Annotated in this window: 61 protein-coding genes, 1 tRNA gene and 1 other RNA gene (2 of these 63 running past the window's edge); 19 read left to right on the top strand and 44 right to left on the bottom strand. The window is 33.6% G+C overall.

What is annotated here, in order from left to right:
• The 5 genes from MXE27_RS05015 to MXE27_RS04995 form a co-directional block, all read right to left on the bottom strand.
• A protein-coding gene (locus tag MXE27_RS05015) for a TIGR03576 family pyridoxal phosphate-dependent enzyme (protein ID WP_248611392.1) crosses the window boundary here: on the bottom strand, positions 1 to 322 show its 5' portion. 860 nt of this gene lie to the left of the window's left edge; the window shows 322 of its 1182 coding nt (coding positions 1-322); it begins with the start codon at positions 320 to 322; the stop codon falls past the left edge of the window.
• Positions 323 to 342: 20 nt separating this feature from the next.
• Positions 343 to 882, bottom strand: a complete 540-nt coding sequence (locus MXE27_RS05010) for a TIGR00288 family NYN domain-containing protein (RefSeq protein WP_248611311.1) — start codon at positions 880 to 882, stop codon at positions 343 to 345.
• A gap of 331 nt (positions 883 to 1213) precedes the next feature.
• Positions 1214 to 1552 carry a hypothetical protein gene (locus MXE27_RS05005; protein WP_248611310.1) on the bottom strand — a complete coding sequence of 113 codons (339 nt, stop codon included), beginning with the start codon at positions 1550 to 1552 and terminating at the stop codon, positions 1214 to 1216.
• Between the two features lie 267 nt (positions 1553 to 1819).
• Positions 1820 to 2665, bottom strand: a complete 846-nt coding sequence (locus MXE27_RS05000) for a DUF6282 family protein (RefSeq protein ID WP_248611309.1) — start codon at positions 2663 to 2665, stop codon at positions 1820 to 1822.
• Positions 2595 to 3248 (bottom strand): FumA C-terminus/TtdB family hydratase beta subunit, encoded by a 654-nt coding sequence (locus tag MXE27_RS04995; protein ID WP_248611308.1) that lies wholly within the window; start codon positions 3246 to 3248, stop codon positions 2595 to 2597. Before MXE27_RS04995 ends, MXE27_RS05000 begins: the two co-directional genes overlap by 71 nt.
• Before the next feature lie 271 nt (positions 3249 to 3519).
• On the opposite strand from MXE27_RS04995, the gene MXE27_RS04990 reads away from it, so the two are divergent.
• Positions 3520 to 5343, top strand: coding sequence for a DUF2070 family protein (locus MXE27_RS04990; RefSeq protein WP_248611307.1), 1824 nt, complete (start codon positions 3520 to 3522; stop codon positions 5341 to 5343).
• Positions 5344 to 5433: 90 nt separating this feature from the next.
• Here MXE27_RS04990 and MXE27_RS04985 read toward each other — a convergent pair whose 3' ends face one another.
• Complete coding sequence (locus MXE27_RS04985) at positions 5434 to 5724, bottom strand: DUF5379 domain-containing protein (protein ID WP_248611306.1); 291 nt, start codon at positions 5722 to 5724, stop codon at positions 5434 to 5436.
• 201 nt (positions 5725 to 5925) lie between these two features.
• On the opposite strand from MXE27_RS04985, the gene rqcH reads away from it, so the two are divergent.
• Positions 5926 to 7887 carry a ribosome rescue protein RqcH gene (gene rqcH, locus MXE27_RS04980; RefSeq protein WP_248611305.1) on the top strand — a complete coding sequence of 654 codons (1962 nt, stop codon included), beginning with the start codon at positions 5926 to 5928 and terminating at the stop codon, positions 7885 to 7887.
• 43 nt (positions 7888 to 7930) lie between these two features.
• Here rqcH and MXE27_RS04975 read toward each other — a convergent pair whose 3' ends face one another.
• From MXE27_RS04975 to MXE27_RS04955, 5 genes are all read right to left on the bottom strand, one after another.
• On the bottom strand, positions 7931 to 8245 hold the full coding sequence (locus MXE27_RS04975) for a Zn-ribbon domain-containing protein (protein WP_248611304.1): 315 nt from the start codon (positions 8243 to 8245) through the stop codon (positions 7931 to 7933).
• Positions 8229 to 8597, bottom strand: a complete 369-nt coding sequence (locus MXE27_RS04970) for a DUF2073 domain-containing protein (protein WP_248611303.1) — start codon at positions 8595 to 8597, stop codon at positions 8229 to 8231. Before MXE27_RS04970 ends, MXE27_RS04975 begins: the two co-directional genes overlap by 17 nt.
• A gap of 41 nt (positions 8598 to 8638) precedes the next feature.
• Positions 8639 to 9256 carry an Era-like GTP-binding protein gene (locus MXE27_RS04965; RefSeq protein WP_248611302.1) on the bottom strand — a complete coding sequence of 206 codons (618 nt, stop codon included), beginning with the start codon at positions 9254 to 9256 and terminating at the stop codon, positions 8639 to 8641.
• Between the two features lie 184 nt (positions 9257 to 9440).
• A complete protein-coding gene (locus MXE27_RS04960; protein WP_248611301.1) occupies positions 9441 to 10139 on the bottom strand; it encodes a metal-dependent hydrolase in 699 nt (232 codons plus the stop codon).
• Positions 10140 to 11444, bottom strand: coding sequence for a hypothetical protein (locus tag MXE27_RS04955; RefSeq protein ID WP_248611300.1), 1305 nt, complete (start codon positions 11442 to 11444; stop codon positions 10140 to 10142).
• Between the two features lie 380 nt (positions 11445 to 11824).
• Here MXE27_RS04955 and MXE27_RS04950 point away from each other — a divergent pair, with 380 nt between their 5' ends.
• The gene (locus tag MXE27_RS04950; RefSeq protein ID WP_248611299.1) at positions 11825 to 12010 is read left to right on the top strand and encodes a class III signal peptide-containing protein; all 186 of its coding nucleotides are present in this window, start codon (positions 11825 to 11827) and stop codon (positions 12008 to 12010) included.
• On the opposite strand, the gene MXE27_RS04945 is transcribed toward MXE27_RS04950, so the two are convergent.
• The gene (locus tag MXE27_RS04945; protein ID WP_248611298.1) at positions 12011 to 12562 is read right to left on the bottom strand and encodes a hypothetical protein; all 552 of its coding nucleotides are present in this window, start codon (positions 12560 to 12562) and stop codon (positions 12011 to 12013) included. It abuts the gene before it with no gap.
• Between the two features lie 191 nt (positions 12563 to 12753).
• Between MXE27_RS04945 and MXE27_RS04940 the strand changes: the two genes are divergently transcribed.
• Positions 12754 to 12936, top strand: coding sequence for a class III signal peptide-containing protein (locus MXE27_RS04940; RefSeq protein ID WP_248611391.1), 183 nt, complete (start codon positions 12754 to 12756; stop codon positions 12934 to 12936).
• A 29-nt stretch (positions 12937 to 12965) separates the two neighbouring features.
• Positions 12966 to 13139: a class III signal peptide-containing protein gene (locus MXE27_RS04935; RefSeq protein WP_248611297.1), complete on the top strand. Its 174-nt coding sequence runs from the start codon at positions 12966 to 12968 to the stop codon at positions 13137 to 13139.
• Between the two features lie 28 nt (positions 13140 to 13167).
• Here MXE27_RS04935 and MXE27_RS04930 read toward each other — a convergent pair whose 3' ends face one another.
• The 4 genes from MXE27_RS04930 to MXE27_RS04915 form a co-directional block, all read right to left on the bottom strand.
• Positions 13168 to 15015, bottom strand: a complete 1848-nt coding sequence (locus tag MXE27_RS04930; RefSeq protein WP_342765994.1) for an STT3 domain-containing protein — start codon at positions 15013 to 15015, stop codon at positions 13168 to 13170.
• Between the two features lie 56 nt (positions 15016 to 15071).
• A complete protein-coding gene (locus MXE27_RS04925; RefSeq protein ID WP_248611295.1) occupies positions 15072 to 17231 on the bottom strand; it encodes a dolichyl-diphosphooligosaccharide--protein glycosyltransferase subunit STT3 in 2160 nt (719 codons plus the stop codon).
• 9 nt (positions 17232 to 17240) lie between these two features.
• Entirely contained in the window at positions 17241 to 18812 is a 1572-nt protein-coding gene (locus tag MXE27_RS04920) for a glycosyltransferase family 39 protein (protein ID WP_248611294.1), read from the bottom strand.
• Between the two features lie 99 nt (positions 18813 to 18911).
• Positions 18912 to 19403: a phosphopantetheine adenylyltransferase gene (locus tag MXE27_RS04915; protein WP_248611293.1), complete on the bottom strand. Its 492-nt coding sequence runs from the start codon at positions 19401 to 19403 to the stop codon at positions 18912 to 18914.
• A 192-nt stretch (positions 19404 to 19595) separates the two neighbouring features.
• Between MXE27_RS04915 and MXE27_RS04910 the strand changes: the two genes are divergently transcribed.
• From MXE27_RS04910 to MXE27_RS04890, 5 genes are all read left to right on the top strand, one after another.
• Positions 19596 to 21146, top strand: coding sequence for a radical SAM protein (locus tag MXE27_RS04910; protein WP_248611292.1), 1551 nt, complete (start codon positions 19596 to 19598; stop codon positions 21144 to 21146).
• A gap of 162 nt (positions 21147 to 21308) precedes the next feature.
• A complete protein-coding gene (locus MXE27_RS04905; protein WP_248611291.1) occupies positions 21309 to 22442 on the top strand; it encodes a pyridoxal phosphate-dependent aminotransferase in 1134 nt (377 codons plus the stop codon).
• 107 nt (positions 22443 to 22549) lie between these two features.
• Positions 22550 to 25096, top strand: coding sequence for a cation-translocating P-type ATPase (locus MXE27_RS04900; RefSeq protein WP_248611290.1), 2547 nt, complete (start codon positions 22550 to 22552; stop codon positions 25094 to 25096).
• Positions 25097 to 25174: 78 nt separating this feature from the next.
• On the top strand, positions 25175 to 25969 hold the full coding sequence (locus MXE27_RS04895; RefSeq protein ID WP_248611289.1) for a 4Fe-4S double cluster binding domain-containing protein: 795 nt from the start codon (positions 25175 to 25177) through the stop codon (positions 25967 to 25969).
• Positions 25970 to 26118: 149 nt separating this feature from the next.
• A complete protein-coding gene (locus MXE27_RS04890; protein WP_248611288.1) occupies positions 26119 to 27327 on the top strand; it encodes an aminotransferase-like domain-containing protein in 1209 nt (402 codons plus the stop codon).
• A gap of 62 nt (positions 27328 to 27389) precedes the next feature.
• On the opposite strand, the gene MXE27_RS04885 is transcribed toward MXE27_RS04890, so the two are convergent.
• The gene (locus MXE27_RS04885; protein ID WP_248611390.1) at positions 27390 to 27881 is read right to left on the bottom strand and encodes a DUF6790 family protein; all 492 of its coding nucleotides are present in this window, start codon (positions 27879 to 27881) and stop codon (positions 27390 to 27392) included.
• A gap of 215 nt (positions 27882 to 28096) precedes the next feature.
• Between MXE27_RS04885 and MXE27_RS04880 the strand changes: the two genes are divergently transcribed.
• On the top strand, positions 28097 to 28567 hold the full coding sequence (locus MXE27_RS04880) for a VOC family protein (RefSeq protein ID WP_248611287.1): 471 nt from the start codon (positions 28097 to 28099) through the stop codon (positions 28565 to 28567).
• 46 nt (positions 28568 to 28613) lie between these two features.
• On the opposite strand, the gene MXE27_RS04875 is transcribed toward MXE27_RS04880, so the two are convergent.
• Together MXE27_RS04875 and ffs are read right to left on the bottom strand one after the other, a co-directional pair.
• Positions 28614 to 28698, bottom strand: a tRNA-Ser gene (locus MXE27_RS04875).
• Positions 28699 to 28812: 114 nt separating this feature from the next.
• An RNA gene (gene ffs, locus MXE27_RS04870) (signal recognition particle sRNA) lies at positions 28813 to 29128 on the bottom strand.
• A 150-nt stretch (positions 29129 to 29278) separates the two neighbouring features.
• Here ffs and MXE27_RS04865 point away from each other — a divergent pair.
• Complete coding sequence (locus MXE27_RS04865) at positions 29279 to 30214, top strand: inorganic phosphate transporter (protein ID WP_342765991.1); 936 nt, start codon at positions 29279 to 29281, stop codon at positions 30212 to 30214.
• Between the two features lie 53 nt (positions 30215 to 30267).
• Here MXE27_RS04865 and MXE27_RS04860 read toward each other — a convergent pair whose 3' ends face one another.
• From MXE27_RS04860 to hdrC, 7 genes are all read right to left on the bottom strand, one after another.
• Entirely contained in the window at positions 30268 to 30663 is a 396-nt protein-coding gene (locus tag MXE27_RS04860) for a CBS domain-containing protein (RefSeq protein WP_248611285.1), read from the bottom strand.
• Entirely contained in the window at positions 30641 to 31558 is a 918-nt protein-coding gene (locus tag MXE27_RS04855; RefSeq protein ID WP_248611284.1) for a 2-phosphoglycerate kinase, read from the bottom strand. Before MXE27_RS04855 ends, MXE27_RS04860 begins: the two co-directional genes overlap by 23 nt.
• Before the next feature lie 226 nt (positions 31559 to 31784).
• Entirely contained in the window at positions 31785 to 32450 is a 666-nt protein-coding gene (locus MXE27_RS04850; protein WP_248611283.1) for a metallophosphoesterase, read from the bottom strand.
• A 60-nt stretch (positions 32451 to 32510) separates the two neighbouring features.
• Entirely contained in the window at positions 32511 to 33038 is a 528-nt protein-coding gene (locus MXE27_RS04845) for a DUF2096 domain-containing protein (RefSeq protein ID WP_248611282.1), read from the bottom strand.
• Positions 33035 to 33301, bottom strand: coding sequence for a DUF749 domain-containing protein (locus tag MXE27_RS04840; protein WP_248611281.1), 267 nt, complete (start codon positions 33299 to 33301; stop codon positions 33035 to 33037). Before MXE27_RS04840 ends, MXE27_RS04845 begins: the two co-directional genes overlap by 4 nt.
• Before the next feature lie 194 nt (positions 33302 to 33495).
• Positions 33496 to 34407 (bottom strand): CoB--CoM heterodisulfide reductase subunit B, encoded by a 912-nt coding sequence (hdrB, locus tag MXE27_RS04835; RefSeq protein WP_248611280.1) that lies wholly within the window; start codon positions 34405 to 34407, stop codon positions 33496 to 33498.
• A gap of 23 nt (positions 34408 to 34430) precedes the next feature.
• A complete protein-coding gene (gene hdrC / locus MXE27_RS04830; protein ID WP_248611279.1) occupies positions 34431 to 35279 on the bottom strand; it encodes a CoB--CoM heterodisulfide reductase subunit C in 849 nt (282 codons plus the stop codon).
• A 273-nt stretch (positions 35280 to 35552) separates the two neighbouring features.
• Between hdrC and MXE27_RS04825 the strand changes: the two genes are divergently transcribed.
• Positions 35553 to 36290 carry an archaeosine tRNA-ribosyltransferase gene (locus tag MXE27_RS04825; RefSeq protein WP_248611278.1) on the top strand — a complete coding sequence of 246 codons (738 nt, stop codon included), beginning with the start codon at positions 35553 to 35555 and terminating at the stop codon, positions 36288 to 36290.
• Positions 36291 to 36326: 36 nt separating this feature from the next.
• On the opposite strand, the gene MXE27_RS04820 is transcribed toward MXE27_RS04825, so the two are convergent.
• From MXE27_RS04820 to MXE27_RS04810, 3 genes are all read right to left on the bottom strand, one after another.
• Complete coding sequence (locus tag MXE27_RS04820; RefSeq protein WP_248611277.1) at positions 36327 to 36911, bottom strand: class I SAM-dependent methyltransferase; 585 nt, start codon at positions 36909 to 36911, stop codon at positions 36327 to 36329.
• A 68-nt stretch (positions 36912 to 36979) separates the two neighbouring features.
• Positions 36980 to 38248 carry an ABC transporter permease gene (locus MXE27_RS04815; RefSeq protein WP_248611276.1) on the bottom strand — a complete coding sequence of 423 codons (1269 nt, stop codon included), beginning with the start codon at positions 38246 to 38248 and terminating at the stop codon, positions 36980 to 36982.
• 28 nt (positions 38249 to 38276) lie between these two features.
• On the bottom strand, positions 38277 to 39218 hold the full coding sequence (locus tag MXE27_RS04810; protein ID WP_248611275.1) for an ABC transporter ATP-binding protein: 942 nt from the start codon (positions 39216 to 39218) through the stop codon (positions 38277 to 38279).
• A gap of 130 nt (positions 39219 to 39348) precedes the next feature.
• Between MXE27_RS04810 and MXE27_RS04805 the strand changes: the two genes are divergently transcribed.
• Positions 39349 to 39570: a hypothetical protein gene (locus tag MXE27_RS04805; RefSeq protein WP_248611274.1), complete on the top strand. Its 222-nt coding sequence runs from the start codon at positions 39349 to 39351 to the stop codon at positions 39568 to 39570.
• Positions 39571 to 39625: 55 nt separating this feature from the next.
• On the opposite strand, the gene dph5 is transcribed toward MXE27_RS04805, so the two are convergent.
• Positions 39626 to 40414: a diphthine synthase gene (gene dph5 / locus MXE27_RS04800; protein ID WP_248611273.1), complete on the bottom strand. Its 789-nt coding sequence runs from the start codon at positions 40412 to 40414 to the stop codon at positions 39626 to 39628.
• Between the two features lie 216 nt (positions 40415 to 40630).
• On the opposite strand from dph5, the gene MXE27_RS04795 reads away from it, so the two are divergent.
• Positions 40631 to 41650 (top strand): class I SAM-dependent methyltransferase, encoded by a 1020-nt coding sequence (locus MXE27_RS04795; protein ID WP_248611272.1) that lies wholly within the window; start codon positions 40631 to 40633, stop codon positions 41648 to 41650.
• A gap of 15 nt (positions 41651 to 41665) precedes the next feature.
• On the opposite strand, the gene mtnA is transcribed toward MXE27_RS04795, so the two are convergent.
• Positions 41666 to 42595, bottom strand: coding sequence for an S-methyl-5-thioribose-1-phosphate isomerase (gene mtnA / locus MXE27_RS04790; protein WP_248611271.1), 930 nt, complete (start codon positions 42593 to 42595; stop codon positions 41666 to 41668).
• A gap of 371 nt (positions 42596 to 42966) precedes the next feature.
• On the opposite strand from mtnA, the gene MXE27_RS04785 reads away from it, so the two are divergent.
• Genes MXE27_RS04785 through MXE27_RS04775 form a run of 3 tightly spaced genes read left to right on the top strand, consistent with a single transcriptional unit; the run spans position 42967 to position 45411 of the window.
• Positions 42967 to 43920, top strand: a complete 954-nt coding sequence (locus tag MXE27_RS04785) for an ABC transporter substrate-binding protein (RefSeq protein ID WP_248611270.1) — start codon at positions 42967 to 42969, stop codon at positions 43918 to 43920.
• Positions 43921 to 43936: 16 nt separating this feature from the next.
• Positions 43937 to 44674, top strand: coding sequence for an ABC transporter permease (locus MXE27_RS04780; protein WP_248611269.1), 738 nt, complete (start codon positions 43937 to 43939; stop codon positions 44672 to 44674).
• Positions 44668 to 45411 carry an ABC transporter ATP-binding protein gene (locus tag MXE27_RS04775; RefSeq protein ID WP_248611389.1) on the top strand — a complete coding sequence of 248 codons (744 nt, stop codon included), beginning with the start codon at positions 44668 to 44670 and terminating at the stop codon, positions 45409 to 45411. Before MXE27_RS04780 ends, MXE27_RS04775 begins: the two co-directional genes overlap by 7 nt.
• Positions 45412 to 45491: 80 nt before the next feature.
• On the opposite strand, the gene MXE27_RS04770 is transcribed toward MXE27_RS04775, so the two are convergent.
• The 10 genes from MXE27_RS04770 to MXE27_RS04725 form a co-directional block, all read right to left on the bottom strand.
• A complete protein-coding gene (locus MXE27_RS04770; protein WP_248611268.1) occupies positions 45492 to 46361 on the bottom strand; it encodes a radical SAM protein in 870 nt (289 codons plus the stop codon).
• Between the two features lie 76 nt (positions 46362 to 46437).
• Positions 46438 to 46995 (bottom strand): methanogenesis marker 17 protein, encoded by a 558-nt coding sequence (locus MXE27_RS04765; RefSeq protein ID WP_248611267.1) that lies wholly within the window; start codon positions 46993 to 46995, stop codon positions 46438 to 46440.
• A 59-nt stretch (positions 46996 to 47054) separates the two neighbouring features.
• On the bottom strand, positions 47055 to 48296 hold the full coding sequence (locus MXE27_RS04760; RefSeq protein ID WP_248611266.1) for a methanogenesis marker 15 protein: 1242 nt from the start codon (positions 48294 to 48296) through the stop codon (positions 47055 to 47057).
• Positions 48289 to 48723, bottom strand: coding sequence for a methanogenesis marker 5 protein (locus tag MXE27_RS04755; protein WP_248611265.1), 435 nt, complete (start codon positions 48721 to 48723; stop codon positions 48289 to 48291). Before MXE27_RS04755 ends, MXE27_RS04760 begins: the two co-directional genes overlap by 8 nt.
• A gap of 8 nt (positions 48724 to 48731) precedes the next feature.
• Positions 48732 to 49121: a DUF2111 domain-containing protein gene (locus MXE27_RS04750; protein WP_248611264.1), complete on the bottom strand. Its 390-nt coding sequence runs from the start codon at positions 49119 to 49121 to the stop codon at positions 48732 to 48734.
• Positions 49118 to 49543, bottom strand: a complete 426-nt coding sequence (locus MXE27_RS04745) for a methanogenesis marker 6 protein (protein ID WP_248611388.1) — start codon at positions 49541 to 49543, stop codon at positions 49118 to 49120. Before MXE27_RS04745 ends, MXE27_RS04750 begins: the two co-directional genes overlap by 4 nt.
• A gap of 79 nt (positions 49544 to 49622) precedes the next feature.
• The gene (gene mmp3 / locus MXE27_RS04740) at positions 49623 to 51164 is read right to left on the bottom strand and encodes a methyl-coenzyme M reductase-associated protein Mmp3 (protein WP_248611263.1); all 1542 of its coding nucleotides are present in this window, start codon (positions 51162 to 51164) and stop codon (positions 49623 to 49625) included.
• Positions 51165 to 51296: 132 nt separating this feature from the next.
• Entirely contained in the window at positions 51297 to 52283 is a 987-nt protein-coding gene (locus tag MXE27_RS04735; RefSeq protein ID WP_248611262.1) for a methanogenesis marker 2 protein, read from the bottom strand.
• Positions 52284 to 52285: 2 nt separating this feature from the next.
• Positions 52286 to 53428, bottom strand: coding sequence for a DUF2117 domain-containing protein (locus tag MXE27_RS04730; protein ID WP_248611261.1), 1143 nt, complete (start codon positions 53426 to 53428; stop codon positions 52286 to 52288).
• Between the two features lie 127 nt (positions 53429 to 53555).
• A complete protein-coding gene (locus MXE27_RS04725; RefSeq protein WP_248611260.1) occupies positions 53556 to 54059 on the bottom strand; it encodes an NOB1 family endonuclease in 504 nt (167 codons plus the stop codon).
• A 466-nt stretch (positions 54060 to 54525) separates the two neighbouring features.
• On the opposite strand from MXE27_RS04725, the gene MXE27_RS04720 reads away from it, so the two are divergent.
• Positions 54526 to 55053 carry a MogA/MoaB family molybdenum cofactor biosynthesis protein gene (locus tag MXE27_RS04720; protein WP_248611259.1) on the top strand — a complete coding sequence of 176 codons (528 nt, stop codon included), beginning with the start codon at positions 54526 to 54528 and terminating at the stop codon, positions 55051 to 55053.
• A 10-nt stretch (positions 55054 to 55063) separates the two neighbouring features.
• Here MXE27_RS04720 and pyrE read toward each other — a convergent pair whose 3' ends face one another.
• The 3 genes from pyrE to MXE27_RS04705 form a co-directional block, all read right to left on the bottom strand.
• Complete coding sequence (gene pyrE / locus MXE27_RS04715) at positions 55064 to 55606, bottom strand: orotate phosphoribosyltransferase (protein ID WP_248611258.1); 543 nt, start codon at positions 55604 to 55606, stop codon at positions 55064 to 55066.
• A gap of 217 nt (positions 55607 to 55823) precedes the next feature.
• Positions 55824 to 56057: a PRC-barrel domain-containing protein gene (locus MXE27_RS04710; RefSeq protein WP_248611257.1), complete on the bottom strand. Its 234-nt coding sequence runs from the start codon at positions 56055 to 56057 to the stop codon at positions 55824 to 55826.
• Between the two features lie 149 nt (positions 56058 to 56206).
• A protein-coding gene (locus MXE27_RS04705; protein WP_248611256.1) for a sodium:solute symporter family protein crosses the window boundary here: on the bottom strand, positions 56207 to 57671 show its 3' portion. The gene runs 119 nt beyond the window's last position; only the last 1465 of its 1584 coding nucleotides appear in the window; its start codon lies off the right edge, out of view — the gene reads right to left on this strand; the stop codon is at positions 56207 to 56209.

Here is a 57671-nt window from a genome sequence, read left to right as displayed (position 1 = left end):
CAGGCAAATAATGGATTACATAAGTTTTTGGTTTTACTAATGCAAGAATAGTGGCCAGGATTCCAGCACTGGTTCTATTGAATCCCAGTACTTTTTCACCGCCCAAATGCTCCTTTCCCCATTTTTCAAGCATATCCTCAAAAAGTGCAGGACCTACATAAGTTTCCAATAGCTTCAAATCATCTTTTTTGAGTAAAAAACCCCCTGAAAGGCCAGTTAAATCGTATAATTTATCCCGTCCTTGCGAATGTATTTTTTTATTGATGATTTTTAAAGCATTTTCTCTTTTTTTAAGTTCATGAAGAGAAGAATGAATAAGCACGTTTTGTTTCATCGAAATCATCATAAATTATCTTTATTAGAATTAAGGTTGTTATGGTGAGAATGATTGTTTCCTTTGTTATTTTCTGGTTTTAATATTATAGCATCATCAGCAGAATTTTGAAGCGCCGCACTGAATCCTGGTTCGGCACCAATAACAATAGTATCTTTACCATTTTCCTTGGCTTTATTGATAATCGGTAAAAAATCAGCATCACGAGTCATAAGAGCAATAACATCAATATTAGGATTATAAATTAATTCCATAGCTTCAACAGCCATATAAACATCAGTATCACCAGCAACAACAATGGGAGTGAATCCCTGATTAACAATAGCTTCTATTAATTTATCAGAAGCATACTGGTTTAATAAAACTTTACCTACCCTCATGTTCCCATATTCGGCAATTATTTCTCTTACCAAATCCAGATTTAAACTGAATTCTTTTCTTAACATGTTAGGACCATCTACTAAAAGTCCTATATTCTTATCTCCAGCTTCTTTCTTTTTTAAAGGGATATAATCTTTTAAAGAAGTTAACTTTTCGAAACTGCGCATATTTTTATATCCTCCATATTTTTATTTATTGATGATAGAAAAGAGTCGATGTGTTTATTAATCAACTCAATAAGCATTTATAATTTTGATTTTTATAGAATATATAATGTACTATCTAAGCCTAAAATTATTTTTTTACTGAAAAGGCCTTAAATTTTATTTTGAAAAGCGAAATTAATAGATTAAAATTTAATTTAATAAATATGCCTCATACAAATTAATAAAGTACATTAATCAATTAGTTAGATCATTCTTTTTTAATTTTGAAAAAAAATAAAAATTAAATCCATGAAAAATATTAGAAAAAAATAAAAAAATATATTTTAAAGATTTATTCAATTTCCAGTGAAAATTCGTCCTGGAATAAATCACTGACAATCTTTAAATCTTTATCTGTAAGACGGGTGATAGCTCCTTCTTCCCCTTCTTTATAGTAATATTCAGCATCTACAATTTTACCCGAATCATTCATATAAATAAATATGCCGTCAATAAATTTATCCGGGTTGGCGGAAGGTAAGAATATTTCCATTCTAACCAGTATTTCAGAACCACAAATCTCATTGTAGAAATTCTCTTTTTCGGATTCGTCCTTTAAAAGTTTTTTGAATTGTCTGATTCTCTTTTTCAATTCTTTTTCAGATTTTTGGGCAGATTTATTTTCACTCATATTATCACTTTATTGAAATTGTAATATAAACTGAATTCCAGTAAATATATTTAAATTATCATGATATTGTAATTAAATCTAGGATTTTACTTAATATAATTTTCACATAATAAAATGTATCAATTTAATGAATTACTAATTCCTATATAAAATTAACCAATTATTTTAAGATGGACTTGAAACTTAAATTAATATCTTCATAATCAATTTATAAAAAAAATTTTCTCTAAATTTAAAGCATAACTCCTAAAATTAGCCATTTACCAACTAATAAATCAATTTTCGAGGATTTAATGAGCACATTGTTTCTATTTGTTTATTAGAAAACCCACACTCTTTCATTTGATAAATGAACATTTTAAAGCCTTCACTTGGAATAGGGTTATGCTTTTGGCCAAAATCCGTGGCCATGATACATTTTTTAAAGCCTGTGAAATTGATTGCCTCTGAAATTCGCTCTACAGAAAGTTGATCATGTTGGGGCATACAGGCCACAAAACAATGCTCCAGATATGCGTATCTGGACATTTCTTTCTGTTCTTCTAATGTAGCGTCCACTACTCCTGTTAATGGATGATTAACAATTATTTTTTTTATTTTTAAACTATGGGCCATGTCCAAAATTGGAAAAATTTCCTGAGCTTTAAGATGTCCTGTGGCCAATATCATATCATGTTTAGAAATTAAATGGAGAATTTTTTCAAAATTATCATTTTGACCATTAATCCCATTTAATACATCTTTTTTCAATTCAAATACGGAAATAGTGGGCATCCAAACTATTTTACCATTCAAAGCCGCGGATACTTCAACAGCATCAGGATTTATACCACCTACACTGGAATTTAAACAAATGCCGCCAAAAACATCAAAGCCCGTTGCTTTCCGCAATAAATGAGATCGGCCAGCCGTTGATTCCACATGACATTTTAATATAATAGACGCCATATGTTGATTTTTAGCATCTCTAACAGCATCATCATCACTAAAAATACGGGGTTTTATATCGGGAGAAGTATGTATATGTGTATCAACCATACCCTCAAGACTTATTTTTGATATGTTTTGTGGAATCTCCAGAGGAGTTGGAAATGCCTCCTGCAATTTCTTCATATAAATTATCCCCCTTTGAATCCATAGCCACCACTAATGGTCCAAAATTTTCAACCTCAAGTTCCCAAATAGCTTCTGGAACCCCCAGATCTAACCAGTATACATTATTTATTTTTTTTATGGAATGGACATAAAGTGCAGCGCATCCACCAACTGCAGCAAGATAGGTGGCTTTATTTTTAATTAATGCATTAGCGGTGTTTTTATCCATACCTCCTTTACCTACAACCATTTTAACACCCATGTCCAATACTTCTGCCTGGAACGGGTTCATTCTAGTACTGGTAGTGGGACCTACAGCCACCATCTCTGCCAGAGGTTCTTTTGAAGATTGTATGAAATTTTTAAAACTGTGAATTTTATCTAAATCAACGTCTTTTAAAATATCGGCTTTCAATTTTATTATGGGGCCCGCATGAAATATCACGGATCCATTTAAATCAAATGGCGCTCCCTGTTCAATTATTCGTTGATGAGCACGGTCTCTGGCTGTGAATATTGTTCCAGATATATAAACCACATCACCCACACGTAATTTACTGACATCCTGTTCTAAAAGTGGTGTTTCAAGTCTTGTTTCCATAGAAAATCTCCTGATGATTTATTATATAAAACTTATACCTTATGATAGAATATTTTATATGGTTATTGGTTTAAAAAAATCACATTAATTAATTTACAGTATCCACTCAAATTCATAGATAAATTTATCTTACTAATAATTTAATTTATTGAAATGAACTATAATTGATTAAAAATAATGTATTTCTAAATAATTAATAAAGTTTTAATAGTAATATGGCTTGTTAATATAGAAAAATCATATCAATTATTTTTATATAAGAGGTAAACAAATGTCCAGCACCAAAAGCGTAATGGGTCTTTCAAAATATATTATGACCCTGCCCCAAACCAAGATTTCTTTATTCACCATGGTATTTTTTAGTTTCATTGTTGGTTCCATCGGCTTTATAATAGATCCAACAAAGGGAAGTGGCATTCTTCAAGATATTATTGACGGAGGCACAGCAGGGGTTTTAATATTTGGTTTAGGTTCCATAATGAGTGGAGCAATTACTCAACCATGGGTAAATTCATTGAAAGGAAGGCAGATGAAAATGAAACAGTCCATGTTTCTATCTCTATTTTCCATGATTATATTATCCGTAATATATTTAATTGGATGTGGGTTCTCATCACTTTTAGATATGAATTTTATTCTTGATTCGATAGTACTGGGTTGTGCTGTATTATTTGCTTTTAGAACTCTCGTAATATGGGGTACGTCTAATATTAGTTTACCAAATTCAGTTTTTATTTCAGCTACTCAGCCAGTCTTAATAATCAGTATGATGATAGTAGTGGTGTTTTTAAGTATCAATGCCACCAATTTTGGATACTTTACAATTATAGCATTTTTATTAAAAGTTTTAATTGCCTGTGCAATTTTAGTACTGGCCATTTATTCATTTGTACTAGTCATTGAATCGCCTATGAGGCGTAATCTGGGAGTAGGAGCTTTAGAACTATTGAGTCTTTCATTATCCCATATAACTGAAGGGTCTCCTGCACTGGAAGGCCTTTTTGAAGAAATAGGAGAACCTATTGATACTTTGGTTGGTATTATCAGTTTTAAAACTACTAAAGGAATTAAAGCACTGTTTTTAAGTCCATGTGTTCATCCAGGGCCAATTGGCAGCGTTGGCGGGGCAAACATGCCCACTTTACTCGCTCAACGTTTTGACATGTTTACCATGGTTTCACACGGCCCTTCAACTCACGATTTTAATCCTGTTTCTTCAAAAGAAATTGTTAAAATAGAAAATACGATAAAAAATTCTTTAGATAAAATCAATTACCATGAAAACGCCAGTAGATTTACCCGTGTTAGTGAAAAAAATGCTACAATCGGTGCACAGTTCTTTGGAGATGATTTATTACTTCAAGCTACTTTTGCCCCACATGGTTTTGATGATATAGATTTTGGAGTGGGATTATCTCTGATGAATCTTGCCAAAACAGTCTGTAATTCCGAAAATGTTGTTTTTGTAGATTGCCATAACTGCTTTAAAGGAGAATCCGGCCGAGTACTACCTGGAAACAAAGAAGTATTTGATTTAATGGGTGCTGTGGAAAAATTAGAATGCATTGGCCATAAAAATCCCATAAAAGCAGGTTGCTGTGAAAATTTGATGGATACCTTATCCAAAGAAGAAGGTATTGGTCAAAGTGGAGTGAAAGTTTTAGTGATTGAAGTAGACATGCAGAAGACAGCTCAAATCTTGCTTGATTCCAATAACATGGTAATTGGATTTAGAGAAAAAATACTGGAAGCCGTGAAATCTTTGGGGATCGACGAAGTAGAAGTGATGACCACTGATACCCATTCAGTGAACACTCTGGCTGGAGGGCACAATCCCGTAGGGGCTAAAAAAGGTGATGAAATCATTGACTACATTATCCAATGTACCAAAGAAGCTATGGCTGATTTAGAACCAGTTTCAGTAGGTTGTAAAATTTCAAGGATTGAAAATTTAAATACTCTGGGCCCTACCAATGCCACAGAACTTGTTTCAACAATAAGTTCTATTGTAGCTGTGAGTAGGATATTCGCGCCCTTGGTTTTTGTCCTTGCACTTTTCTTTGTATTTGTCTGGATTTTCTACTGGGCACTGTAACAAAGAACATTTTTATATTAAAATCAATATTTTATAAAATTTTATTTTAAAAAATAAGTATTATAGAAAAGTAAGTTGGAAAAAAAGGATTTAATAATTACCAGTCATAGTAATTAACATAGCCCATACCATAAACCATATAAAGGCAAAAGGAATAATTCCGCTCCATAGCCATCCTTTGAAACCACCGACTTCTTCTTTACCAAAGAGTGTTTCAGATAATTTACCAACAATGATCAATATAATTAGTCCTGCGAATGTTCCTAAAGCTTGGTTTTGCCCCAATGCAGGTATTGATCCATTAGACATTGTAAAAGAGATATAAGCTGCTAAAGCTCCTGAAACTGCGTGAATACTTGCTAATTTAGCATCTACTTCCATATTATTTTCTCCATAAATTAATTAATTATCTTGATTTATAATTTCTTTTAAACTAACAATAAATACTAATTAAACTATATAATTTAAAAGTTTAATTAATATATTACATACTCCCTTAAAAAAGCTATGATTATAAACCATGAACTAAATTAGTTTTTTTAAATTATTATTTTATTCCATTATATTTAATCAGGTGTTTCAATGAAGACCATGTCCAACGTCGATATATTTGCTATTTGCCATGAACTCAATGAACTATTAAAAGGTTCACGTGTTGATAAATCATTTCAACCCACTAAAGATACAGTTATCATAAGATTCCATGTTAAAGGACAGGGAAGAGTTGATGTAGTTTTTCAAGCAGGTGCGCGGCTACATAAAACACAATACCCCATGGATAATCCAAAGATACCTCCATCTTTTCCCATGCTACTTCGAAAATATCTCAAAGGAGGTATTGTCAAGGAAGTCAAACAACATAAATTTGATAGAGTTGTGGAGATTACCATTTCAAGAGAAGAAGATTATACTCTAGTGGTGGAATTATTTGCTAAAGGAAATGTTATTCTTTTAAATCAAGAAAATCAGATAATATTACCTTTAAAAAGGAAAATGTGGAGTGATAGGAAGATAACATCTAAAGAAGAATATAAACATCCTCCCAGCAGAGGAATTAACCCTCTGCAAATTGAGAAATCTGAGTTAGAATCGATTTTCGCACAATCCGATAGAGATTTAATCAGGACTCTAGCTCGAAACGGTCTTGGAGGCATATATGCTGAGGAGATAGTGTTTAGATCCGCTTTAGATAAAAATATTCCTGCAAATGAAGTCAGTGCCACAGATATTGAAAGTATTTACCGGGTTATAATAGATTTATTTAAGCCATTAAATGAATTCAAATTCACACCAAATATAGTCTCTAATGGTAAAGAAGACGTTCTCCCATTAGAATTAAAAATATATTCGGATAATAATAAGCAAGTTTTTGATAATTATAACGAAGCAGCTGATGAGTTTTTCAGTGCCAAAGTACGCAATGAGATTAAAAACATTCAAGAAAATATCTGGGGGAAAGAAGTCAATAAATACGCTAAAAGATTACAAATTCAGGAAGATACCCTTGAAAATTTCAAGAAAACTATTAAAGAATCTACCCTAAAAGGGGATTTATTATATGCTCATTATTCTGAAGTGGAGAATGTATTGAATGTTATATCAAATGCCAGAAAAACATATTCCTGGATGGAAATATCAAAAATCTTAAAAAACGCCCGTAAAAAAGACATGGAAGAAGTCCAACTGGTTGAATCACTGGACAAATTAGGTAATTTAATGCTGATCCTTGATGAAACCCGTATTTTAATTGATAGTAAAATTCCAATTCCAGAAAATGCTGAAACTTATTATGAAAAAGCTAAAAAAGCAAAACGGAAAATTAAAGGCGTTTTGATTGCTATTGAAAAAACCAAAAAGGAACTGGAAACAGTCAAAAAGAAGAAAGAATTTGCTTTGGAGAGGATAATGGTCCCTCAAAAACGGGTGAAAAAAGAACTCAAATGGTATGAGAAATTGAGGTGGTTTATTTCATCTGATGATTTCTTAGTTATTGGTGGGCGCGATGCCCATACCAACGAAATCGTGGTAAAAAAACACATGGAACCCCATGACATCTACCTTCACTCGGATATACACGGGGCACCTTCAGTGATAATAAAAAGTGAGGGTAGAGAAATACCGGAAAGTACCATCCAAGAAGCCGCAGAATTCGGTGCTTCTTTTTCCAGTGCTTGGTCTAAAGGATTTAGTTCACAGGACATTTACTGGGTGAATCCAGACCAGGTTTCTAAAACCCCCCAGTCTGGAGAATTTGTGGCTAAAGGAGCATTCATTATTCGAGGTAGTAGAAATTATATTAGGGGAGCTGATGTAATGATTGCAGTTGGAATAGTGGATTATAATGGTCCGAGAGTTATGGCTGGGCCAGTGGAATCTTTGAAAAAACATTCTGAAAATTATGTAATCATTAAACCCGGCTACAATAAGAAAGAAGCTATGGCTCGAGAAATCTTAAAAAGAATCGACGAAGAGAAAATTTTAACCCTGGATGATATTATCCGTGTACTTCCTTCAGGAAAATGTGAAATTGTTAATTTGAGATAAAAAAATATTCATAAATAAAAATACATTGAAAAAATTTCAAAATCTAAACTTCGTTAGATTTCTGTTTTTCTTTCATTCTCTTTTTTAAAAGGAAATTTAAATCAATTACATATTTACCTTCCTCGTCAGAGACAATTATGGAATCGTCTTCTAAAAGAGGGGTTAAATTAACTTCATAAATCCCATGCTGTTTTACCATGATAGTTTCAATGGATTCCCCCTTCTCCACATCCACTTCAATTTTCTTTTCCTTTCCTTCACTAGAGTACTTAAAGTAAGTACTTCCACATTTAGGGCAGCCTTTGAGAATTTCTTCAGATGACTTGAGTTTAGCGCCGCATTTAATGCACTGATGCACTAGAATCACCAATTTCCGCTATCATTGATAAGAAGTTTGATTTTTTCTTAACGGACCTCATAACATTAGCAGGTCCAATGATTGTCAGACCAACTGTTTTCTTTTTGGAAAACCCGAAAAAAGTTCGCTCATCTTTTTCAAGAGTGTATATATCAATACCCACAAAGTTTTCAATATCTATCTCCCTCATAGTAGACTCAATGAGTTCTGCTTCTTCAGAAGGAGTTAATCCTCCCTCTATAACGAGTATATCTCCCTCTTTCACTCTGTCTATTATCATGGAAATTTTTTCCATGCTGCTCTTTTCTTCCAGAGCATCAGAAGATAGAAAATCCATTTTTAATCCTTCCATTTTTTAGACCCCTACATTGTATTAATTATATGTATACACTATCATTTGAATTTTCGCACCATTGCCATGTATAATTCACCAGTATTTTCACCATGCAAAGCTGAGATAGGAACCACCGTATGCTGTGGAAACACTGAGATTATTCGCTCAGATGATGATTCAGGTAAATCAGTTTTATTGGCAACAATTACAAAAGGAATTTTACGCGCTTCCAAATTACCTATAATCGTAATATTAGCCTGTGTTAAAGGATCTTCAGTAGCATCCATAACAAGTAAAACCCCAGTTACATCATCTAACCATTTTATAGCTTCAATTATACCTTTAGTAGCTTCTTTTGCCCTTTCTTTTGCCTCAGATTCGGATAACCCAAATTCGAGAAAATTTTTATAGTCCACTTTAGTAGCGATACCTGGAGTATCAATAATATCAAAGTCCAGTTCCATGCCGTCCTGCTGGATGGAAACTTTTTCTTGGCGATATACCGTCCTTGTTTCGTGAGGAACATCTGATGATATACCTAAAGGTTTACCTAACCAATCCTGAGACATTTGATTTGCTAAAGTGGTTTTTCCAGAATTGGGATGACCATAAAGACCTAATTTGACTTTTTGACCTCTCCCTAATAGTTTATCCAAAAATCTTGTTAAAAAACTCATTTTATCACTTTTTAAAACTGATTTAATTAATTGTGGATTATCAAATTCGAATGAATTTAGGAACCAGTATACAAATTTATTATTAGTTTATCAAAATCCAATATTTAGATTAATGATAAACAGTTAATGATATAATTTATTTTATGGTTAATATAATTTATTCAAAGTTATATGGAAATTTAGTTTATTCCATGTAAGTTTGACCCGGTTCTAAAATGATTACCTCAATATCAGGATTTTTACTGTGAACTAAATTCACAAATTCATCAGCGTCTTGTTCTATCACTGGAAATGTATTGTAATGCATGGGGATAAGTTTTTTAGGAGAAATCCATTGCGCTGCTTGAGAAGCAGCTTCCGGCCCCATAGTATAACGATCACCTATTGGTAAAATTGCTATATCTGGTTTATAAAAGTCAGCGATAATAGTTTTCATATCTCCAAAAAGTCCCGTGTCCCCAGCATGATATATTTTAAGCCCATTTTCTAACTCGAAGATGAACCCGCAGGCAGTACCTCCAGGGACCATTTCTTCCATAAAATCAATATCAGAGGAATGCTTAGAATCAAGCATGGTCACCTTAATATTTTGATACTTGCTTGATGCACCAATATTCATTCCCTGTGTTTGGAATCCCTGTTGAGAAAAGAAAATTGATAATTCATGATTGGCTATTATCAATGCACCGGTTCGATTTGCAATTTCCAGGGCATCACCAAAATGGTCCGCATGCCCATGGGTTACGCATATCAAATCAGCTTCAATTTCCTCCACCGGAACACTACAGGCAGGATTATTGCTAATAAAAGGGTCTATTAAAATTTTAACATTTTCTTCTGAAATCAATTCAAATGCAGAGTGTCCCAGCCATCTAAGTTTCAATCAGGCTGCCCCCATATCAATTTCATTGGAAAGGTTCCATGCTTCTTCAAATAATTTTTCGATTTCATTTATGGATCTTTCGTCCTTGTAAATCACACCAACCTCAAAACTCTCATAAATAGGATCGGTGGAGATGATTAATCCATGAGTATTATCTGAGACAACTGCAACAGTATGTATGTGAGGCATAGTTCTAATTTGAACACCATTATCATAGAGCACTTTGATCAGTTCTACAGAAGCATCATCATCTAAACTTGCTTCCTGTATAATCATCATACTATCGGTGTCCATGAATTTTTTTAGGATACCCACATCAATATTTCTAATCCATGGGTACATCATGATTACTTTTTCATCAGCTTTTAGAATCGTTTCCTTCATGGCTTCTTGAACATCAGAAGCATCAAAAGACCATATTATGCTGGGTTCCATGGATTCAGATCTAATTTTATTTAAAGCTCCTCTGAATGAGTCTAATCTTTCTTCAATTAGATCTTCCACATCATCTACATTTTCAATGTACTCCTGTTTTAATTTGTTAAGCCGTTCTTTTACATAATGAGTATCATTTTTATCAATTTTTTTAACCGGCTTAATTGGTTTCATGGGCTCCATAGGGGTTTCTTGATGATCTCCAGAGGAATCAGAAATAGCATTATCAACATCAACAGGTTTTTCCATACTCACATCCTCTTTTAATTTATTCATTAGAGGCCTTCTAGGAACTCTCTTTGGAGTTATTTCGTCAGTAGAAGCATCCTTAATTTTAGATTGCTCATCAGATTTAACCATGGAAGAATTTACAGGAGATTCTGGTGAAGGTTTTTCTTCTTGATCTTTTTTACCAAATTTTGGCAACTTTAAGAATTTTCTAGGAGTTTTTGAAGGTTTATCCTGTTCAGCAGTCGTTTCTGTTTTTTTCGGAGGTTTGATTAACTTATCCTTTTTAACCATTGCATCTGCAGTGGATTTAGTTGGTTTAATGACTTTCTTAGGTCTAGGTTCTATCTTCTTTGGTTTCATTGCAGTTTCTACTGCACCAGTGCTTTTTTTAATTTTAACTCTTTCATTTACAGGAGTTGCCTTAGCTTCAGGTTTTGAACTTTTTGGTTTTGAACTTTTTAGCGAAGCCATGTCTACTTTAGAAACAAACAGTATTACCAACATGACACCTACAACAAAACTAACAAGCCCTACTAAAAACAAAAGAAAATTTGGTGGTGTTGAAAACCCAAACGACATGGCATAAAGACCTGCGATTATCAGAAGCAGCCCTGCAAAAGTAATCAGTAAATAAATCATCTTATGCCTCCTATTGTATATTACTTATTTTCCCATATAAATCTAAAAGTATTTTAGATGGTTTGCTGCAATCAATCCCCTAAAAACTATATTGACTATTTTTATATTATTATATTAGCCTATTTATAATATATATAAACTATTTATAAACTATTTAATTATTTATACATTTTTGATGAGAAAGCCATTGATTTGTGGATACATCCATTCATTTATTCTCAAAAGAGTGCATTTATTATTATAAATTATGAAATAAAAGCAATTCATACACTTTATAAAATTAGTATTATTAATGGTTTTAATAGAAAACTCTTTATAATAACTGACATATATCTTAATCTAAATTATGAAAGTATGTCAAAACGGAGGGATTGAAGGTGATGGAATTTTTAGTAGATGAACGGGGGCAGGGTGCTGCAGAGTACATCCTGCTGTTTGGTGGGGTAATCGTTATTGCAATCGCAGCACTTTTGATTTATAGATCTTATATATATACTGCTACTAGCCCATTCGATGCTCAAACAGATATTAATAACGTTCGTACCAATATGGAAAACCAAGAATAATTAAATCCTTAAAAAAGCAAGTAACTGCCGTAAAGTTTCATTAGATTCTTTTTCGTCACTTAAAGCTAGTGCTAATTTCTGAGTCATTATCCTTTTTTGAGGTTCATCTTGAATATTAATATAACGAATTATCTTGTTAAAAACCTCATCTATATCGTTATTTGGTTCTGATGCGAGCTTTAATTGACTAAATTTATTTTTAAATAACATTTTAAGTCTATATGCTGCATTTCTTACTTCTTCAATATCTTCAGATTCCAATTTATGTATTAATAAACTAGTTTCAAATTGATCATTTTTAAATTTGCTAAAAATAATACCATCAGATTTCATAGATTGAACTCTTTTCACTCCATTGTAAATTTTAATATCATACCCAACAACCCCAATCACATTTTCCCTTAAAAGTTTGATTAATGCCTCATTTAATGTTTTATCAGAAATAGTTAACCCTGATTTTTTTCTGGCAGTTTTCATAAGATCAACACGTGAAAGATCATTTTCACCGAGGGCATCTAAAATTAAATTGCGTACTTCATATTTTCTAGGCATAAAAATTCCTTCAAATTGTTTAAGATGAATAATACTATATGATTCTATGTGATAATATGCACAATATTATATAAAAAAGATAAGTATTAGAAGAAACATAATTTAATATTACACATGGGAAATCGAACTTCATATATAGATTTATATATGAGGATTGATAACATTATATTAAAAGTACGGAGGTGTACCCCATGAAGTTTTTAAAAGACGAAGCAGGACAAGGTGCAGCTGAATATATTTTACTCTTTGGTGGTGTAATCGTTATAGCTATTGCAGCACTTGTGATTTATAGAGCATACTTCAGCGAGAATTCTGGTCTAGACGCCGCACAAGATGTGCAATCAGTAAGAACCAACATGCAAAACAACGGATAATTCGTTAAAGCAAAGTATGTGGAAGTTTAATGTTATTCGATGAAAAAGCCCAGGTAAGCGCAGAGATGATTTTATTAATTGGAGCCATACTAATTATCGTATTAGTCGTTGGTTCCTATGTCTTTGATATATCTGGTGCAATTGCAGGTAACATCAGTGATGTTGTCGATACAGCAAGAGATGTAACGATTAACAAAATTTAACTTCCAATTTATTTATTTTTTTTTAAAATTATAACGACCATATATTTATGATTTTATTTTGATATACTAATTTAAAAGTATTATTTTTACCAGATTTAAAGCTGTTATTCATGGTGATAACAATAAACGGACGTTTCACCACAGGATGAGAATATTTAAGTATTTCTTTAGATTGTTGATCAGAAAAACCATATTTTTTTTGCAGTACCCTTTTTGCAGAACTCCAAGACAAACCTAAAATATCTTCCAGTATTAAAATACTCTTAGTAGTATTTTTAGTATAAGTATCTGTAGTTAAGTAAGCTTCATCCCCACTAGATGCAAGCATAATGAAAATACCTCTAGCTAAAGTCGAATTATCTGTATTCAACCCTAAACTAATCCAATAGTCTCGAGAGGTATTGGGTATCTCAGTGCTCATATTAATCGGAGTATATTCTATCCATCTTACCGGTAAAGTCTCTATGTACCCCAACCTTCCATCATAAGAAACCGGCCGATTAGCGGCTTCAGCATAAAAATGACCATAACTCCAATCAGTTATAATAACAGTATTATTAGGCGTGTTATTTAAAATCCATTCTGCCGATTCAGCATAATGATCATTATAAAGCGGAGTAACTATTTTCGAAGTATTATGGGTTTGTATGATTTGGGGAGAAATAATAATTAATACAATAAAGAATCCAATTATCCATTTTTTTGTTTTATTAAATGGCAATTCCATTGATTGGAATTTGCCAAATAAGAGCCCTATTAAAATTCCTGAAAATACGGCTAAAGGAGGTAAAAGTAATCCTATGAACCTGACGCCCTTGGTTAATGATAAAATAGACATTAAAGTCCATACCAAAAGTGTGATATGGCAAAACCTTCCTAATTTATCTGGAGAATTTTTATTTCTAAATTCATTCCATGAAAGTAAAATCACACCACACAACCCCAAGATTACAGTTAATGGACCAGTAAAATATAAAACCCTGCCGATAGTAGCGGGTTCTAGTTCAGCTACATTCTTATAAGTATCTGGCCATGGATACCATATATTATAATTAGAATTTATTACATCAAAATATTCTAACGGGCCTAAAACTAATTTATATACATTTATGGGATTTGTTAGTCCAATGAGAATCAAACTGATTCCAAAAAAACATATTATTAGAAAAGGATAATATCTTAGATCCCAATTTTGTTTTTTTCCAATAACTCCATACAGTAAAAAAGCTATCAATATGCAATAAAATAAATACTGCCAACCGTTCCATGCCATTGCAAACAAAAACATGAAAACCCCAGCCAGACTGGCTAAAATAATTTTATTTTTATAAATCTTAGCCCTATTTGATTCTAATAAACTCCAAATTATTAAAAGTGGAAATATAATAATAAACATATCCGTATCAAAAAATCCAGGCATGGTTTTTAAACAATAAAAAATCGAAGAAACTAATAACATTCCGGTTAAAAATCCTCCTAAATCCCCTGCGATTCTTCTCACAAAGAGAAACCCGATTACTCCACATAGGGGACTTAATAGCCCAGGCAAGTAAAAGCATATTTCATAAAAAGAAACACTGCTAAAAAAATTAATGATTTTAAAAATCAGAACAGATAACCAAGATAAAAGTGGAGGATAATCTAAAGGAACACCTGAAGGAAAATAGGAATAAGAATCCCAAACAACACCATTAATTACTTTATCCCCCAGATATCCATTTTTAAGAAAGTTAGATGCCATTCTGTAATTGTAATATGAGTCACTTTCTTGAAAATATTGCATTCCATTTTTATCTTCAAAAAATTCTTTTTGAGATTCAGATAATCCAGCCAAATCTGTAAATTGTAAACGAAGAAAAAGGCCTGTAAAAAAAATTATTATAATTAAAATTAATATGAAAATATTTTTTTTTGCGTTGATATTAACACCGCCTATTTCATTTTCCAGACCATAACTGAATTATTTTTATATAATTGTTTAAAGTTAGATGTTGGCTTTTTAATTAGTACTAGTTGAGTAAAAAGTGATTTTTCAAATTTTTTATCCATTACTACAACTTTTTTCTCATTTAATAAAAACAAAGTACAGAAATTACTTTGATTATCCATATAAATTGTTTTGGTTGTATTGTTCCCAATGAAGATAGCACAATACGGAATTTTCCCATCCCATGTTACTTTCTTTAGATTCATATCCACTAAAACACCATTACTATAATTTCTTATATTACCCGTGTCATTGGTGATTCCAGTAGAATAAGTGTAATTATTACCCTGCCCTTTTTCAAAGTTCCATTCACCAAATTCAAATGTCCAATACCCTTTATACATCATTTCATCGCTTGTAATAACCACAAATGATCTAGATTTTGATGGATGAGTTTCATTTAATATTATTTGAGATGCATTGAATGGAATATTATACTTGTTTATTAATATATATTCAGCATCATCTCGAGAGGCAACTAATATGTCCTCCATTATTTTTACTGTTAGAGAAGTATTTTTAGTAAAATTATTCAAGGTTAAATACGATTCATCCCCACTTGTTGCAAGCATTCTAAAAATACCCTTGGCAAGTGTTTTATTACTTGTTGAAAAAGCTTTATATATCCAAAAAGTACGGGGAGTATTTTGAGAACCACCATCAACTGAAACAGGCCTATTTGAAAATTCTGAAAAGAAATGACCATAGCTCCAGTATGTAAAAATGACAGTATCATTATTAGTGTGGGATTTAATCCAAAAAGAAGCATTTACCAAATCATCATTAACCCCAGGATAAAATATAGTATAACTATCAACCGTATTGACTATAGGAGGTATGCAAATAGTTAGGAGTAATATAACTATCATTAAACTAGATATTTTTTGACGATGATCTTTGAAAGATGCATTTTTAATATAGCCTATGACAACACCAAACATAACTCCTGAAAATATTGCAAGAGGAGGTATAACTAACATTGCAAATCTAATACTTGTGGAATATGCGAACAAAGCAATACTCATCCAAACAAAAATCAAAATAAATAAAAACCAGTTGAAATCAGGCAGATACTTTTTTCTCATGTCTCTGCGGAGCATTACACTGGCAATGACAAAAATCCCAAATATACCCAGACCTAAATTAACCGGTCCTGCCCCAGATATAAATTCATTGAATGTGGGTTTACGTAGTTCACCAACAGATGCATAAATATTGGGCCATTGCCCATAATCAGAACTCTGCAATAAATGCACCATGCTCAACGGATAGTCAATTGCAGACATTATAGTATCCAATCCACTTATCAAGTAAACTAAAATAATTGAAATGGCTAAAAATGATATAAATATCATGAAAAAGTTTTTAACAGGAATTTTTTTTATTTTGCAAAGCATAGAATAAATAAATCCTGCCCCTAGCATTATATACAATAGATATGACCACCCGGTCCAGGCCAAAGCAAAGAATGTTAGAGAAACCGAAGCCATGGCTGTGTAAAAGTAAATATAATTCTTTTTTGAGGAATCTATTGCCTCTAAAAAGAAGTAAACCGTTAAAAGAGGGAGCAAAATATTAAACATATCTGTATCAAAGAACCCTGGAACAGTGCGCATGAAATAAACAGGCGCCGTGACCAGTAAAATCCCAGTTGAAAAGCCTGCTACATCACCTACATATTTACGTACTAATAAATAACCCGCAATGCCAGCTAGAGGACTAATTAATGCTGGCAACCAGAAACAGGACTCCAATAGGGAGATGTTCGCAAATATATTAACAATCCAGTTAAATATTATGGCCACCCAGACAATCAATGGAGGATAGATAGCCGCCCTGCCTGGTGGAAAATAGGAATAAGAATCCCAACTCTGATTATATTTAATGCTATCTCCCAAATGCCCATTTTTAAGATAATTTTCAGTAATCCGATAATGATAATAAGAATCAAGTTCATACATATAAGGTAACCCATGAGAATCCAGATAAAACTCCTTATTTTCTTTAATTGCGGGTAAATTTATAGATTCCGCACGGAGAACAAATCCTATGGTGAATATAAAAAGAGATAAGATTACAATAACTAATATTTGATTTTTATCCATCAAAAACACCTATTTTTTAGCATATATAGTAAGATTGGTACCTGTTAAAAAAAGTATTCTTTGATTAGATGTATCTTCAAAAAATGCAACCTTTTCATAACTACTTAAATTCATTTGACTTGTATCTCCCCACACTAAAAAATAATCAATATTGTTTTTTAATAAATACTGATTCACATCCGTACCTGGTTGTACCCCATAATACCGAGAATTTAAATAAAAAGACAGGTAATGGGTAGTTCGCCAACAATCATTAGAAGCAAGGTTCCCCTGAATTGAATATTCATCATTAATAATCTGAGATAAATCATGAAGGTCTTTATTTAATTCTTGCTTTTCTAAATTGGAATTTATGCTTATCACTGGACCTATACAAAATGAAAAAATAAGAATAATTATTAATAGTGGTTTTAATCTTTTAAAATCAAACTTAAAAGAATATTTTTCCAGATTATTTAATAAATATACTCCTAAAAGAGCCAATAAAATATAAACCATTGCAAAATATCTCAGGAGGATTAAAAATAGCAAATACCCTGAAACATAGATTAAGATTGTTAAAAGAGTAGTTATAACTATTCTGTCCTTTTTTTTATAAGCCACTATTATAGCCCATAGAATAATTAATATAGAAAAAACCGAAATCCACAATAAAATTTTCCCAAGCTCGATTAAATTGTTATAAATTAATCCTAATTGGAATTTGAAGTCTTCTAACGAATTAAAAGGACTCCACGATTTAGTAATCAGTGCCGAAGTATCTTCAAGAATACTATATGAATCATTATGAGGTGGTTCAAATAGTCCCAGGTGATCCATAGGATGTCCTGTTGCATTAGGACCTATTAAATATTGGTTTAAATAAGCCCCTCCATTAGAGCCAATAGTTAATTTATCATTTTCTTCACTTATTACTAAAATCCAGGCCCCGCTGATTATAAAAAATACTATTAATCCATATAAAAAATTTTTTGCAATATTTTTTTTATTCTTTTTAAAATTAAGTATATTGACTGCTGTGAAATGTACTAAAAAGAAAGGAAAAGCATATACCTTAGCCAAATAGGCTAATCCGCCCAAAAATCCCGCCATTAGCCCATTTTTGCTTTGAGGATATTTTTCATCGAAAATGAAATATAAATAAAAAATTAATATGGTAGCAACTAAAATATCAGGATTAGTGACTTGAAGAGAAAACTGCAAGACCATCGGAATCATAACCATAGTAAAAATAGTTTTATAAGATTCTCCTAACTCAAAACGAGAGCTAAGTAAATAAATCCCCCATATGGTAAAACAACCTATGAATAAACAAGCTATTTTAGTAAATAGAATTTTTTCAAAATTGCTTTTGGCAAATAATAAAAAAGGAATTAAAATCCACGATAAAAATGGCACCCACGTAGAACTAATAACATGATCCCAGTTACCTTGAATATATCGATTAGCAATTGTTATATAAACAATTCCATCATCATTAATTTGGTATTGATAATAATATAATAATAATGCTCCAGCAATTAAATACATTATAATTATAAATATTATTGATTTATTTTTATCTAAAAACTCCCGATACATCCCCATTACCCTGAAAAATTATCATATCAAAATAATAAATCATATTAAAATAAGATTAATTGAAACCTTATTTAAATTTAATGAATTTAAAAAAAATCATTATCTAAATGCATTTCTAATCTTTTTAAGTAAGTGCCCCATGCGGTCTATTTCACCTTTTCTTATGCGGGTAGATGAAATAGGAACTCCATCTTCTGCAGATACCATTTCAATTACAACAATATCTATGGGTCGGAGATTATTTTTTTTACGAATCTCATTTATTTCAATAGCAGTAGGTTCAGTTTCTTTACTTACCACAATAGCATCGAAATCATTTTCATGAATGGTAGGGCCATAGGGATCATCTAATCTTACAACATGAGATTTTTGAGGATATCTCAATAAGAAATCTCTTAAATTAGACATACGAGTATCACAAGGATCAATGTCTCCTTTTTGACCTCCAAAAGCATCAGAGGTTACTCCAATTACTATTTCTTCACCTACCTTAAACGCTTCATCGAGTAAAGAACTGTGACCCTTATGAAATTTATCAAAAGTACCGCCCACCGCAACTTTATTATAAATTCTTTTATTAGTATTTTCCATATTAAAACCTGTAATATTAGGGCCTATTTGTATTAATTAATAGATTCCCAGATGATAATAATCTCCAATTCAATCATAGAATCAAATTATTGATAGCATTATACTATTCATACACCCAGTATAATATGTTTTATGAATAATATTGTAGATTATATCGATATGTTGATTATAAGATAAACCCAATTATAGAATATGCTGCAAGAGCACAATGTGATAATAAAAAATCATCGGCAAGTTGATATTAGATTTGCATCCTGTTATCCTAATTTATACCGTACAGCAATGTCTTCTCTAGGTTTTCATATCCTATATGATTTTCTAAATTCAAGAGAAGATGTGTGGTGTGAGCGGGTTATTTATCCATTTGCTACTAGTTTTGAATCATCTAACCATTTGAAAAATTTTGATTTAGTGAGTTTTTCACTGCAATATGAGCAGGATTATTTTAATGTTCTTGAAATGTTAAAAAAAGGAAATATTCCCCTTAGAAAATCAGATCGTGGAGATAATGATCCCCTGGTAATTGCAGGAGGCCCCTGTGCTACGGCAAATCCCCTCCCAATGTCCCCATTTGTAGATCTTTTTATTGTTGGTGAAGCAGAAGTAATCCTAAATGAATTTATAAACATTTATAAAGAATTGGATAATCCCCGAAAGGAGATTGATGCCTTTTTAGATGTAGAAGGGATTTATATTCCAGATAACTATGTTAAAAGGGCTATAGTTCCTGATATGGATTACGCTTGTCATCCTGTTTTTCAGGTTATTCCTGAGACTGATGATAAAGAATTTATTCCTGTTTTTGGGTCATCAATTTTACTTGGTATTTCTAGGGGGTGTTCTAGAGGATGCCGATTCTGTATGGCAGGATATTTATACCGTCCCCGGCGAGAAACTTCCTTGAAAAAACTTTTTGAAATTGCTGAGGCAAGCAGGGATGTTACCAAACTCAATAAAGTGGCACTGATTGGTGCTGCTGTTTCAGATTATTCTAAAATTGATGAACTTTGCTATGGCCTTATGGAGAGAGGTTTTAATCTAACAACCCCTTCACTTAGAATAGAATCTCTTTCTGCAGACACATTATCTGCTTTGCAAGAGAGCGGACTGAAAACGATTACTTTAGCTCCAGAATCAACATGTACTATCCGGAAAAGAATGAACAAACCTATTTATGATGAGCAAACTTTTGAAGTAACAAAGCTAGCTTTAGATAGGGGGATGAATGTGAAGTTATATTTTTTATTAGGAACTCCTCATGAAACTAAAGAAGATCTTCTTGAGCTATCCCATCTAATGACAGATATTCAAAAGCTGTCTAATCGGAAAAATTCTGTGCGATTCAGTGTTAATCCCCTTATTCCTAAACCACATACTCCCCTGCAGTGGGAAGGATTTGATTTGAGTTTATTAAAATCAAAAATTAAATATTTGAAATCTCAACTTGGCAAGTACCCGTTAAAAATCGACAGCCCCCGCACAGGGTTGATACAATATGTGTTATCAACTTGTGGATCGGAGATAGGGGATTTAATTGAAAAGTCCATGCAAAATAATCTTCCATTGTCAGAATGGAAAAAATTTGCTTCGCCAAAAGATTTAGAATCGAATCTTCCTTGGGAAAATATTGATGTGGGGCTAAGAGATGATTTTTTAAAAGAAGAATATTTGAAAATGGTTTCAGGAAAAATAACTCCATGGTGTGAGGAATCCCGGTGTTATAACTGTGGTTCTTGTGAATAGGATATTAATGAATTAATATTTAATTAAAACTATTCCTTGTAATTCAGAATACTATAAAAATAAGAGGAATATAATTATACTCCACTTTAATATGATGATGGGTTATACATTGAATGGTTTTTAATAATCAGTCTCAGTTAAGTCCATTATGAAGGTGAATATATGATAAATCCAGCTAACCGAGTGAAATCCGTTGAAATGTCTCAGATAAGGAAAATGTTCGAAATTGCCAGCCCCACAGCCATAAGTTTAGGCCTTGGTGAACCCGATTTTGATACACCAATACATATCCGGCAGGCCGTGGTTGATGCATTGGAGGAAGGATTTACTCATTACACCTCAAATAAAGGTATCCCCGAATTAAGGGAAGCAATTTCCAACAAACTAGCATCTGAAAATAAAGTAAAATCAGATCCAGAATCAATATTAGTTACGGTAGGGGCTAGTGAAGCATTATATATGTCAACTCAAGCATTTGTAAACCCTGGCGACGAGGTACTTATACCAGACCCTGGTTTTTTATCTTATGCTGCTTGTGTGAAACTTTCAGAGGGAATTCCAGTACCCATTCCCTTGAAAAAGGAAAATGATTTGCGTATGACTATTGAGGATGTAGAAGACCTAATCAATCCCCATACTAAAGCCATTATATTGAATTCACCCTGCAATCCTACTGGAAGTGTTATGAAAAAGAAAGATATTAAGGGAATCGCTAAGTTGGCAGATGATAATGATATGTTAATCATATCTGATGAAATCTATGAAAAAATAATATACTCAGATAAAGGCCAAAACAAAGTAAAACATTACAGTCCAGGACAATTCAGTGAAAATGCTATCACCATTAATGGTTTTTCCAAGACTTATGCTATGACTGGTTTTCGGATTGCATATATTGCCGCTTGTGAACACTTGAGTGAAGAACTATTAAAAGTACACCAATACAACACCGCTTGTGCTAGTTCAATTTCACAGAAAGCTGCTTTAACTGCCATAAAAGGACCTCAAAAGTGTGTAGATGAAATGTTAGCCGAATTTAAAAGGAGAAGAAACCTCATAGTTTCCAGATTAAATGATATGGGCTGGGAATGTAAATCACCCCAGGGAGCATTTTATGTATTCCTCGATGTAAGAGATTCACAGGAATTTGTGAAACAAGCGCTTAATAATGACGTAGTTGTAGTCTCAGGAGCAGGATTTGGTAAAACAAGCACCAATTATGTGCGCATGTCTTATGCAACATCTTATGAAAATATTGAAACTGCAATGGAACGTCTAGAGAATGTAAAATTCTAAAATAAAATATTTTAAATTATTTATGAGAATATAAAACTATAATTCTCATTTTTTTTATTGCTATTATTTATATCGGAATCACCAAATATTTACTCCGAGGGGTGAAATTGGATAATTTTGATTTAATAGATATTGAAAAAATATCTGGACTATCTGAGTCAGAAGCTGTAGCTAGACTGGAAAAATATGGCTATAATGAGTTACCGTCAACAGAAAAAAGAGGGTTTCTTGATCTGATGATAGATGTGATTAAAGAGCCTATGTTTTTACTTCTTATTACTTGCGGATCTATTTATTTTATTTTAGGAGACCTTCAAGAAGGTCTAATGTTAATGGGTTTTGTAGTAGGGATAATAGCCATCACATTTTACCAAGAGAGAAAAACTGAGAACACCTTAGAAGCATTACGAGACCTCTCCAGTCCCAGAGCGCAGGTAATTCGTGATGGGCAAAGAAAAAGGATTGCTGGGCGAGAAGTGGTTCAAGGCGATATTTTAATTTTAGAAGAAGGTGATCGGGTGCCTGCCGATGCAGTTGTTTTAAGCTGTACTAACCTGATGGTGAATGAATCACTCTTAACTGGCGAATCAGTACCGGTACGTAAAATATCCTGCGGAGGAGTTATAGAGATGGATAAACCAGGAGGGGATGGGATCCCTTCAGTATACTCTGGAACTATGATAGTACAGGGACAGGGACTAGCTCAAGCCATAAATACTGGTTTGTATAGCGAAATGGGGAAAATCGGTAAGACTTTGAAAGTCCTTAAAACAGAAGATACACCTTTACAAAAAGAAAGCAGGGCCCTGGTAATGAATATGGCCATTATTGGTATTTTTTTATGTTTACTGGTGATAATAGCATATGGAATAACGCGTTTTAATTGGATAAATGGATTTTTAGCAGGTATAACTCTGGCTATGGCCATTTTACCTGAAGAGATTCCAGTAGTATTAACTATTTTTTTAGCATTAGGTGCATGGCGAATATCACAAGAAAGAGTACTTACCCGACGTTCTCATGCAATTCAAGCTATAGGTTCTTGTACAGTACTTTGTGTTGATAAAACTGGCACTTTAACTATTAATGATATGATTGTAAGTAAAATTTTTGCTCACGAACAATTTTGTGATATAAAACCCCATTCCAACAGTCTGCCTGAAAATTTTCACGAATTAGTGGAATTTAGTATACTTGCCAGTCAAAGGGATCCTTTTGATCCCATGGAAAAATCTATTAAAAAATTAGGTTCTGATACACTTTCCAATACCGAGCATTTACACGATGACTGGTCCATCATACGAGAGTACCCATTATCAACCAGGTTACTGGCCATGTCCCATGTTTGGAATTCTCCTGATAAAAAAAAATTTATTATTGCAGCTAAAGGTGCGCCTGAAGCTATTTTTGATCTTTGCCATTTTAATGAGAAGCAAATAGCAAATATGGATAAAAATGTCGCATTAATGGCAGGTGAAGGTTTAAGAGTTTTAGCAGTAGCCAAAGCATCATTTACAGAAAAAAGATTGCCCGGCGAACAGCACGATTTTGTTTTTAAGTTTTTAGGGTTGGTTGGATTTTTAGATCCTGTGCGCCCCAACGTTAAAAAAGCGGTTCAACAATGTTATGATGCTGGAATTCAAGTAGTTATGATTACCGGAGATTACATTGGTACTGCTAAAAACATAGCACGTAAAATAGGACTTGATGAAAAATCAAAAGAAATTACAGGTATAGAATTAAATGAAATGACTGATGAAGAATTAAAAAAAGAAATTAAGGAAATAAATATTTTTGCCAGAGTAGTTCCTGAACAAAAACTGAGGATTGTTGAAGCTTTTAAATCGCATGGAGAAGTAGTTGCTATGACTGGTGATGGGGTTAACGACGCTCCTGCCCTTAAATCCGCGCAAATTGGAATAAGTATGGGTGGTAGGGGTACTGATGTAGCCAGGGAAGCATCTTCTCTAGTGCTCTTAGATGATGATTTTTTCTCTATTGTTTCTGCAGTTAAAATGGGTCGTAGAATTTTTGATAATATAAAAAAAGCCACAGCTTATATTTTCGCGGTGCACATCCCCATTGTTGGAATGTCCCTTCTTCCAGTTTTGTTTCAGTGGCCACTTGTTCTCTTCCCAGTACATATTGTATTTTTAGAGTTAATAATTGACCCTGCTTGTTCTATAGTCTTTGAAGCCGAAAAATCAGAAGCAAATATTATGAATCGCCCGCCTAAAAGCCTGAAAGAACCAATTTTTCAAAGAGAAATGATGGGGCTCAGCATATTACAGGGCATTAGTGTATTGATAATTGTTCTCCTTGTTTATCTTATATCCCTCGCTTTAAAGCAGGAGGAAAATGTGGCTCGTGCAATGACTTTCACCACACTCATCATAGCCAATTTATCATTAATTCTTACAAATCTTTCATGGTCTAAAACAATAATTGAAAATATCCGTTCACCCAACCCTGCACTATGGTGGGTTATTGGCGGTGCTTTAGCATTCTTATTAGTAGTTCTCTACATACCATACCTGCAAAAATTATTCAGTTTCGGAAATTTGCAGGTTAACGATATTATTATCTGTTTTTTATCTGGAATCATCAGCATATTATGGTTTGAGGTGCTAAAAAAGTTTAAAAAATTTAATTAATAAAATTATTGAAAATAGATCAGATGAGGTTACTTAATGCATCATATAAAAAAATATATCCTGAAAATGTGTAAAAAAATGAGGATTCCATTAGTAGGGTTTGCAGGTGCAGATAGGTGGGAAAATCCCCCTCTTAATCTCCCGAATAATTTTAAAAATTGGATACCTACTGAATTTTGGCCTCGGAGCATATATCCTGAAACTGAAACAGTTATAGTCATAGGACTGCCAGTTCAACTACCAATAGTAGAAACTGCTCCTTCAATTTTTTATCATGAGCTTTATAAAACTGTAAATTCTCTTTTAGATTTAAAAGCATATGAATTATCAGAAATATTAAATCAAAAAGGTTTTGCCTCGATTTACATTCCACGTGATGGATACGGCGACATTGATATCCTTCTCAAAAACCCATTAACTTTCTTTTCCCATAGACATGCTGCTTACCTCTCAGGGCTTGGATCTTTTGGGCAGAATAATGTGATTTTGACACCAGAATATGGCCCTCGGGTAAGATTCACTTCTATCTTTACTTCCGCAGTAATAGAATCTGACCCTATTCATGGAGATGATCTCTGTACTCGGTGCTTGCGTTGTATTGATGAGTGTCCTGTAAATGCCATACCACCGCTTCCATCTTCAGATAAAAATGTTTTTCCTGAAATTATTGACAAAATAAGTTGTGCTAAAAGAAGTAAAAGTCTGAGAGAAAAATACACCAGCCCCTGTGGTATTTGTATCAAAGTTTGTCCCATTGGAAAAGATAGAAAATTGTTTTCAAGAGAAAATATGGATATTTACAATTCCAGTGAACGTTTTAAAAAATATAAAAATGCTTGGAATCATGTGAAGTCTTATGGAGGGCATGAATAAAGGTGTAAGGATTATTGCTAGAATTAACTAATTTAATGATAGACTTTTTTTATAAATAGGAATGGATTCATTCTAAAAATAGGTTTTTAAATAATGTTTAAACATATTACTAGGTGTTAATAATAATTATATGAAAAAATTGTACAGGTATGTCAAAAATGCAAGAAAACACAGGGAATCAATACAAATTTGCCCAAAGAATGTCAAATACTCCTCGTTCTTTTGTTCGTGAAATTTTAAAGGTTACAGAAAACCCAGAAATAATATCTTTTGCAGGAGGGCTTCCTAATCCTCAGAGTTTCCCTGTGGGCCCTATATCTACTTCAGTTAGTGAAGTTTTAGAAGAAAGTGGTTCAGAAGCATTGCAGTACAGTACCACGGAAGGTTATACTCCTTTAAGAAAATACATTGCAGAAAGATATTCTTCACAGGGATTAAATGTAAATGAAGATGAGATTTTGATTACAAATGGTTCTCAGCAGTGCCTTGATTTGGTAGGTAAGGTATTTCTGGATAAAGGCGATACGGTTCTTTTAGAAAAACCCACTTATTTGGCGGCTATACAGGCATTTAGTTTATATGAAGTGCAATTTAAGTCCGTGCGCTTATTAGAAGATGGGGTAGATATAGATGAAATGGAAAATATGCTTTCCACCGAAAATATTAAACTATTTTATGCTGTCACCAATTTTCAAAATCCAACTGGTATTACTTATTCAAATAATAAAAGAAAAAAACTGGCAAAGCTTATGAGAGATTATGATACCATCCTAATCGAGGATAATCCTTATGGAGAAATACGTTTTATGGGAAGTAGTATTCCTCCTGTAAAATCCTATCTGGATGAAGGGATATTATTTGGTTCTTTTTCAAAGATAGTTTCACCAGGTATGCGTTTAGGGTGGATAGTGGCCCGAGAAAAAGTGATGGAAAAATTGATAATCGCCAAACAGGCTTCAGATTTACATTCTAATTATTTTACTCAAAGAATAGTTTATCAGTACTTGAATACAAATCCAGTGGATGAGCATATACAGAAAATAAGAAACCTTTACAAAAAACAACGAAATCTTATGATAAAAATGATTGAAGAACATTTTCCACCGCAAGTTAAATACACTCAACCCGAGGGAGGAATGTTTTTATGGGTAACTTTACCAGAAGGAACCTCATCATTGGAACTATTTGACCGCGCCATTGAAGAAAATGTAGCATTTGTTCCAGGGCAGGCTTTTTTTGCAGAAGGAAATGGTGAAAATACAATGCGATTGAATTTCACTAATTCTGATGATAAAGGTATTGAAGAAGGCATTAAAAGGCTGGGAAATGTTATTAAAGAACGATTATCTCAAAATTAATTTTCATATTTTTATTATTTCTAATCAGATAATTGTAAATTTAAAAAAAAAAGTTAATTAAATTATTCTATAGTTTCAGCTTTATTCTCTGATAGTTTATAAGCAACTAACAGAATAATCAGGATTATGGGCATGATAATGTCCATATATAGTGGTGCTCCAACATTACCCGGTGCATAGTTTTGAAAGTTAATCATGTCCATGATGTGACCATAGGCTGCACCCCAGAAGAATACAGTGTAACCTATAATAGTTGCAGTCCAAAAGTTATCTCTAAATTTCCAGGATAAAATACCCAATACACCAAAGCTTAAGTTTGCACATGCTACTTCAAACTGAAAGGGGCTTCCAGCAGGCCATCCTATGTAAGCTGCAATTTGTGCTGCCATAAATGTATGTCCCAAAAAAGTCCATATTGAACCTATTCCTACCATCACAACCAGAAAGGATAAAAGAAAAATTTCAATTATTTTATTTGTATTTAGTGATTTTTTATTTTTCACAAGTAGTAAAATTACAAGTAGTGCCGTTATTGTGGGCCAGATATATAGCATATTCACAGCAATTCCTCCAAAATATTATTCCTTAAAGATATTTAGTTATTGCCACTATATAATTATAGGTTTTGTTTAGATCATGTCAATAAAACTAGCCATATTCCATTTAAATAATAGTTTTCATTCACTCTAAGATTAATTATAAATAAATTTGTTCCATATTCATATCATCTAAATTTAAAACCTAAAATCAAAAATAAGAAGGTGGTTAATTGGCAACACAGTATATTTGTTCTCTTTTAACAGTAAAAGACATAAATAAATCAAAAAAATTCTATAAAAATGTTTTAAATCAAGAAATAGAATTAGATCATGGCGAAAACGTTTCGTTTAGTGGAGGTTTTGCGATTCATGATAGAGATCACTTCAAAAACTTAATTAATAAACCCATAAGTGGTCCTCAGAATAATATAGAATTATATTTTGAATCAGAGGATATGGAAAGCATACAAAGTAAATTAAAATTAATTGGCGTTTCATTTTTACATGAAATATTTGAACAACCATGGGGGCAGCGCGTAATGCGTTTTTATGACCCAGATAATTATATTATCGAAATAGGAGAACCCATAGAATTTACAATAGTGAGATTTTTTAAAGATGGATTGAGTGCAGAACAAATAGTTCAGCGAACTTCTATGCCCCTAAATATTGTTAAAACAGTTATTAAATCCCTGAATTAATTGAATTGTGAAAATAGAGCAAATATTAAGTAAAATATATTCTAAGCGCCGGGGACGGGATTTGAACCCGCGAGATCCTAAGGATCATGGGATTAGCAGTCCCACGCCGTACCAGACTGGGCCACCCCGGCATACGATTATTATTTTTATTTTTATTCATTAGAAAAAAGGGTAATTTAGACTTTTAGATGTAATCAGTTATAAATGTTTCTTTTGAAAACATATTAATTAAAATATTGATTATTAAATGGGCGTGTTCAAGAGTGGACAACCCTTCCGATTATCAGTGATCCAAAAATCCAACTCCACCCCGTTGCTCCACAAGCATCAGTTGTTCTAAGTAGAGCTGCTCCTTTCCAGGCCTGACCCGTTCCCTAGATTAAAATAGTTTACTCTAACCCTCCAGTTAGAGCCCTATCGCCACCAATCCTGCGGGACGAGGTTTCTACATTGAATTAATGGGCTGACAATTAGTTAAATTGCCGCCTCTTGAACTTCAACTGCGCCATATAGGGGATATGCGCTGATAGAGGACCCCTACCCCTCCAGTCTAGCCCAAATTATATTAATCAAAGTACTATTTTAAGGTTACTATTTCACCAATTTATTGAAGATTATATCCTGGGAAATATAATTACATATAAATGTTTTTATCAACTAAATAAGTATATGGAGTGGCTGATAATAATAAGCGTACTCACCAGCATTTATATGGCGTTTAATATTGCGGCCAATGACATTGGAAACTCCATGGGAACTGCAGTAGGTAGTGGCTCACTCAAAATGAAAAGGGCATTACTAATAGGAGCCGTATTTGTATTTGTAGGTGCTCTGTTTCTTGGCGGAAATGTAATAAAAACCATAAGCGAAGGAATAATTCCCGCAGGATCTTTTACGAGTACAGGGGCCTTTGTTGTTACTATTTCTGCAGGAATATGGATTACCATTACTTTGATTAAAAAAATCCCCATATCTGGATCCGATGCCATTGTAAGTGCAGTTTTTGGCCTGGGAATAGCTAGTGTTGGTTTGGAACATATGAATTTACCAGTTCTAGGTTTTATAGTATTAAGCTGGATGATTTCACCATTAATCGGATTGTTAATAGGATTTACCATGTATTTTATCCTTAAAAAAGTTTTTATTGATAAAATCAGAAATATTGCTTTTAAAGACCGGTTAGAAAAAGTTTTTTCATATCTTCAAATTATTAGTTCTTCTTTTTCCGCACTAAATGTAGGGGCTTTAGATATTGCAGTTGCAACTGGGGTTCTTTTTGCCATAATAGGAGAAAGTAATGAATGGCTTAATCTCCTAGGTGCTTTTGGTCTTGTTTTAGGAATAATAATTGCAGGAAATAGAGTTACAGAAACTATTGGACGTAGAATAACTGATTTAGTCCCTACTCGTGGATTCTCAGCACAAATGTCTGCTGCAGCTGTGGTTTTTATTTTCATATCATATGGAATGCCCATTTCTCCAACCCAAACACTTGTTGGATCTGTAATTGGAGTGGGATTAGCCAGAGGAACATCCACTATAAAATACGACGCCATTAAACACATTGCTTATACATGGATAATTACTATCCCCGCATGTATTGGCCTTTCAGCAAGCATATACTTATTGATTACAGGGTTATTTTAATATTAGAAGGAAAATTTAAAAAAAGATAATTAAAAATTTAAAAATGAGAAAAATTAGATTTTAAAGGCTTTAATAATATCTCCATCAGAAATTATGCCTTGTACTTCCCCATTATCAACAACTACTAACTGGTTTATAATTCCACCTTCAGAACCATGTTCGTGCATTTTATTTATAGCCTGATTTAAATCGTCATCGGGCTTTACACATGCTACATTCTTAACCATAACATTTTTTACAATGGTTCCCAACTCATAGTTGTCCAGAATAAGGTTATGTCCTAAATCAGATGCAGTGACTATACCAATTAATTTTTCATTATCAATTACAGGTAAAGCACTAACTTTATGTTTCATTAACTTTTCAAAAGCAAATACCACATCTTCTTCAGGAAGTACGGATATCACATTTTTAGTCATTATTTCCTTAACTTTTCGATTTTTCAGCACCTTTTTTGCCCCCATTAGTTTTTGTTAGGGATTTTATTATAGAATCAATGGTAGTAACCACGTCTATATTTTCTATAACCGGAACATTATTTTTCTTGGCTTGACTCTCAAAATATTTATGAGTTCTCCGGATAGCCCAAAAATAACTCATATACCTTTTAAGTGGCCTTCTAGCCCACATTTGCCTGCATCTAGAATAAAACCTTCCTTTATGAACATTTTCATCAGAAACAGTTAAGACAAACATGGCCACATTTTCTTTATTTACCAGGTCTTCCCTTATAAACCCTGGAACAATATGGACTCCTTCAATAACTATACTAATCCCTTCTTTTAATGATCTCTCAATTACTGCTTCAACACCAATACTAACTGAGTCCACATGGTCTCTAAATCCTATAAGTACCTCATCCAGTTCAGGTGGGGGAGGTATCCTTAAAGATCTATAAGCAGTGTAACTTGATTCGTAGATAGAGGGCAATAGTTCTTTAGAAACTATTTTACGCATTACTTCACGAATCATATCCGTACTAATCATATTTCTAATACCCAATCGATTAGCTACTTCAAAAGCAATGGATGATGTACCCACACCAGATGCACCACCAATTAAAATTATTAAAGGCTCTTTACATTTACGGATTTTTCTCCATACAACATATTTTTCAGCTATATCTTTATCATCCGATTTTAACCGTTGACAAACAATTTTAACTAGATCATCTATAGTTATCACAGTAATTTCTTCTTTTTTAAGGTGAGCTTCAATTTGTGACGCGAAAGTATACGCCTTATTTGGATCCATTTCAGCTCTGGTTAAAGATCTGGCCAGAACTCCTTTAGAAAAAGGTTCTGTGTATTTTTTCCCACTTACTTCTCCTTGAACCATAATCATTATCCTCACCTCAAAAAAACAGCCTATACAAATTAAAGTAAGTATAATCTTTTTTATATACTTTTCACAAATCCATATATTATTTTATCCAATCCCCTTCAACTAAAGTAAATTTTTTAAAAAAAATACACATAGTGAATATTTTTTTTTACTTATCTGGAAAACAGAATTAATCTAAATAAATAAATTAAATGAATATTCAAATTTTTTTTTATGTTGAAAGTCATTATAAAGAAATTATTTTGGAATTAACCTCTTTTTTAGTAGGTTCTATTGTAATTAAACAAGCCGCTCCTTTAGAAAATTCTCCAGGATTTATGATTGTAGTTTCACCTATTTTATCAATTCCCGGGGATTCATGAATATGACCACAAATATTTAATGTAGGGTGATGTTTTTCAATTATCTGCCGAACGCTTTTACTTCCCACATGGTCACCTGATGGGAGTAGATCAGTGCAGGTATCGTAGGGAGGGGCATGAGTTAGTAATATTTGTATATCCTGATTTTTAATTTGCAGCATTATATTTTCCAATTCATTATATATTTCTGATTCAGCAAATTCAAGTGGAGTGTTAAATGGAGTTGGATTAGATCCACCAAAACCACAGATACCTACATTTTTTATAGAAACACTTTTCCCATGGGCATTAACTGCTTTTGAGTTTTCCATTTGTTTATGGATTCCCTGTGGATCGCAGTTTCCAGGAATGGCAATTACAGGAATATCATATAGACTTAATTGATTAAGAATATCTTTTGCAAGTTCTGTCGGTCCAAAATGAGTAATATCCCCTGCAATTAAAATTAAATCTATTTTATTGCTATTTAAATAATCATCAAGCGCTTTAGATGTCTTCCCGTGTAAATCACTAATAGCCAATATATTCATAATACCACCTGTGAATTTATTGTAGAAAAAATAGAAAATTTAAAACGTAAATGTTGATGATCAATCTCTAAAAAAAGATCCTATTTCTTTTAGACCAGTTTTAACATTAGCTGCATCACCATAGAGTGCAATTACTTCATCTTCTTCAAATTCTATAATTAGATTTAGTTCTTCTGCAATGTCCTGAACTCTATCCTCAGCAATAGCTTCTTTTAGAGTTACTCTCGCAGCAGAAAATCCCGGCGGGGCACCAACAATGAATCGGGACTTGGTCTCCTTTGAGGCATATATCTCTTCACCTCGAGATGCCCTCATTAATTTATCGACCCATTCTTGATAATAATCATTTCCTAAACTTTCTGCTAATATTAGCAAAGAATCTTGAATAGAATTCAAAAAATCATTTATTCTCTTTAATTCATTCATCATGTCAGGATGGGTGGGATCTTTTTTATAAAAATTGATTGATGTTCTTACTAATCTAATATCCTCATTAATCTTTGTAGGTACATCTATGTTATTTTTTCGAAGATCAGTTAAAAGATTGACTAAGACCAGCCACGTTTGTTCAATTGGGAAACTGCTCATAAATGTCCTTCCAGTATCTTTAGGGAAGTATGATTAATCTTTGCATCTGCATCCTTTAATTCTTCCTTAATTTCATTAATGTTTTCGTAAGAATCTAAAAATAGCACATGATAACTTTCAGTGCCTTTTATATTCAGGATTGCAATCTCATCATCATCATCTATTTCTTTTTTCTCCAAGCGTGCCTTAAAATCTACAAAAGACCCATATTCTTCTGGAAGTTCATTAAATTTAAATATTCCTGCAAGAGTCGCAATAAACAAAAAAACACCTCTAACTATTTTAAAATGATTTGAATTTTTTAATTAATATGTATATGTCATATAAATTATTTATAATTATAGAATTAATGGGTTAAATTAGTAATTAGAAATAATTCTCTTATGCAAATCATAGCATAATTTTATAATGTGAAAATCGAAAAAAAATAATTTAAAAAAAAAAAGATGTTGGAGAATTATTCTCCACCAGTGATTTCGTCTAATTCAGATAATTTGCACTGTGCAACAGCGTCGTCAGTGCAGATTTGGTGAGCGTCTAAAGTTAGTTCTTCACCAGCTAATCCCATAGCTAAACCTAATAGTTGGGCTAAGTGGAATACAGGAATGTTGAATTCTTCGCCGATTTTGTTTTTGATTTCCATTTGACCTACATCAAATTGTAAGTGACAGAATGGACAAACATTTACAATAGCGTCTACACCGGCTGCTTTCATGTTGGTGAGTTTTTCTTTAGTGAAATCTAGAGCAACATCAATGTCTCTGGATCGTACTCCACCACCAGCACCACAGCACATCATTTTGTCTTTGTATGGGACAGATTTTGCACCAGTTGCTTCGACGATTTCGTCTAAGATGGTTGGTTTTTCAGCGTTATCAATTTGAATTTCCTCACTTGGTTTGAGGAAGTGGCAACCATAGTGTACAGCAACATTTAAGTTCAGTGGCTGGTCTACTAATTCAGATAATTTGTCTAAGCCCACATCATTGTAGAGTACTTCAGCAAAGTGCCTTACATTAATATCGCCTTTGAATTCTCTTCCGGTTTCAGCGAGGATTTCATTGATTTTTCCTTTCATTTCCTCGTCTTCTTTTAACATGTGGTTGGTTTCAAATAAAGAGCCAAAACAACCATTACATTCAGTCATAATGTCTGCACCCATGTCTTCAGCAATGGTAATGTTCCGAGCAGCAATAGCAGCCCATGTGGTTTTATCAAAAGAACCAAATACACCAGGAGCAGGACAACATGATGCTCCTTCCATGTCATTGAGGCCAATTTCTAGTTTATCAAATAATATTCGAGTAGCCTTTTCGATACCAGGGTATCGGTTGTTCATGATACATCCTAAGAAGTATGCGATTTCCATTTTATGATCCTCCTAAAAATTGATTATTCTAAATCCTTTGATTCCCAGTTGTATCCAATCAAGGAGTCAAATCCAGTAGATTTTAAGATTGTTTGCACTTCTTCCAGTGCTTCAGGGTAAGTGTGAGTTGTAGGTGGTAATTCGCTTAATCCTACTCTTTTTCTTAGTTCCATAGTGGCATCGTTAATTGGTACACCGTGACCGCTTTCAATAACGAATTTACCAGTCATTTTGTGGGCAGGTGCCATGAAACCAGCTTGAGCAGCTTCGTTACGGGCTAATTTTACAACATCCACAATTTTAATACCTCTTGGGCATCTTTCCTGGCAAGCGTAACAGGTAGTACACATCCATAATGAAGGGTCAGCAATTACATCGTCTTTTAATCCCATGTTAGTTTTTCTGACGATTTGTCTGATCCTGTATGGGGTTCTCCTTCCAGATGGGCAGGACCCAGTACAGGTACCGCATTGGAAACAGTACTCTAAACTGTCACCGCCTGCTGCTTTAATTTTCTCGGAAAACTCTTTGTCTATAGCATCTCTTTTAAGTAAGTTTTCATCTTTTTGCAGTAAAGACATTCTTTCACTCCTTTCGGGTTTTGGTTTTTCTTCTTCAGTTACCACAGGGGTTTTGGATTCTTTTCCCTTTTTAGAAGGTTCTTCAACTTCTTTTGTTTCAGCAGGTTTAACTGCTTCTTTGGTAGATTCTGTTTTTTTTACAGGGGTCTCCTCTTTTTTTGGAGTCGCCTCAGTCGATTTTGGTTTTTTTGAAGTTGGAGTTGAAGATTCAGAGGACTTTTGTTTATTATCCTCTTCAGATTCCTCTTTTTCCCCGGTTAACATACTCTTAAGGCGTTTTAACATTGACATTATTTTCACACCTTGAAACATCACTGGTTAATTAACCTCTGATTCTCTTATTAGATTGTGATTTATATCCATATATAAAGGTTGCTAAAAATTTGAAAAGTGTAACCTTTTAGGTTACAGTATTGAAGGAAATGGAATCAATGCCCCAGGTACATAATTTATTAAAGAAAAATCTAAATTAGTAACGTCTATGTTATACTAAAAAAATTGATTTAATTTATTATTGCAAATTTATGATTAAGATTTTTAAAATACTGAATGGAAAGTGAAATTGTGCAAAATAATAAGCTTGAAATTAAAATCCATGACGGTCCGGCGAGACTAGGACATCACGGAGATATAAAAACTCCTTCAATTTTACCTTTAGAATCACTGAACCTCTGTGAAGATGAACCAATGCCTTTCGATGTGCCCCGAGGTTTAGCGCAATGGTCTGTTGAAAAAACACTGAAAAATGCAGCTAACATTGAAGATAAGTTAGGTGTAATCCAGGGTTCAAAATATGTTGATTTAAGAGTGTACTGTGCTCAGAAATTAGAAAAAATGGGATTTAACACATTAGTACTGGCTAATGCAGATGAATTAATGCGCAGGCCCCGCGAATTAGCCGATATTATTGTACATTTAAGAGAAAACTTGAGTCCCAATACATCTCTAGTGTTTCCTTTTGCAGATGCATCGTTTATACCCGTTTTATGCTATATGGGAGTTGATTTCTTTTCAGATGCTATTTGCGAGTTTTATAGTTATTTAAATATTATAATGACCCCCAGTAACTCTTACAGTCAGGAAAAATATCAAATATATAATCTGGATCAAGTCGAACTTGCAGAATACAATAAAAATACCCTCGATCTGGTGGTAAGAGAAGTTCAAACCAATATCGAAAATGGAACCTTAAGAAATTTGGTGGAAGAACGTTCCTGCTCCTCGCCACAAAACATGTCTCTAGTGAGAATACTGGATAAAGAACATATTAACTATCTAAAAAAATACACTCCCATTCATTAACCCATATTAATTATAAAAAAATGAAAAATTAGTTAATTAGCTAATCAATTTAAGCAACAACATATAATGGAATTTACCTACATTTTCAATTCTTACTTTTTTAAAATTGTATTTCTCAAGTAAATAAACTACATCTTCTGCTTCGACTCTAACTGAAAGAGGAGGCCCCGGTGAATTTTCAATTTTTTTGAAATCAAGGATAGCTAAAATACCTCCCGGTTTAATAATTCGTGTTATTTCATGTATTGATTCTTTTAACTCATTATTTTCTACAAATCCATGAAAAACATTAGCCATTAAACAATAATCAACTTCATTATTAGCTAGAGGTATTCTGGAAGTAATATCTGCGGTAATAGCACTGATATTTTTAACACCCCTACTTTTAATTTCGCCTTTAAGCGAATCAATAGAATCTTCGTATATATCCACTGCATATACATTACCAGATTCTCCAACAAATTTTGAAGCTTCCAATGAAATATGGCCATCTCCACAACCAGCATCTAAAAATATGTCTGACTCTTTAACACCCATTTTAATTAGAACTTCTTCAGCATCAATAAATTCTCTACTTGATTTTCCATGATGAACATGTTTTTTTTCTAAAATAATAATCACCCTCTTTTTTGTCCATTTTTAATTAATTACAATGAGAATGCTGGAAATGAATAATATCCATATTTTTATCACCTTTCAACACTTAAACGAAGTTTAGAAAATAAGAAAACACCAATAGCAAAAAGGATCGCAGTTAAAAAAGCACTCCATGCTAGATCATAGATAATTGCATTGAATCCCTCACCAAAGGTTAGTACAGCACGTAATGCGTCTAAAATATGAGTCCAGGGTAAAATGTCATATATTTCAAAAGATCTACCCATGAATTCACCAATTACAACTTGTGGAAGTTGGAAAAAAGCCCCAACCATAAAACTAGTTGGTACTGAAATCAATATTCCTAAATTAGATGCTTGCTGATCATTTTTTGCAAATGACGCTATAATCATACCTAGAGCAATAGATCCAATACCCCCAATGACTCCTATAAACATAGCAAGTAATATTGAATTTATGCCACCTTGCCAGTTAAAACCCATCATTAAAGCTGCTAAAAGAAGAATTAAAACTTGTACTGCGGCTACTGCAGACCAAGGAATAAGTGCACCGAATAACATGTCAAATGATCTCATTTTAGAAAGCTTTAATCTTGCTAAAGTCCCCTTTTCAACTTCACGAGTTAAGTTTGCACCTACAGTAGTAGATAAAAGCAGAATAGCGAATACCATCATCCCCGGAGCTAAAAAGTCAAATTGCGAAAAAGCCTCTGTTCCAGGAACTGATTCCACATCCCCTTCAAACAGCTTTATAGAAGCAACGCCCCTACCTCCAGAGGATTGATTTTGGATATTAATTACTAATTCATCCTGATAACGTTCTAATATCCCTACAAGCATGGCCTGAGATATTCCAAACCCAATACTTGATGTATCTCCACGGATAGCAATTTTTAAAGTATCATTATCTGCTGAATAAACATCCCCTACCATTTGAGCGCGTATAGAATCCTCCATAATGTCCGCAATGGATTGGGAAAAGTTTTGAGGTATGATAATAATAGCATCAACTTCCTTACGCTGTATCATTTCATAGGCAGATGATTCAGTAGTTTTGGTCACATTAAATAATTTAACATCACTATCCTCATACTCCGAATCAGTTAATATTTCTGTGAGATTATCACCAAAATTAACCTTTTCATCGCTTAAAGGCATTTCGGAACCATTGTCTAGATTTACAACTGCTATATCACGCGGTTCGTTGCTTTTGCCCATGTCACCAAAGGCAAAACCAAAAATAATCATAAAAAACAATGGAAAAAGTAGTATCATGAAAAGGCCTCTGCGGTCCCGGACAAGCTCTTTAAAATCCTTGATAGCTATACTAATAAATTTCATTTAAGTCACCCATAATAATAAAAATTCTTTATTCTCTTAAACTGGTTCCAGTTAATTCAATGAAAACATCTTCTAATGTGTTTGGTCTGAGAGATAAATCTGCTACCCTAACATCTAATTCCTGCAGAATTTCCATCACCTTTGGGAGTTTACTTACTGCATTTAAGGCCCTTACATTAATCATACCATCAACTTCAACAGCAGAATCTATGAAATCCAGACTCTTAAGTTTGTTAACTGCTTGTGAAATTTTATCAGGGTCAGATAAATGTATATCCACCACATCCCCTTCACCTATTTCTCTTTTAAGATTTTCAGGCGTGTCCAATCTAAGCAGTTTTCCATGATCAATAATAGCGATTCTATCCGAAAGGCGATCAGCTTCATCCATAAGATGAGTAGTTAGAATTACAGTTTTCCCTTCATCATCCCTGAGAGATCTGATAAAATTCCACAAAACTCTTCTTGATTGGGGATCCAAACCTTCAGATGGTTCATCTAAAACAACAATTTCCGGAGAATGAATTAAAGCCATAGCAAGGTTCAATCTACGTTTCATACCTCCAGACAAATTAGAAACTAAAGTATCCGCCTTATCATTTAACATGAGGTCATTTAATAACTGTTTAACCCTTTCTTTTAAGATAGGATTAGGAACCTCGTACATTTCCCCCATGAATTTTAAACTCTCCTTACAAGTTAAACTTTCCCATAAAACAATTTCCTGTGGACATATCCCAATTTTAATCTTATCAACATGGTTAATGTCTTCGCCATCAATGATAATCTGACCTTCTGTTGGGTGAAGTAGTCCTACTATCATACTAATAGAAGTTGTTTTTCCGGCCCCATTAGGCCCTAAAAAACCAAAAACTTCGCCTTTTTTTATTTTCAAATTTAAACCATCGACAGCCGTAAACCCATCAAAACTTTTACGAATGTTTTTTGCTTCAATAACATAAGTATCCATATTATTCCCCTTGAAAGTGAAATATAAAACTATTTTGAAATATGATTTTTCTTATTTTTTAATATAATTAGTAAGTACTTGAACTTTTAATTACATAATGATTATTATAATGTATTATATCGTGATAAAAATGATCGAAAAAATAGAAGTTAGCATGACAAACCAAAATGTGCACAACTTTAAAAGAGGAGAATTTGGGGTAGAAGGCATTGATGTCAATGAAAAAAGTGGTTTTATTGAAATTAAATATTTCTCAAAAGAAGTTGGAACCAGATATGTGATTCTACCTTTAAATAATGTTGAAAAATGTGACTATATTGTCAAAGAAGACAAAAATGAACAGAAAAAATAAACTATACATAACATTGCTTTCTTACTTATAGCCCTTTGGAAAAAAATAGTTTAATTTAATTATCATCCAATATCTCTTCTGGAGCCCCAGCCATAGCAACCAAGTATTCTGCCTCCATAAAGTGCATTTTTGAGGGTATTATAAGACAATGCAGCGGGCCCCCAAAATCCTCATTTAAAAGATTATTGATTTTATCAGCTCTTATTCGCGGTTTATCTGATCCTGCTCTGGCAATTACAATGGCCAGAGAATCCCCAGTAATAACACTTTCATTACGATCAGATTCAACTTTTAATAAGTATTCTAAACCTTCATTAGCCGACATATACCTATCTTCATGAGCACGTATATCCAGTAAAACTAGGGTATGAGCATCATATTCCTGATTAGTCTTTATAGCAAGATAGGGCGAATGAGGAAAATAATTTTCTTCAGAAAAAGGTATTGTAGTTACTTTTCCAAACTTATAGGCCTGAAGTCCGGAGATTCCAGGCGCTGCTGAAAGAATAGAAGATGAATGGATGACCATGGTTTCAATACCTCTTTTTTTAGCATCCATCATCATATCGGTGTGAGTAGTTGCAATAAGTGCATCACCTGCAACTAAAAAAGCAACATCCATAGTTTCTGCGTCATTTAAAGGAACTGTTTCTTCCTCCACCTGTTCTCTACTTAAAATCTCAACTTTCCGCCCCAACAATTCTTCAAACGCAGAAATGGTTGTCCCAAATAATCCCGCTGTGTAAAATTCAGCGTAAACTACATCTGCATTCTTCAAAGCTTCTAAACCTTTAAGTGAAATATCCTTTTCATCATAAAGCCCGAGACCAATAAAATAAATCATAAAAATCACCTTTTAAATTTCTAATATTTATTATCTCAATTAAATTAAAACACTATTTTGTAAATCTAATCTTTTTTTAACTATAATATTATAACTGAAAATTCAATATAAAACATTAAGTTAATTCTGTATACTTAAATTATAATAAATAGATTATATCCTTACACATACAAATCAGTTCTTAATAACCATGAAAATAAATATCTGAGGAATCATATGAAGTGTTTAAAAGTTCCCAAACAAATGGCCAATGACATCCGAAAAGTAATGATGGAAAAGTCGTTAATTGATTTAGATCTTAAAATTAAAAGAGACTCTGAATTTGTATATTTGCCATTGATATCTCGCGTAGATTTTGAAAAATTAAGAAAATTGAACATGTGCCAATTTCTTGATGATTTAAAATTTGAAGCCCAAAAAAGAGGGCCCCGGAGCTTTATGGACTTTTTAAAAGATAGTATTGAATCTGAAAAGATACAAGATATAAAGAAATCTTTTGATATAATAGGAGACGTGGTTATCTTAGAGATTCCGGAGGAGTTGTATATTCATAAATACATAATTGGGAAAGCTGCACTTGATTTTACCAAAAGAAAATCTGTTTTTATGAAAAAAAGCGAAATTAAAGGAATCACACGAACCAGAGAATTAGAATTTCTCGCTGGTGAAGATCAATCAGAAACCGTGCACATCGAATATGGTTCTAGAATCATGTTAGATGTTAAAAAAGTTTATTTCAGCCCCAGACTTGCTACTGAAAGAGAAAGGGTGGCGCAACAAGTGAAAGATGGAGAGATAATCGTGGATATGTTTGCTGGTGTCGGCCCATTTGTAGTAGATATAGCCAGACAAAGAGAAGTCCATATCTATGCAGTAGACATTAATCCATACGCTTTTAGTTATTTAAAACACAATATAGCACTAAATCATATTGAAAATAAGGTCTCTCCTCTTTTTGGCGACGTGAGAGAAGTTTTAAAAAACAAGCAAATAACTGCAGATAGAGTGATTATGAACCTTCCAGGGACTGCTTACCAGTTTTTAGATTTAGCCTTGGAATTAATTAGTCCCGGCGGAATTTTGCACTATTATGAATTCGCATCAGATTATGAAACACCAATTAATAGAATTAAATCTTCTGCCAAAAATAGAAAAGTAAAAATTCTAAATAAAAGGCATGTGAAATCCCGCAGTCCCGGTGTATGGCATGTGGGAATTGATGTTCAAATAGAATAAATATAGAATATGTACTCACAGTGGATCCAAAATACCTTTTTCTGTGATTATGCCTGCAATGAGGTCACTAGGCACAATATCAAATGCGGGGTTGTTTACCTCAGTGTCGCAAGGTGCGATTCTACAACCACCATAACATAATACTTCTTCTGATCCTCTTTCTTCTATCTCCACGTCGTATATTGATTTTTCAGGATCAAAAGTACTCATTGGTGCTGCTACATAGAAAGGTACTCCAAAACGTTGAGCAGCAAGAGCAACCATTAAAGAACCTATTTTATTTGCCACTCCACCTTTAGCGACTCTATCCGCACCAATCACAATTTTATCAACTTCTCCCTGCTGCATCATGTAACCTGCCGCACTGTCCACTATCATTTTTACAGGGATATTTTCCTGCTGCATTTCCCACACACTTAATCGTGCCCCCTGACCTAATGGCCGGGTTTCATCACATATAACTTTAATTTTCTTTCCATCTTCTGCAGCAGCCCTTATAACACCAAGAGCCGTTCCATAATCAACACATGCTAATGCACCAGCATTACAGTGGGTTAAAATCGTATCTCCATCATTAATTACACTCGATCCATATTTTCCAATAGATCTGTTGGTATCAATATCTTCCTGATACATTTCCAGTGCTTTATCCAGGGGCGAATCTGAAGCCATTACCCTATCAACTGCCCAGAACAAATTTACAGCAGTGGGACGTGATGCTTTAATTTCTTCTGCTACTTTTTCCAAATTTTCGCCAGCTTCATCAGCTAAAGCAACTGCAAATGCGGCAGCAACACCAATAGCAGGCGCCCCCCTTACTACCATTGTTTTTATTGCAGTTATAACATCTTTATAATTTTTACATGTGAAATAAGTAAGTTCATCAGGTATCTTAGTTTGATCAATGAGTAACAGTTTATTATCTTCCCAGAGCATGGTTTTCATATGGACTCCTCCCAACAAACAGTTTTTATTTAAAAGATTTATTACGCAAATAGGTTATTTCTTATTACTTATAAAGATATATAAAAAAAAGTTATGATCTTGAAATAATTTAAAACTAAATGGAATAGGCTAATTAAAATTAGTAAGCACAAATCATTATTGGTAGATTTATACTAATTTTTAAACTGTTTTATATAACTTAAAGAGGTTTATAACTGAATTTATCACAATATTTAAAATATAACAAATACAAATTGAGATTAATTTATATAAACTGCCCATTATCCATATATCAAAATTATACCATCATAGAAAAATAAAAATGTCATTATTTACCGGGAATAATTCAATGTATTATAACAAGGAGATTTATGCGATACTATAAACTTATAATCCTATTTATTATTATTTTATTGATTGCGAGTGCATTTTGGAATATTTTCGCTCCAGGTGAACAGAATGTTATTAAAGTAGCTTATTTACCCACAGATCACAATGCTGCTCTTTTAGTAGGTAAAAATAATAAAACCTATGAAAAAAATGGTTTGAATGTTAAAACTGTGCAAATAAATACTGGTTCTAATATTGTGGATGCTGTAGCCAGCGGGGATGTGGATATTGGGTATGCTGGAATAACTCCGGTCATGCAGGGAATAAGTAAAGGAGTTCCCATTAAAGTCGTAGGGGCGGTTAATCTGGAAGGAAGTGGAATTGTAGTTGAGCCTAATTCCAACATAACCCGCACTGCTGATTTGAAGGGTAAAAAAATAGCAACCCCTGGAGTGAGTTCTATACAACAAATATTATTGCTTTATGAACTGCAGAAATACAATATCACTCCTGAAGAAGTGAATATAATATCTATAAATGTTTATAATATTCCTTCGTCCTTAGCAGCCCATAAAGTTGATGCATATATTTCTTACGAACCTTTTGTATCTTTAGCACCCTACAGAAATATTGGTAAAGTATTAATATATTCTAATGATATCTTGAAAGACCATCCCTGCTGCGTTATAATTGCCAGTGAAAAATTCATAAAAGAAAATCCTCAAGAGCTGGATAAATTCCTTAAAATCCATCAGCAATCCACACAGTATGTAAATACGCACCCTAATGAAACTGCAAATATTATTAATGCAGAATTAATCACAAATCTTGAAATTGAGGCTTTCTCTTTAACACATATTAAATTTGTATCGTCCATTGATAAGTCCTTTCAGAAAAAGGTTTTAGAATTTGCAGAAATAGAAAAAAATTTGGGATATTTAAATAAAAATTTAACAGCAGAGGATATATTTGATACTCAATTTTTAGGTAATTAATCTTTAGGAGTTTAAAATGAAAAAAATATTAATTTCACTGATATTACCAGTTTCAATTATAATAATCTGGGCCATTTTAACATCTTTTACAGGAATGATACCATCATATTTTTTACCAAGCCCTTATGATGTTTTAATATCATTTGAAACACTTTTAGTTAATGGTCAGCTAATACAAGACACTTCCTTAACATTAATGAGAGTTTTACTGGGTTTAACTGTTTCAGCAATGGTGGGTATTCCTTTAGGGATTCTAATAGGCTGGTCAAGTGCTGTAAATAATTTAACTGATTTAACTATAGGTATTCTGCGGCCTATCCCTCCTATTGCATGGATACCTTTTTCTATCCTGTGGTTTGGTGTAGGTCTTGAATCAGCAATTTTTATTATATTTGTAGGTAGTGTTTTTCCCATACTCATCAACACCATGGATGGAGTTAAAAGAGTAGATAAAGTCCTTCTGGAGTCAGCTTATACTCTGGGGGCTAGTGAAACTCAGACGCTGTGGAAAGTTGTAGTTCCTGCATCTTTACCCAGTATCGTCACAGGGTTGAAGATTGGTGTGGGGGTTGGGTTAATGTGTACTGTGGCTGCAGAAATGATTGGATCCAACAGTGGTCTTGGTTATCTCATATTCACATCCACCAGTATGTTAGATACTGCTAGTGCCATAGTTGGAATGTTGATTATAGGATCTATTGGGTTAGGTGCGGATTTCATTTTCAGCCGCATAGAGAAGGAGGTGAACTGGTGATAACCCTGGAAAACATTAGTAAAAGTTTTACTCATGATAAAAAAGAGCAGCTTAGCCTTAAAAATATCAATTTAAATGTTAATGATGGTGAATTTCTATGTTTAGTGGGTCCCTCCGGATGTGGAAAAACCACTCTCCTTAGGATGATTGCAGGTCTTGATTTCCCCTCCAGTGGACATATAATAGAAGATTTAGATGATATAACTGGCCCTAGTAATGAAAGAGGTTATGTGTTCCAACAATATTCCTTATTTCCATGGCGTAGTGTCCTAGAAAATATAACATTTGGATTAGAGCTTAGAAAACTTGAAAAAGAAGAAAGAAACCAGAAAGCCAGACAATATCTGGAAATGGTGGGCCTATCCAAATTTGAAAATAGTTTTCCCCGCGAATTATCCGGAGGTATGAAGCAACGAGTGGCCATTGCACGTTCACTGGTAAACAACCCCAAGGTTCTTTTAATGGATGAGCCTTTTTCTGCTCTGGATTTTCAAAGTCGGCACAAACTTCAAGAAGAACTAGTGCGTATATGGCAAGAAGAACAGAAAACCATCATTTTTGTCACCCATAATGTGGATGAAGCTGTTTTTCTGGCGGATAGAATTATTGTTTTAAGCCCATCTCCAGGAACCATACTTAAGACATTTAATATTGGGCTGGACAGGATTCGTGACAGAAATTCATCTGAATTTTTAAGTATTAAAAAAGAAATCATAGGTTTGTTGGATATTGAGTAATAATTCCTAGGAAAAAGCCTACAAATTCCATTTCAAAAATAAATAATAAATATTTAAAATTAATTAAGGGAATAAAAAGATTAGTAATGACTGGCAGGAGTCATATCCAGATGCTTGTCTTCACTTTTTTTACCTGGAATCCCAAAGGCATCTGCCCTGCACTGAGTACATGCCCGGAATATAGGTATGATCTCTTCCACTTCATCCCTAACTTTTTCAATTTCGGCACAAGTTGGTCTAGAGTAATCCTTCATATTTCCTAAAGGAATTAAAGGTATCACGTTCATTAAAGAAGCGCCTCTTTTTTTAACCTCTCTGGCAATGTCAACTATATGTTCATCATTCAACCCTGGAATTAAAACACTGTTTACTTTGACAATGATTCCCTTTTCAGTTATTTTTTCAATACCTTCCAGTTGATTTTTTGAAAGGATCTTAAATGCTTCTTCCCCTTTATAGACTTTTCCCTGGTACACTACATGAGAATAAATATTTTTGCCAATTTCAGGGTCAATTGCATTTACCGTTACAGTGATGGTGTTAATATCAAGTTCTGATAATTCCTCAGCTTTATCTGCTAAAAGCAAACCATTAGTACTCATACATTTTATGAGTTCTGGAAAATTTTCAGTTGCTTTTTTAAAGAATTCAAATGTTTCATCATTGGCCAGGGCATCCCCGGGTCCTGCAACACCAATAACAGATATAGGCATTTCATCTGTGACTTTTTCAACATGGGCCACAGCTTCCTTGGCATCCATCACACGAGCAGCCACACCTGGTCTTTTCTCGCACTCATTAATTTCCCGAGTACAAAAATTGCAGTGAATATTGCACCTTGGAGCTATAGGTAAATGAATCCTACCAACTTTATCATGCATTTTTTCATTGAAGCAAGGGTGTGCTCTTGTAATATGGGCGAATCTTGCTTGTTTATCAGCTTCATCCATGAATATAACCTCAATAATCTTAAAAGAATATTATTTTAAATTTTTCTCTAAAATGTATTGGTATTTAGTAATATATCTATTTATCCTTAAGTTCATTAACCATTAAACGACCTTTTTCAATCCAATCATCTTGTAAAAGCTCGTCTGTGCATACCATAGCCACAATATTCCCCTTTGAAATATCTTTTATGACCCGGAAACCTTCTGGAAGTATTCTAAAAATAGCATCATATATTTTACGTTTAAGATTCTTTGCAGGGTCATAAATTGTTATACCCTGTAATTCCACTTCAGGATTATCAATAATAACCTCGAATCTAGTTGGTTGGCTTATTTTTTCCCTCCCTTCAAGTTCCCAAAGGATTTTCATTAAATCCGGAAGATAAGTTTCATCTTTTATGCGAATATAAACCTTTTTTTCTGAGTTATCATATTTTAAATCAGCTAAATCCTCAATTAAAACTGGATTTGTAGTTTTTTCAATTTCAACAGCAATTATAAATACAGGTTCTCTAGGATCAACAAAAATTTGCATATTCTTAACTGAACGAGCTATTTGCAGATCTTGAAGTACTTGCCTTACTATCATTTCATATACTTCAGCACCCTTAGAATCATAACATTCTACAAGCATTTTAACGGCCTCTTAAAGCTCAATCAACTTTTATTAAATAATGAAGTTTAATTAAAGAATTATTCCTTTTCATGCCTGTTTCCCAATCCAGAAACGAGAAGAGCACCGCCAACTGCCCCAATATGCGATGAATATTCTGGAACAATTACATTTATTCCCCCGAGAACTTCACTTACTGCTTCAACAAGTCCTTCAATAAGTGAGGTTCCACCAACCTGAATAAGTGGCTCTCGAACATCTATCTCTTGTAATTGTTGTTCATAAACCTGTTCTGCAACTGAATGACATGCCGCTGCAGCTACATCTTCTTTAGAACCACCTGCAGCTAAAGATGTTACCAAATCTTGAATACCGAACACTATACAGTAACTATTAAGTAAAGCATTTTTGTAATTTCCTTTTGATGCTAATGGGCCCAATTCACTTATATCTACACCTAATCGACGAGAGGTAATTTCCAAAAATCGTCCGGAAGCCCCGGCACATATTCCACCCATGGTAAAATTATCGGGTATTCCATCATTAACGGTTATTACCTTATTATCCATACCCCCAATATCTAAAACCGTCGCTTCACCTTTTTGATGATTTGCCAGATATACAGCGCCTTTGGAGTTAACACTGAGTTCTTCTTGAATTAAATCAGCGCCCATTTTTTTACCTATGGTTAATCTACCATAACCCGTGACTCCAATACCTTCCACATCATCCAGTTTATACCCAGTTCCTTCCATTGCCTGATCTATTCCATTATTAGTACATTCTAACACATCAGTTGTGGGAAGCCATCCCGTTCCAATGATACTATTATTTTCCATTAAAACAACTTTCGTTGTGGTGGAACCAGAGTCTATCCCTAAAGTTAACCCTTCTTGTTTTTCTCTGGCCAATAAACTCTTTCGAGCAACAATTGTAGATAATGCTTCCATTCTTATAAATAATTCATCTGCTTTGGTTCTTTCAGTGAAAGAATAGGTTACTACAGGTAGCCTGGTATTTTGTTGAATGAATCTCCTGACCTCATTTCTAACCAATGCTCCCTCAGCACACCGAAAGCAGGTTGCAATGAAGACTGCATCTGCATCACTCTTTCCTTCAACAATAGACATTGCCCGTGCAATCATAAGTCTTATACCGGAGCTTGCACAGTTAAAGCCAAATTTTTCATAAGCTTCGTCAATATAATCCAAATCTGTTTCAGGAAAAACGATTTCAGCACCAAAAGTGCTAGCAGCTTTTTCTATTTCTTTTTGTACACCACTGTATTCTGTTCCACATGAAATTTGAGCTATTTTAACCATCGTCTTCCTCCAATTGGTCTAAAAAGCTGTTAATCTTATTAACTAATTCTATAGTTTCATCGTGAGTTTTAGGATATTTCAACTCCAAAGTTGGTATTCCCCTTTTCCTTAAGTAATAAACACAGAGTTCATTTGTCCGGGCACATCCTATGCACCCAAAACCAAACGGAGCTTCATCCATAAGGATAGCTGCTTCAGCTTGATCTATTAAAGGCCCAAATAAAGACATACGCCCACGAACACCAGAAGGTACTTCAATTGCAGCATATTTAAGTCCTTTAATAGGGTCTTCTTCAGTCATGTTAAAAGGAGGAGAGTCTATTTCGGGATCTTTTACCTTTTTTCTTATTTCATTTTGCAATACTAGTGGTTCATGGCCTCTTCTTTCAATCAAATCAGCTAAAATTAACGAATTAGGTGGAAACATTGCTATTTTCAGTAGAATTCCCCCTTAGTTATTTGATTTTTTTCAGTTATTCCTTCTGGGCGGCGTGAAATTTCCACCATATCACTGAAAAGTCCTTTAGTAATGTCCACAATACCAATAGCTGCGATGACTTCATTATTTTCTTTTAATGGAACCACTACAACAGGTATTCCACTATAAGGGCCCCCATCAGGTACTTCCCTAGATGTGTTGCCTGTTTTTAATACTTCTTCTAAAATAGGGCCAGTATAAGCATAATCCACTATTTTACCTTCTTCAACTCTTATTCCTAATGATTCTTTAGTCCTCATGGTCAATGGTAATTGACTCACTAATTCATGGATAGATAAAGCCAAATTTTCAATTTCTTTACCTGTTGATGATGAATTAATTTTCATTTTTCAGCCCCATGTTTAATTTTCGATGATTTTGATGATTTTTCTTCCACAATTTTCATGAATTCATCCACAGAAACCTTTTCCGGCTCTTTAAGACTGACTTTTTGTGGTTTTCTCAAAGCTTCCCCTACATAACCCAATAACTTAAATTCTTTCTCCAGCTGATGATAACCTTCTCTTGCAGCCCCCCTATGGCCTCTACATCTCCTAGGATCGCCTGGGGGAAATCCTCTATCTTTAATGAAAAGATTATACGGATCTAATTTACGGGCTTTACTGACTGCTTCATCAACGAAGTCTTTTTCTCCATATATTATAGCGCCATAACAGGTCCCTTTAATGGTTAGAGGAAGTTCCATCATATGTAACTTTTGTACCAGTTCACTCTGACTAATATCTGCAGAGGGCCCCAAAATCAGCATTTTAGTAATCAAATTGTCATCTTCACATGTGTCCAACTTATCAAACCCTTCCACACCACAACTCCCTATATTAGGACCATCAGACCTTTTTTTCGGTGACATAAACCAAATCTCCCTCTTTAAACTTCTCTAAACTTCCCATACCATTAATTATTTCTCCAATAATATTAGTGCCATTGAAAGGTTCTCCAGTGGGGCCAAATTCATCATTATCTTCAAATCTAACTCCAATTATCCCAATGTGCCTACGTGACATATTAGTTATAGCCAGCTGCCCTGCTTTTACACAGCTTTCAGGAGTATTTTCTGGAATTAAACCTTTAGCTTCTTTGGATTGGCCTTCAAACATCATGACCTTCATTCCCGGAAATGCAAAGTGAACTTTTAAAACACCGATTGGTGCGTCCAAAAGTCCTGTGATCTTCTTGAAGTACCATGAAGACCGAGGTGCATCATCATTTAATTGAATTTCAATTAAATTTTCTTTAGGTATTCCGTGGGTTTTTAAATTTTTATCTTTGATGATGTCTATAGTATATTTCGGTTCCTGAACCACTACCAATGCATCATCATCATTTAATCCTTCTCGTATCTGAGTAACCCCATATTCAGTTAAATATGATTCAGCCTCTTTTTGAGTCATGGACAGAGACATTATACGGCCAGGATCAGATTTTATAGTAACGTAATCTCCTTTTTTAGCTATATCCAATAACTGCATTCCTAACTGCACTTCACCAATTATAGAATGTGAGGGGGTTGAAACTCTATCTTCCCTATAAATAAAAACTCTCCCCATACCTTTACCAGAATTTCTAAGGGTTACAGTACCTCTTTTTCTTTGATCTACTAATTCGGGGCTTTTTTCTAAACCCTGCAACTTGTAAAACCCGACAAAAGAATTAGATTCATAGTCAATTCTTATTTTACCACCCTCAACCATGGCAAAAAAATGTTCTACCGATTGGGGTGAGTCCAGAGAAGGTTTTACCTGGACATAAGTAAAAATTTGATTTCCTTGGGTTATAGGAGTATTAATGTCTGTTACTGCCGCACTTTTTACAATAGTTTTTCTCTCCACCACAGGTTCTACAGAAAGAACAACATCGCGATCTTCTAGTTTAAAAACAGTGCGCCTTCCACCAGTAATACGGGCAAAGACTCCTTTATTAAAATCAGGGACCCCATAAACTGCAGAATGGTCCTCTTTGCTTAAAATGATGTGGGTAGCTTCTGAAGTGAACCCTGAAAGACTTAAAATAACGTCTCCATCCCCATAAAAAAATTCCTGGCGAGTAGGTTCAAGATCTGTTTTTACAGGACCCATAGCAACCTCGTTGGAGGTAATCCATCTCACTTTGAGACCTTCGAATTTTTTATAATTCTTTTTCCAAACTTCTACCAGTTTAGAAGCATCTTCCTCCTGGGTCATTTCAATGATTATACTACCTTTATTGGTTTTGATTTTATATTTGTTAATATGTTTTTCAAACTCTTTTTCGCCTTCAATAACACTAAGGACACAACCATCCATGTATGGGGCGTTGGTGGCTTGAATTGCATCTTTTATTGTAGAACTTTCTGGAAGTTCTACTTCTTGGCCATTGACCTTTACCAACATTAAATCTCCTCTTGAAATAATTTCAGGGATGTCTACGATTTAATATAACAATTTTACTATCAATAAGTAATCCATTATAATTTTTAATTAATGATAAGATGGAGTAATGTGAATATTTGAGATTTAAATAAATTATGATTTCTCTTCTTTTACACCCATTATAATATCTTCTTCAAGATTAAAAACAATTTTCTTCTGATTTTCATGAGTAAGATAAAGTTTTTTATCAGAGGTTATTTCTCCAACCACATTAGCAGTAATATTTACTTCTTCTAAAAGTTTTATGCACTCCTCAACAGAATCATTAGAACTTGTTAAAACAAATCCAGAACCAGGGTACAGTTTTAACCATTCTTCCCATTCAACGGATTCATTTCGAGGTATATTATCCAACTTAACTATGGCACCAACATCCGAAGCTTCCAAAAGCATACCTAAAGTCCCTAATATCCCCGGATTACTAATATCTTTACCTGCCGTCACCAACTTTTTTACAGCTAATTTTTCCATTACCTCAATCTGGGATCTTACAAGTTCTGCTTCTTTATGAGTAGTGGTATCCCAGTTAAGTGCAAATTTAGGGTGTTTTTGCCCATCCAAATCAATGGCCACAATTACTTTATTGCCAGCAATAGCATCACAGCTAGTAATTAAAGCATCTTCATGAGCCGTCCCCATAATTGAAACATCCAAGGCATCGTAAGGAGTGTCAGGATGAACATGACCTCCTATCATAGGAACGCCAAATTTCTCACAACCGTCCCGAATTCCTCTCATAACTTCATAACAAGTTGTTTCATTATTTATTGAAAGCACATTAACCATGGCCATAGGTTTTCCACCCATAGCAGCTATGTCATTAACATTGACCAGTACAGAGCAGTACCCTGCCCAGTATGGGTCAGCATTCATTAGTTTACCCCACATCCCATCAGTGGCCAATAAAACTAATTTGCCATCACCCATTTCAATGGCTGATGCATCATCACCGAATCCGAGATATGTATTTCCAGCGATATTGTAAACATCTTTCAAAATAGTAGTAATAATTTTTATTGGTTTTTTCCTTGAAACTCCTTCAAAATTTTTAATGGAATCTACAAGCACGTCTAGATCCAATTCTACACCCCTGAACTATCTGTTTCTTTTATATGATATCTGGCAGCCGTATTATTTATAAGTTGTAATATTTCCTTTTTAAAATTTTCGATACTTGTAATTTCTAAGGTTTCTTTGCCATAAAACAACTCATAGAAAATTTTTTGGCCAATAATATCATCCCAACCATTTTCTAACTCTATTATCATAGACCCATTACTCTTAAATCCATTTTGCACCACACAATCTAAATCACCATCTGTGATCCCAATTATTGGTACATCAAAACGATAAAGAATGTCTGCAGCTACCAGAGTGGTGTCATCTCCCACTGTGACCACCATATCCACATTTTTTAAACCATATATATCTTCAGCAGCATGATTTAAAAATGCGATTTTTAAGTTATGATTATTATTTCTAAATTTAACTATTCTTGGATTTACTTCAGATCGTCTTAGAAGACCTGTTTTAACTATTGCTTTTTCTAAATCAACTGGACCTAATTTTTCTACCCCATGATCTTTTATTTTGCCTCCTTTAATCTCCACTATTATCCCATCTTCAGCAGCAAGGATTACCTCTTCATCAGTGGATTTTCCTATAACAATTCCATTTAAAAATATATTTTCATCAGGGGAGACTCCAACTAATTTTCTATATGTTTTAGTTCCTTTAGATGTACTTTCATGACCACAATCGGTTCCTTTTAGAAAAATCTCCTGCATGATGATGTCTGGATTGACCACTTTAAGATCCATGGCTTTAGCTATTTCATTAGCCATAACCCGCACTGATTTTCTCCAGGGCACAACACTACCATCTTTTTCACCTGGTCTTTCAATTTGGATAAGAGCTGGTTTGGTGAGAGATCTTTTAAAAACTTTATATCCAAAAGCGTGACCTGTGATGTTGGATTTACCATAGTTTATTAAAAAAATAATTTCGCATCCTTCATGGGAAAATTTATCAACCGACGCACTGGGAAGTCTTTTGGTGGAAATATCTATTACTTCTTCTAAGTGAGCATCGTAAACAGCAGTCCGACCCATGGTTCCTCCTAGTCTGGCTTTTACTTCGCCGTAATGTTCTAAGAGTTCAATGATTTTTTTTGCATAACCTGAGTCCACAATATGAGGACCATGTACAACCACACCAATTTTCATGGGTTACACTTGGGATGATTAATATATTATAACTTGTTGTTATTTTCAAGAGATGATTTTATGATTTTAATTAAAAGCAATAAAATAATGGAATGTATCCTTTAAATTAAGTTGATAAGAATTATAGTTATTTTTTGACCCTTTTTTTATAAAGAGGAGATCCACAGATTTCACAGTCATCTAAACCGTATTCATCAGAGTATTCTCTCTTGCAACCCCGACATATTAACTTCCAAGCATAAATCTCTTTAATACCCGAAGTTAAAACGCTTTTAAATGGAATTTCAATTATTTTTAAAACATTTTGCATAGAATAATCATCAGTTAAAACAATCACTTCTCCATTTTTATCATTTATCTGTAATGCCAGTGCCAGTAATTTTTTATCCACTTCAGATAATCTAAAAATATCTCCGGATGTTTTTATAACTGCATCTATCTTTTTAATAAATTGAGCATCTGGATCTTTTATGATAAGATTTCCATCATTAATGGCATTATCTAGAATCATTTTAGATTTTAAATCTTTAACTTCACCAGTAATCTCAGGGATGGTGAAATTATTTTTATCTGTGGGCTTGTATCCCCCAATGAATGCTGAAGCATCTAATACTTGAAAATTTTTAACCATGATATTCCCTACACCCTAAAAAAGTATTAAATGTAAACCACGAGAAAACTTTAAATAAACACCTATTCTAATTAAAAGACGCTTATTAGGATTAATTTTCGATATAATCTCATTTAAACAGTTTAGTCAAAACATACGAAACCTTTTTAAATATTTAAATACATATATAATAGTAGGGTAGGGTGCTTAACTTTCAAACTAATTATTGTTGCTAAAATTGGAAAAGAAGCCGCCTCCAATCCAATTTTTTTCCCTACCCATCAATAAATAACATACTTTTTTATTACTAAATTTTTATGAAATGTTTAATTAATATAAGCTTTTTTATTATGGAAATAAGAAAAAATATATTAATCATGCATTTTAAAAATTTATGTTCTAAACATAATTATTTTTCACAGTTAAAATACTATTATATTGAGCCTCAGATACAAAGTACCATACAATCAATTTTAAAGGTGGTTATATGAAAAGTAAAAGTATGGAAGAACACCGCGAAAAAGCCCCTGCAGAAATTAGATGCGGAGTTATAACCCTGAGTGATTCCAAATTTGAAGATTATCAGAAAACTAAAGACAAATCCAGCGATATTTCAGGAAAATTACTTTTTAATGCCCTTCAAAGCAAATATGTTGTTGAAAACTACATCATAATACCAGATGATACATCAACGCTTTTATCTACTATCCATGATATGATCGAAAACAGTGTTGATATAATCATAACCACCGGAGGAACCGGGATTGGTAGCAGGGATATAACTGTAGAAACATTACAACCATTATTTGAAAAAGAATTAGATGGTTTTGGTGAAATATTCCGATTAGAATCATATAAAGATCTGGGTATTGGGGCCATATTAAGTCGAGCCACAGCAGGAGTATATAAAAAAACATTGATATTTGCTTTACCCGGTTCTCCCAATGCCGTGAAACTAGGAATTAATCTGATTCTGGATGAAATAGGACATTTGGCCAAGCACTTAAAAGAATAAGGTGAATTTATTATAAAAATTCACGTATAGATATTAATGGTTCTAATTTTATTCCCTTTTTATCAAAGTTTTCTGCTGCCCCTTCGCATCTATCTACCACAACAAATGCTCTTTTAACGACACCATTATTTTTTTCTATGGCATCAATAGCTTTTAAAAGAGAATTTCCAGTAGTAGCAACATCTTCAACAACTATTACATTATCATGCGCTTTTAAATCCCCTTCTATCAATTTAGAAGTTCCATAATCTTTTTTTTCTTTTCTTATCATTAATAAAGGTTTTTTAGAATTTAAAGACACCGCTGTGGCAATAGGAACCGCCCCTAAAGCAGGTCCTGCTATTTTATCAATATTATCTTCAGAAATTTTATCAGTGATTATTTCTGCAATGGATTGCAAAATCTCAGGATCAGTGATTGCCTTTTTCATATCCACATAGTAATCGCTTTTTTTCCCAGATGATAAAGTAAATTTACCAAACTTAATGACATCATTTTCTTTAAGTAAATTCATTAAATGCATTTTCTGTTCTCTCTGATATTCCTCTTGCATAAATAACAGACTCCTTTATCAAAATAATAACAATCTGCGCATACTAATCTACCACACAATAAACAAGTATGCATTTTAGCAGCTTTGCCGCAGATAGTACAAATACCCTGCACTTCCACTGAAAACACCTGTTAAATAATTATAATAATGTTAAAATAAATTCAATTATATAATTAAAAAATATAATTTAGATAAAAACGGGAAGGAAATAAATATTTTATTCTACTCCACTTTTAAGCAGAACTTTATCTCCAATTTTTTTTACCATATCATAAGGAACAATAGTTTCACCTTTAGACAAACCTAAACCTTCTGAGATGCCACCTTTGCCTAGAACTAATGCCTCAATTTTTTGAGTTTCTGGATCAGTTTCTACATCCTTAACTTTTCCAATAATAGTTGCAGAGCTATCTAGCACCTCTTTGCCAATAATTTCTTCCACAATTCTCATATTATCACCATTTTTAAATTTTGTTTAGCAAATTATTTAAATTTATTTAATCATGGATTTAGAAAATAAAAATTTAATTAATACCTATAAAATAATCCTCTTTTAAGAAATTAATAAATTGAAATAAAAAAATAAAGAAATTTGAAGGATTAAATTCCTTCAAAACATTTATCGATATGTTCTTTGCTTGGTTTTTTAGTTAGTAAACTCACCACTATAGTAATCACAGCAGCAATAGGCAATCCTATAACTATAGGATCCATTGCAGGCCATGGAGCTGCTGTAATTAAGGTGGGACTTCCTACTATTGCTTGTGATATGCCTAAAGCTCCTGCAGATTTTTTGAATACAAATAATAACCAGAAAAGGGTTATTAAAGTCCCAGTAACCATTCCAGAAATAACTCCCAGTTTGGTTGAACCCTTCCAGAATAATGCGCAGACATACATTGAAAGGAAGGCCACTGCAGTTAAGGAGAACCACATGGCAGTACCTACAGCAATAATGTTAGTAGGTAACACCAAACCTAAGATAACTGCAATGAGTACAGCTATAGCAATTCCTCCCCGGGCAATTAGAACCGTGGAACGTCCTTTTTTACGAGATAAAGTCTCATAAACATCCCGACCAATAGCAGTACCCTGCACGTGGAATTGGGCACTTAAAGTAGACATAGCCGCGGAAAGGAGCGTAATCATGAATAAATAAGCGAACCATAGAGGCATAGCTTTTGTAATAAACAGTGGAATTATTTTATCTGCATTTTCACCTGCTGCCTGGACAGCAATTTGACCCATTTGCTGGAAGAAATAAACATTGGACAATGCCCCTACAATAAAAGCAGTTCCAGTCATTAAAAATATAAAAATTCCACCAACTAAAACCGCCCGGTTTAATTCCCTGTTAGATTTAACTGTCATGAACCTTACTACCAGTTGTGGCTGAGATAAAACTCCAATTCCAACACCCAGAATTAATGTGGACAATAAAGACCACCAGAAAGGACTTCCCAGTGCCGGCATAGTGGTCCATCCTGTTGCTCCTGTTGCCGCAGCAGATTGAGGTACCAAATTTGCCATATTAGTTAATGCTTGTTGAGATCCTGTTACCCCACCTAATATCCAGTAAGTGGACACCAGTAAGAATATCATTCCAAAGAACATGATAGTTCCCTGCAAAGCATCAGTGTACATTACACCCTTAATTCCACCAAATATTACATAAATTGCGACGATAATGGCCATTACTAAAAGTGCTACAGTGTAATCAATGTTTAATGTAGCTTCTACAAATCTGGCCATGCCAATAAGTACCACCGAAGCATAAAGGGGCATTCCAACAAATATAACCAGCCCACTGAAGTACTGGATAAATTTACTATCATATCGTTTGGATAAGAACTCCGGAAAGGTTAATGCACTTATATTGTGTCCCATTTTCCTTGTTTTTTTCCCAAAAAATACAAAAGCTATGAAAATTCCCACCAAAATATTTAAAACTGTTAGCCATAAAAGACCCATCCCATAAACACCCGCAACACCACCAAACCCAACAATAGCAGCCGTGCTGATAAATGTAGCACCATAACTTAAGGCCATGATATAAGGATGGCTG

It is taken from the genome of Methanobacterium alcaliphilum (assembly GCF_023227715.1).
Taxonomy (GTDB): Archaea; Methanobacteriota; Methanobacteria; order Methanobacteriales; family Methanobacteriaceae; genus Methanobacterium_E; species Methanobacterium_E alcaliphilum.
The sequence above is the reverse complement of the archived record's forward strand: the minus strand, read 5'-3'. Positions and strand labels throughout refer to the sequence as shown.

What these genes read in the sequence shown, in the direction of transcription:
- MXE27_RS05010 (WP_248611311.1), bottom strand. Translation starts at nt 882, where the DNA reads ATGCGCAGTTTCGAAAAGTTAACTTCTTTAAAAGATTATATCCCTTTA.
- MXE27_RS05005 (WP_248611310.1), bottom strand. Translation starts at nt 1,552, where the DNA reads ATGAGTGAAAATAAATCTGCCCAAAAATCTGAAAAAGAATTGAAAAAG.
- MXE27_RS05000 (WP_248611309.1), bottom strand. Translation starts at nt 2,665, where the DNA reads ATGAAGAAATTGCAGGAGGCATTTCCAACTCCTCTGGAGATTCCACAA.
- MXE27_RS04995 (WP_248611308.1), bottom strand. Translation starts at nt 3,248, where the DNA reads ATGGAAACAAGACTTGAAACACCACTTTTAGAACAGGATGTCAGTAAA.
- MXE27_RS04990 (WP_248611307.1), top strand. Translation starts at nt 3,520, where the DNA reads ATGTCCAGCACCAAAAGCGTAATGGGTCTTTCAAAATATATTATGACC.
- MXE27_RS04985 (WP_248611306.1), bottom strand. Translation starts at nt 5,724, where the DNA reads ATGGAAGTAGATGCTAAATTAGCAAGTATTCACGCAGTTTCAGGAGCT.
- rqcH (WP_248611305.1), top strand. Translation starts at nt 5,926, where the DNA reads ATGAAGACCATGTCCAACGTCGATATATTTGCTATTTGCCATGAACTC.
- MXE27_RS04970 (WP_248611303.1), bottom strand. Translation starts at nt 8,597, where the DNA reads ATGGAAGGATTAAAAATGGATTTTCTATCTTCTGATGCTCTGGAAGAA.
- MXE27_RS04965 (WP_248611302.1), bottom strand. Translation starts at nt 9,256, where the DNA reads ATGAGTTTTTTAACAAGATTTTTGGATAAACTATTAGGGAGAGGTCAA.
- MXE27_RS04955 (WP_248611300.1), bottom strand. Translation starts at nt 11,444, where the DNA reads ATGATTTATTTACTGATTACTTTTGCAGGGCTGCTTCTGATAATCGCA.
- MXE27_RS04950 (WP_248611299.1), top strand. Translation starts at nt 11,825, where the DNA reads ATGGAATTTTTAGTAGATGAACGGGGGCAGGGTGCTGCAGAGTACATC.
- MXE27_RS04945 (WP_248611298.1), bottom strand. Translation starts at nt 12,562, where the DNA reads ATGCCTAGAAAATATGAAGTACGCAATTTAATTTTAGATGCCCTCGGT.
- MXE27_RS04940 (WP_248611391.1), top strand. Translation starts at nt 12,754, where the DNA reads ATGAAGTTTTTAAAAGACGAAGCAGGACAAGGTGCAGCTGAATATATT.
- MXE27_RS04935 (WP_248611297.1), top strand. Translation starts at nt 12,966, where the DNA reads ATGTTATTCGATGAAAAAGCCCAGGTAAGCGCAGAGATGATTTTATTA.
- MXE27_RS04925 (WP_248611295.1), bottom strand. Translation starts at nt 17,231, where the DNA reads ATGGATAAAAATCAAATATTAGTTATTGTAATCTTATCTCTTTTTATA.
- MXE27_RS04920 (WP_248611294.1), bottom strand. Translation starts at nt 18,812, where the DNA reads ATGTATCGGGAGTTTTTAGATAAAAATAAATCAATAATATTTATAATT.
- MXE27_RS04915 (WP_248611293.1), bottom strand. Translation starts at nt 19,403, where the DNA reads ATGGAAAATACTAATAAAAGAATTTATAATAAAGTTGCGGTGGGCGGT.
- MXE27_RS04910 (WP_248611292.1), top strand. Translation starts at nt 19,596, where the DNA reads ATGCTGCAAGAGCACAATGTGATAATAAAAAATCATCGGCAAGTTGAT.
- MXE27_RS04905 (WP_248611291.1), top strand. Translation starts at nt 21,309, where the DNA reads ATGATAAATCCAGCTAACCGAGTGAAATCCGTTGAAATGTCTCAGATA.
- MXE27_RS04895 (WP_248611289.1), top strand. Translation starts at nt 25,175, where the DNA reads ATGAGGATTCCATTAGTAGGGTTTGCAGGTGCAGATAGGTGGGAAAAT.
- MXE27_RS04890 (WP_248611288.1), top strand. Translation starts at nt 26,119, where the DNA reads ATGTCAAAAATGCAAGAAAACACAGGGAATCAATACAAATTTGCCCAA.
- MXE27_RS04885 (WP_248611390.1), bottom strand. Translation starts at nt 27,881, where the DNA reads ATGCTATATATCTGGCCCACAATAACGGCACTACTTGTAATTTTACTA.
- MXE27_RS04865 (WP_342765991.1), top strand. Translation starts at nt 29,279, where the DNA reads ATGGCGTTTAATATTGCGGCCAATGACATTGGAAACTCCATGGGAACT.
- MXE27_RS04855 (WP_248611284.1), bottom strand. Translation starts at nt 31,558, where the DNA reads ATGATTATGGTTCAAGGAGAAGTAAGTGGGAAAAAATACACAGAACCT.
- MXE27_RS04850 (WP_248611283.1), bottom strand. Translation starts at nt 32,450, where the DNA reads ATGAATATATTGGCTATTAGTGATTTACACGGGAAGACATCTAAAGCG.
- MXE27_RS04845 (WP_248611282.1), bottom strand. Translation starts at nt 33,038, where the DNA reads ATGAGCAGTTTCCCAATTGAACAAACGTGGCTGGTCTTAGTCAATCTT.
- hdrB (WP_248611280.1), bottom strand. Translation starts at nt 34,407, where the DNA reads ATGGAAATCGCATACTTCTTAGGATGTATCATGAACAACCGATACCCT.
- hdrC (WP_248611279.1), bottom strand. Translation starts at nt 35,279, where the DNA reads ATGTCAATGTTAAAACGCCTTAAGAGTATGTTAACCGGGGAAAAAGAG.
- MXE27_RS04815 (WP_248611276.1), bottom strand. Translation starts at nt 38,248, where the DNA reads ATGAAATTTATTAGTATAGCTATCAAGGATTTTAAAGAGCTTGTCCGG.
- MXE27_RS04810 (WP_248611275.1), bottom strand. Translation starts at nt 39,218, where the DNA reads ATGGATACTTATGTTATTGAAGCAAAAAACATTCGTAAAAGTTTTGAT.
- MXE27_RS04805 (WP_248611274.1), top strand. Translation starts at nt 39,349, where the DNA reads ATGATCGAAAAAATAGAAGTTAGCATGACAAACCAAAATGTGCACAAC.
- dph5 (WP_248611273.1), bottom strand. Translation starts at nt 40,414, where the DNA reads ATGATTTATTTTATTGGTCTCGGGCTTTATGATGAAAAGGATATTTCA.
- MXE27_RS04795 (WP_248611272.1), top strand. Translation starts at nt 40,631, where the DNA reads ATGAAGTGTTTAAAAGTTCCCAAACAAATGGCCAATGACATCCGAAAA.
- mtnA (WP_248611271.1), bottom strand. Translation starts at nt 42,595, where the DNA reads ATGAAAACCATGCTCTGGGAAGATAATAAACTGTTACTCATTGATCAA.
- MXE27_RS04785 (WP_248611270.1), top strand. Translation starts at nt 42,967, where the DNA reads ATGCGATACTATAAACTTATAATCCTATTTATTATTATTTTATTGATT.
- MXE27_RS04780 (WP_248611269.1), top strand. Translation starts at nt 43,937, where the DNA reads ATGAAAAAAATATTAATTTCACTGATATTACCAGTTTCAATTATAATA.
- MXE27_RS04770 (WP_248611268.1), bottom strand. Translation starts at nt 46,361, where the DNA reads ATGGATGAAGCTGATAAACAAGCAAGATTCGCCCATATTACAAGAGCA.
- MXE27_RS04765 (WP_248611267.1), bottom strand. Translation starts at nt 46,995, where the DNA reads ATGCTTGTAGAATGTTATGATTCTAAGGGTGCTGAAGTATATGAAATG.
- MXE27_RS04760 (WP_248611266.1), bottom strand. Translation starts at nt 48,296, where the DNA reads ATGGTTAAAATAGCTCAAATTTCATGTGGAACAGAATACAGTGGTGTA.
- MXE27_RS04755 (WP_248611265.1), bottom strand. Translation starts at nt 48,723, where the DNA reads ATGTTTCCACCTAATTCGTTAATTTTAGCTGATTTGATTGAAAGAAGA.
- MXE27_RS04750 (WP_248611264.1), bottom strand. Translation starts at nt 49,121, where the DNA reads ATGAAAATTAATTCATCATCAACAGGTAAAGAAATTGAAAATTTGGCT.
- MXE27_RS04745 (WP_248611388.1), bottom strand. Translation starts at nt 49,543, where the DNA reads ATGCTGATTTTGGGGCCCTCTGCAGATATTAGTCAGAGTGAACTGGTA.
- mmp3 (WP_248611263.1), bottom strand. Translation starts at nt 51,164, where the DNA reads ATGTTGGTAAAGGTCAATGGCCAAGAAGTAGAACTTCCAGAAAGTTCT.
- MXE27_RS04730 (WP_248611261.1), bottom strand. Translation starts at nt 53,428, where the DNA reads ATGAAAATTGGTGTGGTTGTACATGGTCCTCATATTGTGGACTCAGGT.
- MXE27_RS04725 (WP_248611260.1), bottom strand. Translation starts at nt 54,059, where the DNA reads ATGGTTAAAAATTTTCAAGTATTAGATGCTTCAGCATTCATTGGGGGA.
- MXE27_RS04720 (WP_248611259.1), top strand. Translation starts at nt 54,526, where the DNA reads ATGAAAAGTAAAAGTATGGAAGAACACCGCGAAAAAGCCCCTGCAGAA.
- pyrE (WP_248611258.1), bottom strand. Translation starts at nt 55,606, where the DNA reads ATGCAAGAGGAATATCAGAGAGAACAGAAAATGCATTTAATGAATTTA.
- MXE27_RS04710 (WP_248611257.1), bottom strand. Translation starts at nt 56,057, where the DNA reads ATGAGAATTGTGGAAGAAATTATTGGCAAAGAGGTGCTAGATAGCTCT.